At 60.4% G+C, this 57,671-nt stretch carries 48 protein-coding genes (2 of these 48 cut by a window edge); 31 read left to right on the top strand and 17 right to left on the bottom strand.

Annotation, left to right across the window (positions count from 1 at the left end; translation table 11 throughout):
- The 12 genes from ACUN0G_RS31540 to ACUN0G_RS31485 all read left to right on the top strand — a co-directional run.
- Positions 1–1,341 carry the 3' portion of a CoA-acylating methylmalonate-semialdehyde dehydrogenase gene (locus ACUN0G_RS31540; protein ID WP_201140311.1) on the top strand. 162 nt of this gene lie to the left of the window's left edge, so only the last 1,341 of its 1,503 coding nucleotides appear in the window; its start codon lies off the left edge, out of view; the stop codon is at positions 1,339–1,341.
- A gap of 28 nt (positions 1,342–1,369) precedes the next feature.
- Positions 1,370–2,185 carry a TIM barrel protein gene (locus tag ACUN0G_RS31535; protein ID WP_445575302.1) on the top strand — a complete coding sequence of 272 codons (816 nt, stop codon included), beginning with the start codon at positions 1,370–1,372 and terminating at the stop codon, positions 2,183–2,185.
- A gap of 10 nt (positions 2,186–2,195) precedes the next feature.
- On the top strand, positions 2,196–4,127 hold the full coding sequence (iolD, locus tag ACUN0G_RS31530) for a 3D-(3,5/4)-trihydroxycyclohexane-1,2-dione acylhydrolase (decyclizing) (RefSeq protein WP_445575301.1): 1,932 nt from the start codon (positions 2,196–2,198) through the stop codon (positions 4,125–4,127).
- Positions 4,128–4,146: 19 nt separating this feature from the next.
- Positions 4,147–5,157, top strand: coding sequence for a Gfo/Idh/MocA family protein (locus tag ACUN0G_RS31525; protein ID WP_258345176.1), 1,011 nt, complete (start codon positions 4,147–4,149; stop codon positions 5,155–5,157).
- 146 nt (positions 5,158–5,303) lie between these two features.
- Entirely contained in the window at positions 5,304–6,164 is an 861-nt protein-coding gene (locus ACUN0G_RS31520; protein ID WP_445575300.1) for a sugar phosphate isomerase/epimerase family protein, read from the top strand.
- Positions 6,165–6,290: 126 nt separating this feature from the next.
- Positions 6,291–7,331: a Gfo/Idh/MocA family protein gene (locus ACUN0G_RS31515; protein WP_421553795.1), complete on the top strand. Its 1,041-nt coding sequence runs from the start codon at positions 6,291–6,293 to the stop codon at positions 7,329–7,331.
- A gap of 366 nt (positions 7,332–7,697) precedes the next feature.
- Positions 7,698–8,633 (top strand): sugar ABC transporter substrate-binding protein, encoded by a 936-nt coding sequence (locus tag ACUN0G_RS31510; RefSeq protein WP_258345183.1) that lies wholly within the window; start codon positions 7,698–7,700, stop codon positions 8,631–8,633.
- Between the two features lie 63 nt (positions 8,634–8,696).
- Complete coding sequence (locus ACUN0G_RS31505; protein WP_445575299.1) at positions 8,697–10,256, top strand: sugar ABC transporter ATP-binding protein; 1,560 nt, start codon at positions 8,697–8,699, stop codon at positions 10,254–10,256.
- 59 nt (positions 10,257–10,315) lie between these two features.
- Entirely contained in the window at positions 10,316–11,353 is a 1,038-nt protein-coding gene (locus ACUN0G_RS31500; RefSeq protein ID WP_088425630.1) for an ABC transporter permease, read from the top strand.
- Between the two features lie 402 nt (positions 11,354–11,755).
- Positions 11,756–12,160 carry a TraR/DksA family transcriptional regulator gene (locus ACUN0G_RS31495; RefSeq protein WP_003214706.1) on the top strand — a complete coding sequence of 135 codons (405 nt, stop codon included), beginning with the start codon at positions 11,756–11,758 and terminating at the stop codon, positions 12,158–12,160.
- Positions 12,161–12,329: 169 nt separating this feature from the next.
- Positions 12,330–14,000: a methyl-accepting chemotaxis protein gene (locus ACUN0G_RS31490; RefSeq protein WP_445575298.1), complete on the top strand. Its 1,671-nt coding sequence runs from the start codon at positions 12,330–12,332 to the stop codon at positions 13,998–14,000.
- 125 nt (positions 14,001–14,125) lie between these two features.
- Positions 14,126–14,329, top strand: coding sequence for a hypothetical protein (locus tag ACUN0G_RS31485; protein ID WP_003214710.1), 204 nt, complete (start codon positions 14,126–14,128; stop codon positions 14,327–14,329).
- A 4-nt stretch (positions 14,330–14,333) separates the two neighbouring features.
- Here the strand turns inward: ACUN0G_RS31485 and ACUN0G_RS31480 are convergent, their stop codons facing one another.
- From ACUN0G_RS31480 to ACUN0G_RS31470, 3 genes are all read right to left on the bottom strand, one after another.
- Positions 14,334–14,570 carry a DUF2789 domain-containing protein gene (locus ACUN0G_RS31480; protein WP_421526096.1) on the bottom strand — a complete coding sequence of 79 codons (237 nt, stop codon included), beginning with the start codon at positions 14,568–14,570 and terminating at the stop codon, positions 14,334–14,336.
- A gap of 83 nt (positions 14,571–14,653) precedes the next feature.
- Positions 14,654–14,884 carry a hypothetical protein gene (locus ACUN0G_RS31475; RefSeq protein ID WP_421526097.1) on the bottom strand — a complete coding sequence of 77 codons (231 nt, stop codon included), beginning with the start codon at positions 14,882–14,884 and terminating at the stop codon, positions 14,654–14,656.
- A gap of 143 nt (positions 14,885–15,027) precedes the next feature.
- On the bottom strand, positions 15,028–15,282 hold the full coding sequence (locus ACUN0G_RS31470; RefSeq protein ID WP_258345190.1) for a hypothetical protein: 255 nt from the start codon (positions 15,280–15,282) through the stop codon (positions 15,028–15,030).
- A 414-nt stretch (positions 15,283–15,696) separates the two neighbouring features.
- On the opposite strand from ACUN0G_RS31470, the gene ACUN0G_RS31465 reads away from it, so the two are divergent.
- The 3 genes from ACUN0G_RS31465 (at position 15,697) to ACUN0G_RS31455 (ending at position 17,479) form a co-directional block, all read left to right on the top strand.
- Positions 15,697–16,146 (top strand): hypothetical protein, encoded by a 450-nt coding sequence (locus tag ACUN0G_RS31465; RefSeq protein ID WP_258345191.1) that lies wholly within the window; start codon positions 15,697–15,699, stop codon positions 16,144–16,146.
- Entirely contained in the window at positions 16,146–16,343 is a 198-nt protein-coding gene (locus ACUN0G_RS31460; protein WP_258345193.1) for a hypothetical protein, read from the top strand. The genes ACUN0G_RS31465 and ACUN0G_RS31460 overlap by 1 nt, the downstream gene beginning before the upstream one ends.
- Before the next feature lie 122 nt (positions 16,344–16,465).
- A complete protein-coding gene (locus tag ACUN0G_RS31455) occupies positions 16,466–17,479 on the top strand; it encodes an ABC transporter substrate-binding protein (protein WP_258345194.1) in 1,014 nt (337 codons plus the stop codon).
- A 129-nt stretch (positions 17,480–17,608) separates the two neighbouring features.
- Here ACUN0G_RS31455 and ACUN0G_RS31450 read toward each other — a convergent pair whose 3' ends face one another.
- Entirely contained in the window at positions 17,609–19,735 is a 2,127-nt protein-coding gene (locus tag ACUN0G_RS31450; RefSeq protein ID WP_445575297.1) for a TonB-dependent receptor, read from the bottom strand.
- Between the two features lie 95 nt (positions 19,736–19,830).
- On the bottom strand, positions 19,831–20,220 hold the full coding sequence (locus ACUN0G_RS31445; protein ID WP_003214719.1) for a DUF2946 domain-containing protein: 390 nt from the start codon (positions 20,218–20,220) through the stop codon (positions 19,831–19,833).
- 93 nt (positions 20,221–20,313) lie between these two features.
- On the opposite strand from ACUN0G_RS31445, the gene ACUN0G_RS31440 reads away from it, so the two are divergent.
- Entirely contained in the window at positions 20,314–20,751 is a 438-nt protein-coding gene (locus ACUN0G_RS31440; protein WP_076016215.1) for a DUF3995 domain-containing protein, read from the top strand.
- Positions 20,752–20,839: 88 nt separating this feature from the next.
- On the opposite strand, the gene ACUN0G_RS31435 is transcribed toward ACUN0G_RS31440, so the two are convergent.
- Together ACUN0G_RS31435 and ACUN0G_RS31430 are read right to left on the bottom strand one after the other, a co-directional pair.
- Positions 20,840–21,250, bottom strand: a complete 411-nt coding sequence (locus ACUN0G_RS31435) for a DUF6896 domain-containing protein (protein WP_445575296.1) — start codon at positions 21,248–21,250, stop codon at positions 20,840–20,842.
- A complete protein-coding gene (locus ACUN0G_RS31430; RefSeq protein ID WP_445575620.1) occupies positions 21,247–25,896 on the bottom strand; it encodes an RHS repeat-associated core domain-containing protein in 4,650 nt (1,549 codons plus the stop codon). Before ACUN0G_RS31430 ends, ACUN0G_RS31435 begins: the two co-directional genes overlap by 4 nt.
- Before the next feature lie 338 nt (positions 25,897–26,234).
- Here ACUN0G_RS31430 and ACUN0G_RS31425 point away from each other — a divergent pair, with 338 nt between their 5' ends.
- The 7 genes from ACUN0G_RS31425 to ACUN0G_RS31395 all read left to right on the top strand — a co-directional run bounded on the left by ACUN0G_RS31425 (position 26,235) and on the right by ACUN0G_RS31395 (position 33,705).
- The gene (locus tag ACUN0G_RS31425; RefSeq protein WP_445575295.1) at positions 26,235–27,665 is read left to right on the top strand and encodes an amidase; all 1,431 of its coding nucleotides are present in this window, start codon (positions 26,235–26,237) and stop codon (positions 27,663–27,665) included.
- A gap of 213 nt (positions 27,666–27,878) precedes the next feature.
- Positions 27,879–28,637 carry a DeoR/GlpR family DNA-binding transcription regulator gene (locus ACUN0G_RS31420; RefSeq protein ID WP_258345199.1) on the top strand — a complete coding sequence of 253 codons (759 nt, stop codon included), beginning with the start codon at positions 27,879–27,881 and terminating at the stop codon, positions 28,635–28,637.
- Positions 28,615–29,895: a M20 family metallo-hydrolase gene (locus tag ACUN0G_RS31415; RefSeq protein ID WP_445575294.1), complete on the top strand. Its 1,281-nt coding sequence runs from the start codon at positions 28,615–28,617 to the stop codon at positions 29,893–29,895. Before ACUN0G_RS31420 ends, ACUN0G_RS31415 begins: the two co-directional genes overlap by 23 nt.
- An 8-nt stretch (positions 29,896–29,903) precedes the next feature.
- Positions 29,904–30,860, top strand: a complete 957-nt coding sequence (locus ACUN0G_RS31410; RefSeq protein WP_421525164.1) for a phosphotransferase — start codon at positions 29,904–29,906, stop codon at positions 30,858–30,860.
- Positions 30,857–31,792 (top strand): choline kinase family protein, encoded by a 936-nt coding sequence (locus ACUN0G_RS31405; protein WP_063029397.1) that lies wholly within the window; start codon positions 30,857–30,859, stop codon positions 31,790–31,792. Before ACUN0G_RS31410 ends, ACUN0G_RS31405 begins: the two co-directional genes overlap by 4 nt.
- A 129-nt stretch (positions 31,793–31,921) precedes the next feature.
- The gene (locus ACUN0G_RS31400; RefSeq protein ID WP_330565541.1) at positions 31,922–32,176 is read left to right on the top strand and encodes a hypothetical protein; all 255 of its coding nucleotides are present in this window, start codon (positions 31,922–31,924) and stop codon (positions 32,174–32,176) included.
- On the top strand, positions 32,173–33,705 hold the full coding sequence (locus ACUN0G_RS31395; RefSeq protein ID WP_421553235.1) for a sodium:solute symporter family protein: 1,533 nt from the start codon (positions 32,173–32,175) through the stop codon (positions 33,703–33,705). Before ACUN0G_RS31400 ends, ACUN0G_RS31395 begins: the two co-directional genes overlap by 4 nt.
- 123 nt (positions 33,706–33,828) lie before the next feature.
- Here the strand turns inward: ACUN0G_RS31395 and ACUN0G_RS31390 are convergent, their stop codons facing one another.
- The gene (locus tag ACUN0G_RS31390; protein ID WP_445575293.1) at positions 33,829–35,673 is read right to left on the bottom strand and encodes a sigma-54-dependent Fis family transcriptional regulator; all 1,845 of its coding nucleotides are present in this window, start codon (positions 35,671–35,673) and stop codon (positions 33,829–33,831) included.
- On the opposite strand from ACUN0G_RS31390, the gene ACUN0G_RS31385 reads away from it, so the two are divergent.
- The 7 genes from ACUN0G_RS31385 (at position 35,672) to ACUN0G_RS31355 (ending at position 41,940) form a co-directional block, all read left to right on the top strand.
- On the top strand, positions 35,672–35,929 hold the full coding sequence (locus tag ACUN0G_RS31385; RefSeq protein WP_445575292.1) for a hypothetical protein: 258 nt from the start codon (positions 35,672–35,674) through the stop codon (positions 35,927–35,929). The two genes, ACUN0G_RS31390 and ACUN0G_RS31385, sit on opposite strands and share 2 nt — an antisense overlap.
- Positions 35,930–36,013: 84 nt before the next feature.
- Positions 36,014–37,108 carry an ABC transporter ATP-binding protein gene (locus ACUN0G_RS31380; RefSeq protein WP_003218524.1) on the top strand — a complete coding sequence of 365 codons (1,095 nt, stop codon included), beginning with the start codon at positions 36,014–36,016 and terminating at the stop codon, positions 37,106–37,108.
- Complete coding sequence (locus ACUN0G_RS31375) at positions 37,108–38,205, top strand: ABC transporter ATP-binding protein (RefSeq protein ID WP_421525160.1); 1,098 nt, start codon at positions 37,108–37,110, stop codon at positions 38,203–38,205. Before ACUN0G_RS31380 ends, ACUN0G_RS31375 begins: the two co-directional genes overlap by 1 nt.
- Positions 38,202–39,068, top strand: a complete 867-nt coding sequence (locus tag ACUN0G_RS31370) for a carbohydrate ABC transporter permease (RefSeq protein WP_010173085.1) — start codon at positions 38,202–38,204, stop codon at positions 39,066–39,068. The genes ACUN0G_RS31375 and ACUN0G_RS31370 overlap by 4 nt, the downstream gene beginning before the upstream one ends.
- Before the next feature lie 10 nt (positions 39,069–39,078).
- Entirely contained in the window at positions 39,079–39,879 is an 801-nt protein-coding gene (locus ACUN0G_RS31365; protein ID WP_003218530.1) for a carbohydrate ABC transporter permease, read from the top strand.
- Between the two features lie 10 nt (positions 39,880–39,889).
- Positions 39,890–40,162, top strand: coding sequence for a DUF2160 domain-containing protein (locus ACUN0G_RS31360; RefSeq protein ID WP_010173082.1), 273 nt, complete (start codon positions 39,890–39,892; stop codon positions 40,160–40,162).
- A gap of 35 nt (positions 40,163–40,197) precedes the next feature.
- Complete coding sequence (locus ACUN0G_RS31355; protein ID WP_076014890.1) at positions 40,198–41,940, top strand: ABC transporter substrate-binding protein; 1,743 nt, start codon at positions 40,198–40,200, stop codon at positions 41,938–41,940.
- Positions 41,941–42,115: 175 nt separating this feature from the next.
- On the opposite strand, the gene ACUN0G_RS31350 is transcribed toward ACUN0G_RS31355, so the two are convergent.
- From ACUN0G_RS31350 to ACUN0G_RS31315, 8 genes are all read right to left on the bottom strand, one after another.
- Entirely contained in the window at positions 42,116–43,756 is a 1,641-nt protein-coding gene (locus ACUN0G_RS31350) for a BatD family protein (RefSeq protein ID WP_258345214.1), read from the bottom strand.
- A complete protein-coding gene (locus ACUN0G_RS31345; RefSeq protein ID WP_445575291.1) occupies positions 43,753–45,495 on the bottom strand; it encodes a tetratricopeptide repeat protein in 1,743 nt (580 codons plus the stop codon). Before ACUN0G_RS31345 ends, ACUN0G_RS31350 begins: the two co-directional genes overlap by 4 nt.
- Positions 45,492–46,580 carry a vWA domain-containing protein gene (locus ACUN0G_RS31340; RefSeq protein WP_330208449.1) on the bottom strand — a complete coding sequence of 363 codons (1,089 nt, stop codon included), beginning with the start codon at positions 46,578–46,580 and terminating at the stop codon, positions 45,492–45,494. Before ACUN0G_RS31340 ends, ACUN0G_RS31345 begins: the two co-directional genes overlap by 4 nt.
- A complete protein-coding gene (locus tag ACUN0G_RS31335; RefSeq protein WP_445575290.1) occupies positions 46,573–47,067 on the bottom strand; it encodes a DUF4381 domain-containing protein in 495 nt (164 codons plus the stop codon). Before ACUN0G_RS31335 ends, ACUN0G_RS31340 begins: the two co-directional genes overlap by 8 nt.
- Positions 47,064–47,996 (bottom strand): DUF58 domain-containing protein, encoded by a 933-nt coding sequence (locus ACUN0G_RS31330; protein WP_003218540.1) that lies wholly within the window; start codon positions 47,994–47,996, stop codon positions 47,064–47,066. Before ACUN0G_RS31330 ends, ACUN0G_RS31335 begins: the two co-directional genes overlap by 4 nt.
- A 5-nt stretch (positions 47,997–48,001) precedes the next feature.
- A complete protein-coding gene (locus tag ACUN0G_RS31325) occupies positions 48,002–48,961 on the bottom strand; it encodes an AAA family ATPase (RefSeq protein WP_003218556.1) in 960 nt (319 codons plus the stop codon).
- A gap of 310 nt (positions 48,962–49,271) precedes the next feature.
- Complete coding sequence (locus ACUN0G_RS31320) at positions 49,272–49,628, bottom strand: hypothetical protein (RefSeq protein WP_421525157.1); 357 nt, start codon at positions 49,626–49,628, stop codon at positions 49,272–49,274.
- 83 nt (positions 49,629–49,711) lie between these two features.
- Positions 49,712–51,433, bottom strand: a complete 1,722-nt coding sequence (locus ACUN0G_RS31315) for an ATP-binding cassette domain-containing protein (RefSeq protein WP_445575289.1) — start codon at positions 51,431–51,433, stop codon at positions 49,712–49,714.
- A gap of 608 nt (positions 51,434–52,041) precedes the next feature.
- Between ACUN0G_RS31315 and ACUN0G_RS31310 the strand changes: the two genes are divergently transcribed.
- The gene (locus ACUN0G_RS31310; RefSeq protein WP_445575288.1) at positions 52,042–56,901 is read left to right on the top strand and encodes an NAD-glutamate dehydrogenase; all 4,860 of its coding nucleotides are present in this window, start codon (positions 52,042–52,044) and stop codon (positions 56,899–56,901) included.
- Positions 56,902–57,001: 100 nt separating this feature from the next.
- Here the strand turns inward: ACUN0G_RS31310 and ACUN0G_RS31305 are convergent, their stop codons facing one another.
- Positions 57,002–57,671, bottom strand: the end of a protein-coding gene (locus ACUN0G_RS31305; RefSeq protein ID WP_445575619.1) for an ATP-binding cassette domain-containing protein. Its footprint extends 974 nt past the window's final position; 670 of the gene's 1,644 nt are visible here — the last part of the coding sequence; the start codon falls outside the window, past its right edge; the stop codon is at positions 57,002–57,004.

The following is a 57,671-nucleotide window of genomic DNA, read 5'->3' as shown; positions in this document are numbered from 1 at the left end:
AAAGCCTTCCCGGCGTGGTCCGAGCAATCGTCCCTGCGCCGTTCGCGGGTGCTGTTCAAATTCAAGGAATTGCTCGACCAGCACCATGACGAGCTGGCCGAAATCATCAGTCGCGAACACGGCAAAGTGTTCTCCGACGCCAAGGGCGAAGTCACTCGCGGCATTGAGATCGTCGAGTACGCCTGTGGCGCGCCGAATCTGTTGAAAACCGATTTCAGCGACAACATCGGCGGCGGCATCGACAACTGGAACCTGCGCCAGCCACTGGGGGTGTGCGCCGGCATCACCCCGTTCAACTTCCCGGTGATGGTGCCGCTGTGGATGATCCCGCTGGCGTTGGCCACCGGTAACTGCTTCATCCTCAAGCCGTCCGAGCGCGACCCATCCGCCAGTTTGCTGATGGCCCGCCTGCTGACCGAAGCCGGGCTGCCCGACGGCGTGTTCAACGTGGTGCAGGGCGACAAGAGCGCGGTTGACGGGCTGTTGCAGCACCCGGATATCGAGGCGATTTCGTTTGTTGGCTCCACGCCGATTGCCGAGTACATCCACCAGCAGGCCACTCAGCGCGGCAAGCGTGTGCAGGCATTGGGCGGGGCGAAGAACCATATGATCGTGATGCCGGACGCCGACCTGGATCAAGCAGCTGATGCCTTGATCGGCGCGGCTTACGGCTCGGCCGGCGAGCGCTGCATGGCGATCTCGATTGCCGTGGTGGTGGGCGATGTCGGCGACAAGCTGATCGAAAAACTGCTGCCGCGTATCGATCAGCTGAAGGTCGGCAACGGTATGCAAAAAGACAGTGAGATGGGCCCGCTGGTCACCGCCGAACACAAGGCCAAGGTCGAAGGTTTTATCGACCAGGGCGTGGCCCAGGGCGCGAAGCTGATCGTCGACGGTCGGGGCTTCAAGGTGCCGGGCGCGGAGGGTGGTTTCTTCGTCGGCGCGACCTTGTTCGATAACGTCACCACCGAGATGAGCATCTACCAGCAAGAGATCTTCGGGCCGGTGCTGGGCATCGTGCGGGTGGCGGATTTTGCCAGCGCCGTGGCCTTGATCAACGCCCATGAGTTCGGCAACGGCGTGTCGTGTTTCACCAGCGACGGCGGCATCGCCCGTGCCTTTGCCCGCACCATCAAGGTCGGCATGGTCGGCATCAACGTGCCGATTCCGGTGCCGATGGCCTGGCATTCGTTTGGTGGCTGGAAGCGCTCGCTGTTCGGCGACCACCACGCCTACGGTGAAGAAGGCATTCGTTTCTACAGCCGCTACAAAAGCGTGATGCAACGCTGGCCCGACAGCATCGCCAAGGGCCCTGAATTCAGCATGCCAACCGCCAAGTAAATGTTTTCGAGTGTGGAGCACAACAATAATGAAGTCGCCTCTACGTTTTGCCCTGAACCGCATGGTCGCCCCCAGCCTTTCCCTGCCGGACTTTATCCAGCTGGCGGTGACCCTGAAATGCGACGCCATCGAGATCCGTAACGACCTCAAGGGCATCGAGATTGAAGACGGCACTCCCGCCAGCCGCGTGCGCGAACTGTGCGCGGTGCACGGCATCACCGTGCTGTCGATCAACGCGTTGTACCCGTTTGATGTATGGAATGACGAGCGCCGCGCCCAGGCCATCAAGTTGGCCGCCTATGCCCGCGAGAGCGGTGCGCAGGCGTTGGTGATGTGCCCGTTGAACGACCGCGCCGACCCGCGCAACGAAGCCCAGCGCGCAGCCGGTTTGCGTACGGCCTTGAGTGAACTGGCGCCGATCCTGCGTGAATACGGGATTCTCGGTTTTGTCGAACCCCTGGGGTTTGAAGAATGCTCCCTGCGCCGCAAGCGCGTGGCAGTGGATGCGATCAAGGCCATCGGCGGGCTGGATGTGTTCCGCGTGGTGCACGACACCTTCCACCACCACCTGGCCAGCGAACATGAGTTCTTTCCCGAGCTGACCGGGCTGGTGCACATCTCCGGTGTGGAAGATGCCGACGCACCGCTGAATTCGATTCGCGACGGTCACCGTGTGCTGGTAGGCGAGGGCGATATCCTGGGCAATGCCGCGCAGATCGACACCTTGCTCAGCACCGGCTACAGCGGTTACCTGTCGTTCGAACCGTTCGCCGAAAGCGGGCACGGCCTGGCAGATATCAAGCAGGCGTTGGGGGCGAGTATCGCCCACCTGCAGAAACGATAAGGGGCACTCCATGACCACAACCCGATTGACCATGGCCCAGGCCCTGGTGAAGTTTCTGGATAACCAGTACATCGAAGTTGACGGTGTTCAAAGCAAGTTTGTCGCCGGCATCTTCACGATTTTCGGCCACGGCAATGTGCTGGGCCTGGGCCAGGCCCTGGAACAGGACAGCGGCGACCTGGTGGTGCATCAGGGCCGCAACGAGCAAGGCATGGCCCACGCCGCGATTGGTTTTGCCAAGCAGCATTTGCGCCGCAAGATCTACGCGTGCTCCTCTTCGGTAGGGCCGGGCGCGGCGAATATGTTGACCGCTGCGGCGACCGCGACCGCCAACCGGATTCCGCTGCTGCTGTTGCCCGGTGATGTCTACGCCAGTCGCCAACCCGATCCGGTACTGCAACAGATCGAGCAGTTCCACGACTTGAGCATCAGCACCAACGACGCGTTTCGTGCCGTCAGCAAATACTGGGACCGCATCAACCGCCCGGAACAGCTGATGACGGCGGCGATTCACGCCATGCGCGTGCTCACCGACCCGGCGGAAACCGGCGCCGTGACCCTGGCCCTGCCGCAGGATGTACAGGGTGAAGCCTGGGATTACCCGGACTACTTCCTGCAAAAGCGCGTGCACCGGATCGACCGGCGCCCGGCGACCGAAGCGATGCTGGGGGATGCCGTGGCGGCATTCAAGGGCAAGCGTAAACCGCTGATCGTGTGTGGCGGCGGGGTCAAGTACTCCGGCGCGAATGCCGCGCTGCAAGCCTTTGCCGAGCGCTTCGACATTCCTTTCGCGGAAACCCAGGCGGGCAAGAGCGCAGTGGTGTCCAGCCATCCGCTGAACCTCGGCGGCCTCGGTGAAACCGGCTGCCTGGCGGCGAACCTGCTGGCACCGGAAGCCGACCTGATCATTGGTATCGGCACGCGCTATACCGATTTCACCACCTCGTCGAAGTCACTGTTCAAGCATCCCGAGGTGCAGTTTCTCAACCTCAATATCAGCCCTTGCGATGCACTGAAACTCGATGGCGTGCAGCTGCTGGCGGATGCCAAGGTCGGCCTGGAAGCTCTGGCTGAAGCCCTGGGCGACTATCGTTCCAGCTGGGGCGATCAACCACGGGATGCCAAGGCGCAGCTGGACGTCGAGGTCGACCGGATCTACCAGGCGGAATACCAGACTGAAAACTTCGTCCCGGAAATCAACGACCACATGGACCCGGCGGTGCTGCGCGAATTCATCGAACTGACCGGTTCCTGCCTGACCCAAAGCCGCGTACTCGGTGTGCTCAACGAAGCCCTGGCCGACGACGCAATCATCGTCGCCGCCGCCGGCAGCCTGCCGGGTGACTTGCAGCGCAGCTGGCGCAGCAAGGGCGTGAACACCTACCACGTCGAATACGGTTATTCGTGCATGGGCTACGAGGTCAACGCCGCATTGGGCGTGAAGCTGGCAGAGCCCGAGCGCGAGGTGTACGCACTGGTGGGCGACGGCTCCTACATGATGCTGCACTCGGAGCTGGCCACCTCGATCCAGGAGCGGCGCAAGATCAACGTGGTGCTGCTGGACAACATGACCTTTGGCTGCATCAACAATTTGCAGATGGAACACGGCATGGACAGCTTCGGCACCGAGTTCCGCTTCCGCAATCCCGAGACCGGTAAGCTCGACGGCGGTTTCGTCCCGGTGGATTTCGCCATGAGCGCGGCGGCCTATGGCTGCAAGACCTACAAGGTCAACACCGTGGAGCAGCTGCAGGCGGCGCTGGCCGATGCGCGCACGCAAACGGTGTCGACGCTGATTGATATCAAGGTGCTGCCGAAAACCATGATCCACAAATACATGTCGTGGTGGCGCGTCGGTGTGGCGCAGGTGTCCACCAGCGAACGCACCGACGCGGTGGCCAAACAACTCAATGAACGCCTGGCCAAGGCTCGGCAGTACTAATAACAAGAGGAGTGTTTTCATGTCGTTGAAGCTTGGAGTTATCGGTACTGGCGCCATTGGCCAGGATCATATTCGTCGTTGCAGCCAGACCCTGCTCAACAGCCAGGTGGTGGCCGTGACCGACATCAACCTCGAGCAGGCTGCTAAGGTTGTCTCGGACCTGAAACTCACCGCCGAGGTCTACCCGGACGGCCACGCGCTGATCAACTCGCCGCAAGTCGAGGCGATCCTCGTCACCTCCTGGGGCCCGAGCCACGAAGAGTTCGTCCTGGCGGCGATTGCCGCCGGCAAACCGGTGTTCTGCGAGAAGCCGCTGGCGGTGACTGCCGAAGGCTGCCGCAAGATCGTCGAGGCCGAAGTGGCCCACGGCAAACGCCTGGTGCAGGTGGGCTTCATGCGTCCATATGACCAGGGTTATCGCGCCTTGAAAGCGGTGATCGACAGCGGCCAGATCGGCGAGCCGTTGATGCTGCACTGCGCGCACCGTAACCCGAGGGTGGGTGAAAACTACAAGACCGACATGGCGATCACCGACACGCTGATCCACGAGCTGGATGTGTTGCGCTGGTTGCTGGCCGATGACTATGTGTCGGTGCAAGTGGTGTTCCCGCGTAAATCGAGCAAGGCGCTGGCGCACTTGCGTGACCCACAGATCGTGCTGCTGGAAACCGCCAAGGGCACGCGCATCGATGTGGAAGTGTTTGTGAACTGCCAGTACGGCTACGACATTCAGTGCGAAGTGGTGGGGGAGACCGGTATTGCGAAATTGCCGGAGCCGTCCCAGGTGCAGATGCGCAGCGAGGCCAAGCTGTCGAATGCAATTCTGATGGATTGGAAAGACCGGTTTATCGCGGCGTATGACGTCGAATTGCAGGCGTTTATCGACGGTGTGAGGGCAGGGCAAGTGGGTGGGCCGTCGGCGTGGGATGGTTTTGCGGCGGCGGTGGCGGCGGATGCGTGCATTGAGGCGCAGAACAGTGGGCAGATTGTGAAGGTGGGCCTGCCAGAACGTCCGCATTTCTACGGCTAACCACAACCCTCACTGATGTAACGCAGTCAGTGTGGGAGCGGGCTTGCTCGCGAATGCGGTGGATCAGTATCCAAATTCATTAACTGACACACCGCATTCGCGAGCAAGCCCGCTCCCACATAAGGCGATCCGGGAGACTTCATATTATGCGCATCGCATTAGACCCCTACATGTACCGCCACCTGCCTCTCGGCCAGATGGTCGACAAGGCCGCCGAGCTCGGCTACCAGCACATCGAACTCTCACCCCGTGAAGACTTCCTGCCGTTCTACAAGGCGGCCCGGGTCGACCGGGCGCGCATCAAGGAGTTTCGCAAGGCCTTGAGCGATGCCGGCGTGCAACTCTCATCGCTGCTGCCCATGTACCACTGGGCCGCCGCCGACGAAGGCCTGCGGGTTGCCGCCGTACGCAACTGGAAACGCGCGATCCAGATCGCCGTGGAAATGGACTGCGAGCTGGTCAATACCGAATTCACCGGCCAGTCCGACAACCCGCTGGTGTGCGAGAACCAGTTCATGCGCTCCATGGACGAGCTGATGCCGGAGTTCGAACGCGAAAGCGTCAAGCTGGATATCCAGGCGCACCCGTACGACTTCTGCGAGCGCAACAACGAGTCGGTGGACATCATTCGCGGCCTCGACCGCGACTGGATCAACTACCTCTACGCCGCGCCGCACACGTTCTTCTATGACGACGGCAAGGGCGATATCGCCTCGATGCTCAAGTACGCAGGCTCCAAACTCAGTCACTTGATCATCGCCGACACCTACAACCACCGCGCTTCGTCCAACCTGCGCTACATCGTCAACCCGCCAGGCGTGACTGCCACCGTGCACCAACACCTGGACATCGGCCAGGGCGAGGTGAACTGGGAAGCGTTTTTCGGCACCCTGCGGGAAATCAAGTTCGACGGCATCGCCACGGTGTCGGTGTTTGCCTGGGAAGACCGGCCGGATGAGTCCAACCGGATGATGCTGGAGCGGGTGACCCGCGAACTCTGCTGTTAGATAGATCGTTCCCACGCTCTGCGTGGGAACGCCTCGCTGGACGCTCCGCGTCCGCTCTTAATGTGACGCAGAGCGTCACGGGCTACATTCCCACGCAGAGCGTGGGAACGATCAAGGAATCGACCCATGCGAATCGGACTGGTTGGATACGGCAAAGGTGGCCGTGTATTTCATGCACCCCTGATAGCCAGCCTGCCGGGGGCGACCTTTGTCGGCGTGGTGACACGGTCACCCGAACGTCGCCAGCAACTGGCGACGGATCACCCCGGAGTGAAGGCCTTCGACAGTATCGGGCAGATCACCGAAGCCGGTGTCGACGTGCTGGTAATCTCCACCACCCTCAAGGGCCGTCCGGCCCTGGTGCTGGAGGCCATTGAGCACGGTGTGGCGGTGGTCAGCGACAAACCCTTCGCCAGCAACGCCGAACAGGCCCAGGCCTTGATTACCGCCGCCGAGCGCCAGGGCGTGCTGCTCAGCGTCTACCAGAACCGGCGCTGGGATTCGGATTTCCTGACCCTGCGCAAACTGATCGATGCCGGTGCCCTCGGCACCGTCACTCGCTTTGAATCCCGGGTGGAGCGCTACAACCCAGACTCCGTGGGCAACGCCAGCGGCGGCGGATTCCTGCGGGACCTGGGCAGCCATCTGGTGGACCAGGCCATGCAGCTGTTCGGCCCGGTGGACCGGGTGTTCGCCCAGTTGTACTACACCGCCGATGAGCCCAACGTGGATCACGGTTTCTTTGTATCGCTGACCCACGCCAACGGGGTGATTTCGCACCTGTGGGGCAATGCCCTGCAAAACAGCCAGGCCCCGCGTTTTCGGGTGAACGGCACGGCCGGTTGTTACACCGTCGAAGGGCTGGACGGCCAGGAAGACGCGCTGCTGGCCGGCAAGACCCCGAAAACCGAAGGCGAGCACTGGGGCGCCGAAGAGCACCGACGCTGGGGCTGGTTTGAACAAGGTCCGGACCGTGAGCGGGTGCCGTCGGAAAAGGGCCGCTGGAATCAGTTCTACAGTCAGCTGCAAAACGCCGTGGAAGGCCATGGCGAGTTGCCGGTGAATGCCCTCGATGCCTTGGCAACCACCCGTGTACTGGACGCGGCGCGCCTGAGCGCCGAGCGTCAGCAGGTGGTGGAAATGGCGGCTGTGGAGCCGCACAGGTGAAAAATAGAATAAAATTCTAAAACAGGTTGATATGGAAATTATTTTCCAATAAAGTCTTTTCCAGGTTGCATAAAGTACGTTCGGACTCGATTCGGGCGACTCGACAAAAACAAGATCAAAACAACCAGGTACCGTCAGATGAAAATCTTCAACGCTGTACTGCGAGTTTTACGTCCTGCCCTCAAGCCTCGCGGTCTGCCCCGCGCCCGGCCGTTTTATTTCTCCCTCCTGAATGTCCTGTGCGTCGAAAGCAAGGGCTCCCTGGTGTGCTGCATTCCGGGGGCGCCGATCGTTCGACTGCCGACCGCTTCGCTCTGAAAAACGCAACGTCCACAAAACCAACAAGAAATTGGAGACAGACCGTTCATGAAGACCCCGATCCGTTTTACCGCGCTGGCCCTGTCCATGATGCTCGCCAGTGGTTTCGCTACGGCTGCCGATATCAAGGTGGGCGTGAGCATGTCGGCGTTCGATGACACCTTCCTGACTTATCTGCGTGAGGACATGGACAAGCAAGCCAAGTCCTACCCCAAGGGTGACGGCGTGCAGCTGCAGTTCGAAGACGCCCGCGCCGATGTGGTCAAGCAACTGAGCCAGGTCGAGAGCTTCATCAGTCAGAAAGTCGATGCCATCATCGTCAATCCGGTCGATACCGCATCGACCAAGAACATTATCACCGAAGCTACCAAGGCGGGGATTCCGCTGGTGTTCGTCAACCGGCGTCCCGACCAGAAAGAATTACCCAAGGGCGTGGTGGCGGTGACCTCCGATGACGTCGAGGCGGGTCGCCTGCAAATGCAGTACATCGCCGAAAAGCTCGGCGGCAAGGGCAAGATCGTGATCCTGCTGGGTGACCTGGCGAACAACTCCACCACCAACCGCACCAAGGGTGTCAAGGAAGTCCTGGCCAAATACCCGGACATCAAGATCGAGCAGGAACAGACCGGGATCTGGCTGCGTGACAAGGGCATGACCCTGGTCAACGACTGGCTGACCCAAGGCCGTGAATTCAACGCGGTGCTGGCCAACAACGACGAGATGGCCATCGGTGCGTCCATGGCGTTGAAGTCGGCGGGCACCAAGCCGGGCACCGTGTTGATCGCCGGGGTGGATGGCACACCGGACGGTTTGAACGCGATTACCAAGGGCGACATGGCCGCTTCGGCGTTCCAGGACGCCAATGGCCAGGCCGTAGGTTCGGTGGAAGCGGCGCGCAAGATGGCCAGGCACGAGCCGGTCGAGCAGAACGTGGTGATCCCGTTCAAGCTGATCACCCCGGACAACGTCAAAGACTTCAAGTAGCCCTTAATAACAACAATAAACCGGCAGGGCAGCCACGGCGGCCCTGCTGACGGAGTACCCGATATGTTTGCTCAAGCGACTGCTTCGCAAGCCCCGCTGCCGGGCCCTCAACCCGACGGGCTGATCGAGCCCTACCTGCTGGAAATCTCCAACATCAGCAAAGGCTTTCCCGGCGTCGTGGCCCTGGCCGATGTGCAGCTGCGGGTGCGCCCCGGCTCGGTGCTGGCGCTGATGGGCGAGAACGGTGCGGGCAAGTCGACGCTGATGAAGATCATCGCCGGCATCTATCAGCCCGACGCCGGTGAAATCCGCTTGCGTGGCAAGCCGATCAAATTCGAAACGCCGTTGGCGGCGCAGAAGGCCGGGATCGCGATGATCCACCAGGAACTCAACCTGATGCCGCACATGAGCATCGCCGAGAACATCTGGATCGGCCGCGAACAGCTCAACGGCCTGCACATGGTCAACCACCGGGAAATGCACCGCTGCACCGCCGAACTGCTGGCGCGGCTGCGGATCAACCTCGACCCGGAAGAGCACGTCGGCAACCTGAGCATCGCCGAGCGGCAGATGGTCGAGATTGCCAAGGCAGTGTCCTACGACTCCGACATCCTGATCATGGATGAACCGACCTCGGCCATTACCGACAAGGAAGTGGCCCACCTGTTTTCGATCATTGCCGACCTGAAGTCCCAGGGCAAAGGCATCATCTACATCACCCATAAAATGAACGAAGTGTTCGCCATTGCCGATGAAGTGGCGGTGTTCCGCGATGGCGCCTATATCGGCTTGCAACGGGCCGACAGCATGGACAGCGACAGCCTGATCTCGATGATGGTGGGGCGTGAGCTGAGCCAGCTGTTCCCGGTGCGCGACAAGCCTATCGGCAACCTGCTGCTGTCGGTGCGCGACCTGCGCCTGGACGGGGTATTCCAGGGCGTGTCGTTTGACCTGCACGCCGGGGAGATTCTCGGCATCGCCGGGTTGATGGGCTCCGGTCGTACCAATGTGGCCGAAACCATTTTTGGCATCACCCCAAGCTCCGGCGGCGAGATCCAGCTGGACGGCAAGACTGTGCGCATCACCGACCCGCACATGGCCATCGAGAAGGGCTTCGCGCTGTTGACCGAAGACCGCAAGCTCAGCGGCCTGTTCCCCTGCCTGTCGGTGCTGGAAAACATGGAAATGGCCGTGCTGCCGCATTACTCCGGCAATGGCTTCATCCAGCAAAAAGCCCTGCGCGCCCTGTGCGAAGACATGTGCACCAAGCTGCGGGTGAAAACGCCGTCCCTGGAACAGTGCATCGACACCTTGTCCGGTGGCAACCAGCAAAAAGCCCTGTTGGCCCGCTGGCTGATGACCAACCCGCGGCTGCTGATCCTCGACGAACCCACCCGCGGTATCGACGTGGGGGCCAAGGCCGAGATCTACCGGCTGATTTCCTACCTGGCCAGCGAAGGCATGGCCGTGATCATGATTTCCTCGGAGCTGCCGGAGGTGCTGGGCATGAGCGACCGGGTGATGGTGATGCATGAAGGCGAACTGATGGGCACCCTGGACCGCGCCGACGCGACCCAGGAAAAAGTCATGCAACTGGCTTCCGGTATGACGGCGGTCCACTAACGAACAGACGGCGCCGGCCCGTTGTGGCCGGCGCAACGCGATAAAAAAGGTGAGTGGTTATGAACGCGATACTGGAAAGCAAACCCGAGGAAAAGAAGCCCGCCACGGCGCCGGTCAAGCACCGTCGACGCATGCCCACCGAGCTGAGCATCCTGCTGGTGCTGATTGGCATCGGCCTGGTGTTTGAGTTGTTCGGCTGGATCGTGCGCGACCAGAGCTTCCTGATGAACTCCCAGCGCCTGGTGTTGATGATCCTGCAAGTGTCGATCATCGGCCTGCTGGCAATTGGCGTGACTCAGGTGATCATCACCACCGGGATTGATTTGTCCTCGGGCTCGGTGCTGGCCTTGTCGGCGATGATCGCCGCCAGTCTGGCGCAGACTTCCGACTTTTCCCGTGCGGTGTTTCCGTCCCTGACTGACCTGCCGGTGTGGATACCCGTGGCGATGGGGCTGGGTGTGGGGCTGCTGGCGGGGGCCATCAACGGCAGCATTATTGCGGTCACCGGGATTCCACCGTTTATTGCGACCCTCGGCATGATGGTCTCGGCCCGTGGCCTGGCGCGTTACTACACCGAAGGCCAGCCGGTGAGCATGCTCTCGGACTCCTACACGGCCATCGGCCACGGCGCGATGCCGGTGGTGATCTTCCTGGTGGTGGCGGTGATCTTCCATATCGCCCTGCGCTACACCAAGTACGGCAAATACACCTACGCCATCGGCGGCAACATGCAGGCGGCGCGCACCTCGGGGATCAACGTCAAGCGCCACCTGATCATCGTCTACAGCATCGCCGGCTTGCTGGCGGGCCTGGCCGGTGTAGTGGCCTCGGCGCGGGCCGCCACCGGGCAGGCGGGCATGGGCATGTCCTATGAGCTGGACGCGATTGCCGCCGCAGTGATCGGCGGTACCAGCCTGGCGGGCGGGGTAGGGCGCATCACCGGCACCGTGATCGGCGCGCTGATCCTCGGGGTGATGGCCAGCGGGTTTACCTTCGTCGGCGTGGATGCGTACATCCAGGACATCATCAAGGGCCTGATCATCGTGGTGGCGGTGGTGATCGACCAGTATCGCAACAAGCGCAAACTCAAGCGCTAACACGGTCCTCACGGCCGCATCGGTCGAAATGTGGGAGCGGGCTTGCTCGCGAAGACGGTGTATCAGTTAAACATTCAGTGACTGACACACTACTTTCGCGAGCAAGCCCGCTCCCACATTTAACCGTTTGTCTTCTATATAGCTCCACAACACTGAATTTCTTGCTATAAACGCACTCCGATGACCGTTCGCCGAGCCCGTCCTGGTGCCTTTGCGGGTTATCTTGGAAAAAATGCCTGTCATTTCAGTTGCTGAGCCCTCAAGTCGGCCTTAGACTGCCGCCCCTCGTAAATTGAGTGCCGGGTGGCGCTTGAAATGGACGGCGCCTTTCCGAGACCTGCAGAGGTCGGCCGGAACGCTCCCTTATTCGCCTTAATGCACGTATTTTTTATAGAGAAATCAATGACAAAGGAAAAGTTGCTGGCCATGCCGGCGGATGACTACATGAATGCCGAGCAGCACGCTTTTTTCGAGAAGTTGTTGCAAGACATGAAAGTGGAACACCACGAGCGCATCGAGCAGAACCGCATCGCCATTGAAAGCCTGGACACCCCGGCTGACCCGGCTGATGCCGCGTCTGTCGAAGAAGAGCGCACCTGGCTGGTGAATGCCATCGACCGCGACCAGCGCATGCTGCCGCAACTTGAGCAGGCCCTGGGCCGTATCAAGGAAGACTCCTTCGGCTGGTGCGATGACAGCGGCGAGCCTATTGGCCTCAAGCGCCTGCTGATCAGCCCGACCACCAAGTACTGCATCGAAGCGCAAGAGCGCCACGAGCAAATCGACAAGCATCAGCGCCAAGCCTGATGCCCCCCGTGTAGGAGCAAGCTCGCTCGCGAAGGTCGTTCACGATAACGCGGGAAACCTGATACCCAACGGTGCTCTCAGGTTCTTCGCGAGCAAGCTCGCTCCTACATAGATTTCGCCCGTATTACCGCTGTCTATTGATCTGCTGCAAGCCCCCCACTAAAGGCCCATGGATAATGGCTACGTAGTGGCGTCTAATGCAGTCACAATAACGACAAGTAGCGGGGTAACGAACATGGCTGGAGACGGATCTCTCATGGGCGCAGCAGTGTCACCCCCTCCGGTGACGCGACAGTTGCCCGGCTGGTTGACGCCGCTCCTGCAAAGTACCGCCCTGGTGCTGTTGCTGCTGGGCCTGGCGTTCGCCCAACTCTCGATTTACCTGTGCCTGCCGGTCGCCCTGCTGCTGATCTGGCTGCCCCGACTGAAACATCGCACCCCCAGTGTTGCAGCCTCCGAAGCCACCGATGCCATCGGCGAGCTGACCCGCGACCTTTCCTACACCACCAGTCATAACGCATTGTCTGCTGCCGGCGTGGCCTATTCGGTCAAGCAACTGGCGGCCAGGCTGCAATCACAGTTAAGCGCGGCGCAGCAGATCGTCAGCAGTGCCGAAGTGATGATCGACACCGAGAAAGTCACCTCCGAACTGAGTCGCCAGGCCCTCGGCGCTGCCAGCCAGGCCCATCAACGCAGTACCGAAGGGCGTGAGGTGCTGGCGCAATCCATCACCCGCATGCACCAGCTCAGCCAGCGTGCCAACGACAGTCGCCAATTGATTGAAGCTTTAAGCCAGCGCAGCGAAGAAATCCAGCGTGTCACCCTGGTGATTCAGTCGATCGCCAGCCAGACCAACCTGCTGGCCTTGAACGCGGCGATTGAAGCCGCGCGGGCGGGTGAGCATGGTCGCGGGTTTGCGGTCGTCGCCGACGAGGTGCGTGGCCTGGCCGGGCGAACCGCCACGGCGACCGATGAAGTCGGGTTGATGGTGGCGGATATCCAGCAGCGCACCGCCCAGGTGGTGGAGCAGATCCGGCAGTTGTCGGCGGATTTGCAATCCGGGGTAGAGCAGGTAGAGCACGCCGGGGACCAACTGGACAGCATCGCTACCCTGGCGGCGAACGTGGAGGGCCAGGTCAACGAGATCGCCCAGGGCACCGATACCAACCGCGACCAACTCGACAGCCTTTTCCATGCGGTGGAGCAGATGCGCAGCGATTTGACCGTCAGCGACCAACAGACCCAACAGCTGGCCGCTGCTGCCGTACAAATGGAAGGGCAGGCTGAAACCATCAGCGAGCGCCTCGCCGAGGTTGGCCTGGACGACTATCACCAGCGTATCTATGACCTGGCCCGCGAAGGGGCCAGCCGGATTGCCGCGCAGTTTGAAGCTGACGTGCTGCAAAATCGCATCAGCCTCGATGACCTGTTCGACCGCAACTACACCCCCATTCCCAATACTCAGCCCAGCAAGTACCACACGCGTTTTGATGGCTATACCGACCAGGTACTGCCGGCGATCCAGGAAGCCTTGTTGCCTCGGCATGAAGGACTGGTGTTCGCGATTGCCTGCACGCCACAGGGTTATGTGCCGACCCACAACAAGGTGTTTTCCCAAACGCTGACCGGCGATGCCCAGGTGGACGCGGTGCAAAACCGCACCAAGCGCAAGTTTGAAGACCGCACCGGGATCCGCTGCGGCAGCCACCAGCAGGCGGTGTTGTTGCAGACCTACACTCGCGATACCGGTGAGTTGATGCACGACCTGTCGGTGCCGATCACGGTCAATGGCCGGCATTGGGGCGGCTTGCGCCTGGGCTACAAACCCGAGGGGCGCTGATCAGCGAGGGGATTGTTGCAGGTTATGCAAGGGAGCTATTCCGGGGATAGCTTTTTCCAACTGGAGGAAAACCGTAGCATGGCGAACATTGTTAGCCAGCTAACTAATTCTCTGGAGGCGTTCCAATGCAAACCAAAGTCGATGTGGCTGTGATGATTGGCAGTGGCGTACCGCCCACCCTGCGCGCATTGGGGCAGAAGGCCTGTTGGGTGGTGTTGCTTAACGGTGAGCAGCGCGGCACGGCGTTCGCCAGCCGCGATGAAGCCGAAGAATGCAGGGCTGCCTGGGAGGCGCTGTTGCACCTGGAGCAGTCAGACAGCCTGCATTGAAAGGTCAGGGTTGCTGGTGCAGGCGCTGGTTCAGCTCATCGACCGCAATTGCCCAAACAGCGTCTTCACGCAGTTCATCTTTAAGAAATTGGGCTTGTTGCGGTGACCAGAAATCCGCGTCAATCAGCTTTACGTCATTGGGCAGGGTGTGTTTGCCGATAAAGGCGTCAATCGCCTCGGGGGACGATTCCAGTCCAAGTTGTTCAAACAGGTCTTCGAGGGTGTAAGTCGGCGCTTCCATATCGTTCTCCATGCGGGCTGATCATCGTATGCATGGGAGGGTTGTGGCACGGCAGAGTTCGATCGGATTTTCGCGCCGGGAAATCAGGAGGTCAGTGCGCCTGAATCGACCGCGGCCTTAAGGGCTTTGGCGGCATCCTTGGCAGCCGTGTTGGCGGCCTCTACGGTTTTGAACCAGCGGTCCTTTTCTACCTGATGGGTCGTCACGGTGGTCAGGGGAGCCTTGGCCCGCATCACAATCACGGCCTGGAACTCACCGTCTACTTCTCTGGCTTCGCCATGGATGAAAAACTCGCCAATATCAAATTCCGTCACGTATAGCCTTCCCTTGGAGGTAATTGCGCTGATGAAACCTGAACCGCAAGGGGACAAATCTCAATGGACGGACCAGTATGGCAGTTGTTACGCACCGGCGGCGCAGTAAAGTCAACCAGATGACGAAACGACAACCCAGGCGTTCAACCTTGGGTTGCGCAGAGGATGGCTTCCAATTGCCTGGCCAGTTCGCAAGCCTCGCTATGGCCACTGCGAAAGCCTTTGACGCGCCCACTGGGCACTTCAAGAATATGGAAGAAGTTCCTGCCGGCGGGCAACACCCGATAGAGCGCCGAATGCAGGCCACCGTCGTGGGCGCATAGGGAGTAGAATTGGCCGTCATCCAGAAAAGATGAACCCGTGTTCGAGGGGGTGGCAATCGCTTGATGTCGTTGCATAATCAGCTCCTGTCGATTGAACTTGCGGACCCGTTTGCAGTATTTCGGGTGGTTTTAACCCGTGGTGCTGTTTTAGTATTGTTGTCAGCAACCGGCGTCCGGTTCCATCCAAGGCATTAGTTTCTGTGTTGGATGTCGGAAAACTGCATTTTTAAAAGGTTATTGTCTGAAGTAGGTCGGCCAGTGTTCTCTGGTCGTTAAACCTGTGATTTCCTGCAACGCCTGGCGACCTGCGTAAGGTACGTCGGGCACGCCTGTACTAGTCTTATGGCTTGGCAGCGTGGTCTTCTTCAGTTTTTTTCAGTGGATGTGTTGTGTGATCGTGCCGTTTCGGCCGTTTTTTTGTGCTGCCCGCTTGGGTGGGCAGCACCTTTTTGATGTGGGGGCGTTTCCTTGGCAGTCAGTAATCTGGATATGCACGCGTTATTCGTGCTGGGTGATTTGCGCGCAAAGTTGGTCAAGCAGTTTCAATCCCGTTTCGTCTACATCACTGAGCAGACGCCTGAAGGCATCTACATCGCCGAGATCGATACCGAAGCGGCGCTGGTGGTGGACGACAAGCCACGCCTGGAACTCAAGGTCGGCGATCATTTCCGGGCCGCCGTATTGCCCAGTCGCGAAGGCGGCAAGTTCGAGTTGAAGTTTCGCGATATCAAGTTGACGGTGTATGGCCTGGGCGATTACGCCTTTGTCTCTTCGGCCGAAGGCCAGGGCATCGTGTTCAAGGAAGGCCACAGTGTGATGTTGGTGTTCGCCGCCAATGAGCAACTGGTAGAAGGCTTGACCAAAACCCTGAAGGCCGTCACCGGCAAGGCTGCCAAATGGCGCAAGGGTGAACTCGTGACCTTCAAGGCCAGCGAGTAATGAGCCAGGGTAGGGCGCAGTTCCACGAGCAGCACCTGCTCGATGCGCAAGCCAGGGCGGCTCAATTGTTTGCCCGCAAGTCCGAGTTGCAGGGCGCCTGGTTGAACTGGGTCGCCGGCCAGTTGTATGAACTCAAGCCCGCCGAATTCGCCAGCATGGTGCGCCGCGAGTTGCAGCGGCTGACCAATCCGCCGTAAAAGCATGCGACATGCCATGTTCGCCGGAACCTCTACTACAGTTGAGTTGACTTAAGTATTCAGAGGCTTCGCGGTGTAACAGCAAAGCCATTCGCTATGGCTGTAGGCATGAGGTGCAAAGCATGAAAGGAATTCGAGCGCTGTTGGCGGCCTCGCTGACGACCCTGAGTCTGTCGGCGTCGCTGCCGGTGTCGGCCGCCCAGGCGCCGATTCATTTTGCAGACCTTAACTGGGAAAGCGGCAGCCTGATCACCGAGGTGCTGCGGGTGATTGTCGAAAAGGGTTATGACCTGCCCACCGACACCTTGCCCGGCACCACCATCACCCTGGAAACCGCCCTGGCGAAAAACGACATCCAGGTGATCGGCGAAGAATGGGCCGGCCGAAGCCCGGTGTGGGTCAAGGCCGAGGCTGAAGGCAAAGTGGTGGGCCTCGGGGATATCGTCAAGGGCGCCACCGAAGGCTGGTGGGTGCCGGAGTACGTGGTCAAGGGCGACCCGGCCAAAGGCATCAAGCCCCTGGCGCCGGACCTGCGCAGCGTGAAGGACCTGGCGCGTTACAAGGACGTGTTCAAGGACCCTGAAGCGCCGAGCAAAGGGCGTTTCCTCAACAGCCCGATTGGCTGGACCTCGGAAGTGGTCAACAAACAGAAACTCAAGGCCTATGGGCTTGATGACAGCTACGTGAATTTCCGCAGTGGCTCGGGTGCTGCGCTGGACGCCGAGATTGCCTCGTCGATCCGTCGGGGCAAACCGGTGCTGTTCTATTACTGGTCACCTACGCCGCTGATGGGGCGCTACAAACTGATCCAGCTGGAAGAGCCGCCATTTGATGCCGAGGCGTGGAAGACACTGACGGACGCGGACAATCCCGATCCGAAACCCACCCGGTCACTGGCTTCCAAGCTGAGCATTGGTGTGTCTACACCGTTTCAGAAAGAACATCCGCAGATCGCCGAGTTCTTTGCCAAGGTCGACTTTCCGATCGAACCCTTGAACAAGGCGCTGGCCGAGATGAGCGAGAAGCACAGCCAGCCACGCGAAGTTGCCCAGGCGTTTCTCAAGGATCATCCGGAAGTCTGGAAGGCGTGGCTGACTGAGGATGTGGCCCAGAAGGTCGAAGCCAGCCTGAAATAACACCGATACAGATCGTTCCCACGCTCCGCGTGGGAATGCCGCCCGGGACGCTCTGCGTCCCTTTAAGGTCGTGACGCAGAGCGTCACTGGATGCATTCCCACGCAGAGCGTGGGAATGATCTTGTGGGGTTAGAACTTCGTCTGCACCGCCAGCTCAAACGTCCTCGGCGACCCCAGGTAATACGCCGGCGACACATGGGCAAATTCGGCATACACCTCATTGGTCAGGTTACGCACCCGGCCCGTCACGGAGGTGTGTTGATCCACCTTGTAAGTCAAAAACGTCCCAAACAAGGTATACGCCGGCACCGTCAGGGTGTTGGCATTGTCGGCATACACCGACGCCACATACCGCGCATCCACACCCCCTTGCCAATCCTCCGCAAAGTCATAAGTCAGCCACACATTGCCCACCTGCCTGGGCACATTGGTCGGCGTATTGCCCTTGCGCGACACCACGGCGCCGCTGGCAGTTTTCTCGTTGAAGTCCTCGTACTCGGCATCGACCCAGGCGTAGTTGCCCTCCACCAATAGCTTGGGCGTGACCCGCAACGAACTGGCCAGCTCGATACCCTTGGACGACTGCGCACCCACCGGAATGCTGCTGGTCGGGTCCTGCGGGTCGGTCACGGCGAAGTCTTTGCGCTCGATCCTGTAGGCAGCGACGGTGGCCGAACCGCGACCGTCCAGGTAGTCGAACTTGCTGCCCACTTCCCACTGTTTGCCGGTGGACACGTCGAACACCTGGGTGGTGCTGCTCGGCTGTTCGGCGGCGGTGCTGTATTGCACGTAGACATTGGCTTGTGGAATGAACTGATACGTCAGGCCGATGCGCCCGGTGACCGGTTCCCAACTGCGTCTGACGTGCCGGGGATTGCTGGCGGTGATGTCCCGGTGGTTGGTGACCTCAAGGTCAATCGCGTCGTAGCGCAGCCCAGTGAGCAGCGACAGTTTGTCGGTCAGACCCAGGCGGTTTTCGACAAACAACGCCTTGGTGGTGACGGCGTTGGTCTTGTCCGGGTCGAAGCCGGGCTTGGTGCCGGGAAGATCATAGAAATGCCCCGGATCGTAGTTGTTCGGGTCCACCGTGTTTTTGGCGGACACGTTCAACGGGTTGTTGGTGGTGCTGTTGACCTTGTACTCAAAGCCGCCCGACCAGGTCGTGCTCAAGCCGAAGAACGTGTCGTTATGGCGCAGCTCGAACTGGTTGCCGTTCTGCTCACCCTGATGTCGCACCTGATAGGCCGTCGAGCGATTCACCGCGCTGTTATCGGCGTTGTACTGGTAGGTTTCCAGGTTGCGATAGTCGCGCTGGCTGTCGAGGTGATAGAGGGTATTTTTCAGGGTGGTGCTGTCGTTGATCCGGTAGTCGATGATCGAGCGCACCCAGATTGTGCGTTGCTCATAGCGACCGTCGGCCACGTTGTAGTTGTTGAAGCGGTTGTGCTTGTCGATCTTCAACTCGCCGGACTTCGGGTTGAGCACCGGCGTGCCCCAGTAGGGACTGTCTTCGTGTTCGTCCTGGTATTCCAGGGCCAGCGTGTGGGACAGGTTCGGGGTGAAGTCACTCAGCAGGGAAAACGCCACGCTCCAGGCATTGCGCTGTTGGCGATCGATATAGGTGTGGTTGGTGTTGCGGCTCACGTCCAGGCGCGCGTAATGCTGAACCTCGGCGCCCGGCTCGGTCAGGGCGTGGTTCAGGCCGAAGGCCATCCCGGCGGTGTCGTAGCTGCCATACGTCAGTTGCCCTTCGGCGGCTTGTTCCTCACGGGTGGCCAGCTTGGTCACGTAGTTCAGCGAGCCACCGACGGAACCGGCGCCGTTGATCAGCGAGGAGGGGCCACCGACCAATTCGACCCGATCATAAATCCACGCATCCACCGGGCGAGCCAGGCCGCCGGACACCGCGACGCCATTGAACATCTGGGTGATCTGGCTGCTGGTAAAACCCCGATAAGAGATAAAACCGCCAAACCCCGGCGGCGCGCTGGCATTGACCCCGGGCAGGGTATTGGCCGCGTCCTGAAACGTCTTGGCGCCTCGGCGCTCGATGTCGTTGCGATTGGCAATGCTGATGGACGACGGGGTTTCCCGCACGCTCAGCCCCAGGCGCGAGGCCATGCCACTGGATTGATCCAGGGCCAGGCCGGCCTCGCCGGTTTGCTCGCCATCAATGGTGGTCGGTGCCAGCTCAATCGCCCAGGTGCTGACAGGCAGGCAGCCGAACAGGCCCGCCAAAAGGGGTAAATGTTTCATGGTTGAATCCTGAAAAACATGGCTTGAAAACAACCCACAGCCGTCCGCACTCCCGAGGGAGGCAGCCGCATGGGCCAATCAGAAAAGCGCAGGTATCAGGCGAAGGCGGGCGGGGCGCGCGGATTAGCCGCAGGCCAGGTGAAGCGGGCAGGGATGTCAGCGCTGGCGACGATGGCCGGCGGCGGCGCGTGGGGTTGTGGCAGCACCGCCACATTGAGGCTGGAGTTGAGCGCCGGGCCCATGCCGCCAGTGGAGCACAGCGGGCAACCGAAGGCCTTCGAGAGCGTGGGCAGGGATTCATCGGTGGACTTGTAAGGCGCCGGCGCCTGGGTGCGCGGGTCCACCGTACAGAACTGGCCGCCGATGCCGTTGAGCTGCATCCCGACCATTTGCCCATGACCAATGCTGCAGGCGAACACATTGAACAGGACGCAGCAGTAGAGCATCCAGGCAATGAGCGAGCGGTCGGTACGGGCGAGTTTCATGGGGCGGCACTTTATCATCAGCCGCCGACGAATTGCCTGCAAAAAATCTCAAGAGGTCTATCCTCTTCCGGACTTTTCCAAGGATATCCAGCCATGAGCTTTTTAGTCGCGCGATGGATTGTCGGGGTTTTTGGTTGTATCAGCCTGGTGCATTTGTACTGGGCGGCCGGAGGCAAATTGGGTGTGACGGCGGCTATTCCGCAGCTGCCGGGTGAATTCGCCAGCGGCCCACGGCCAGCGTTCAAGCCGTCGGCGTTGGGCACGTTGCTGGTGGGCGTGGGATTGGTGGCGATTGCGGTCTTGGTATGTTTGCGGGCCGGGCTGTATTTCGAACCGGTGTCCAATCATGCGTTGCAGTGGGGGATCAGTGCAGTGGCACTGGTGATGTTTGCCCGGGCGATTGGGGATTCGGAGCTGGTGGGTTTTTTCAAGAAGGTCGGCGGGTCGCGGTTTGCGCGGCTGGATACGTTTTTCTACTCGCCGCTGTGTTTGGTGTTGGGGGCGGGGTTGCTGGTGGTGGCGTGGAGTTGAGGGGGAGTTTGCCGTACCGAATGGAGGCTTGAGCTGTACTAACTGATATGCCCACCTGACATCAGAAGGTCAGGGGGCACCTAGAAAGTCAAGGTTTCAGGAAGTATAAGTTGGATGTGGAGTCGATCAGCCTTTTGGCTTTTCCTTGGGCTATATATTTACTGAAGTCTTGTTCAAGCGCGGTTTTGTCTGTGTATTTTTTATACTTGCGAGGCATTTCACATGCATACATGTAAAGCCTCCACGGGTCGAAGCCATCAACTCTCTCGTTTGGGCCGTAGTCGAAATCGACACATATTTCAGAAAGATAAACCCTGCAGCCAACCCCGTGTAGCTCGTAGGAAACATCGTCTGTGACCCTCCCACGTTGCAAAATTTCCTTGCTATGCCAAAGCCGGAGAATATTTTTTGTTCCGAATATGCGCTCAAGTAAGTCGGTGGCCTTCTTTACTTGATCTAAATATTCGTTGATTAAATTTTCCAGGGTTTGATTTTTCATCGTCTTGGCCTTTCCAATCTATCAAGTCCAACAGTTTTTGAAGCATTTACCACATCATCTGTACTGCCGAATGAACTGTGATGGTTATTTAGGTTTTCAATTAGTCTTATGGTAACAGGCGTATTTGTCTTTCTTGCCGCCGAAGCTCGGTGGTGTCCATCGATAATATAGCGCTGCCCGTTCAGCTCAGCCACGTCGATAGGCTCATTTTCGTTGTATCCCGTACTCCGCATGCTGCGGGAAATTTCCTCAACCCGTTTGGTCGATCGTTGTCCCTCGATACTGTGCGTCCGATTCAAGCTTTTCGCATCAACACCGGTAATAACTGGAGCCGAAGGTGCACCTTCATCGGTCCTCGTCCTGCTAGCTGGGTCGGTATCGAAGACTTCCGGCTTACATCCATCGCCGCCGGGGCAGGTACTCAACCCTAACGGATCCACCCACCCCGTAGGGTTGGGCACGTACTGGTATCCGTTCAGCCCACCCGCTAGCTTCACGGGATCGGGCGTCAGATAGCGGCCAATGTCCGGATTGTAGTAGCGATGACGGTTGTAGTGCAGCCCGCTTTCCGGGTCGAAGTATTGGCCCTGGAAGCGCAGCGGGTTGGTAACGGCGTTGACGTCCAGCTTCGCGATTTGGCCGTAGGCGCGGTAATGGGCGGACCAGACGATTTCGCCGTCGGATGCGGTGAGTTCTTGCGGGGTACCGAGGTGGTCGAGTTGGTAGTGGAAGGGGTTTACGTCTTCCGGGCCGTAGCCTTTGAGCAGCGCTAACGGGCGAAAACTGTTGGGTTCGTAGAGGTAGCTCTGGTGGTGATCGGCGCTGTGCTCGGCGATCAGCTTATCGCCTTGCCAGAAAAATTCGGTGGTCTGGCCGTTGAGGATTTTGGCGATCCGCCGTCCAAACGGATCGTAGCGATATGCGGCCTCGGTACCGTCCGGCTGGGTGACGCTGATCAGTCGGTGCTGGCAGTCGTAGCGGTATTCGGTAACCAACTGCTGAGCCCGACCCCGGCGTTCGCGCAGGAGATTGCCGAAGGCGTCGTAGTCGTAATGCCGGTCGCCTTGCATCAACAGGCGGTTGCCTTTGACGACGCAGGGCCCGACGCGGTCTTGCATCAGCAGGTTGCCCGCCGGATCGTGGACGAAGCGTTCCTGCAGATCGTGCGAATGGTTGGCACGGGTCAGGCGATCTAGCGGGTCGTAGTGGTAGTCGTACTGGCCTTTGCGGGTGTCGAGGATGCGGGTGAGGTTGCCGCGTTTGTCGTAGTCGTATTGGCGGCGCTGGTGGCGTTGTTCCTGTTGGGTGATGGCGTGGGCGTGCAGGCGGCCTTGGTCGTCGTAGTGGTAGTGGCTGAGAAGTTGGCCTTGCTGGCGCTGATGTTCACGGCCGGATTTGAACAAGTGCGAGGTCAGCGTTTTGCCATTCAGCTCGACGGTGGCGAGGTCGCCACCTTTGTCGTGGTGGAAGGCGAGGCGGTTGTTATCGGGCAGGCGCAGGTAGTTGAGTTGCCCGCATTCGTCGTAGCCATAGCGCAAGGTGCCCCAGCCCTGGTGCTCCGCGGTGAGGCGGTTTTGCAGGTCGTATTCGTAGTGCAGCGGCCAGTGGCCGTCGTCGACGCTGAGGAGATTGCCGAGGCGGTCGTAGGTGTAATTGACGCTGTTACCGTCAGGCAGGGTTTTTCTTACGAGGCGACCGGCCGCATCGCGCGCATAACCGGTAACCAGCTGACTGCCGTCATCGCCGTATTCGGTCCTTTCCAGTAGGTGCCCGGCGAGGTCGTAGGCATAGGCGGTGCGGCGGCCATCAAACCCGGTTTCCTGCTGGATCAGGCCGTTGGCGTGATACTCAAGCCGATAGGTTTCCCCAACCTCATTTTCGATCTCGGTGAGTAACAACCGAACATTGTCGTAGCGGTATTTGAGCTGCGTGCCGTCCGGATTAATCCTACGGCTGATCAGATGCAGGCCGTCGGCATATTCGTAGCGCGTAACCCGACCCAGCTCGTCGCGCTCTGCAGTGATTTTTCCGTACGGGTTGTAGCTGAATTCGCGAGTGGCGCCGCCCGGCTGAATCACTTTCAGCAAACGACCTACGGCGTCCCACTGGTAGTGGGTCAGCGCGCCATGCTCATCCTCGCAAGCCACCTGTCGCCCCAGGTCGTCGTAGCGATAGTGCCTTACGCCACCATTCGCCAGCTTCTCCTCAATGAGCTGACCACGTTCGTCCCAGATCAGCCGCTGGCTGCTGTTATCCGGATACCAGACGCCGCTGAGCTTTCCCTGTTGGGTGTAGGTGTATTCGGTGTAATTACCGTCCGGATCAGTCTTGCGGGTGATATCGCCTTGATCGTTACGCTGGTATTTCCACACCGCGTCACCACGGCGTACAACCCGCACGAACCCGTTGTCATGCTCGTAGGACGTGGAAGCATCGTCACCGGGAAACAGCGCAATCAACCGACCGGCGTCGTCGTACTGATAGGCCGTCACCGCCCCCAGCGGGTCCTGCTCGACCGTCAACCGGCCTTTTTCATCGTAGGATTTGAAGTACTGCGCGCCGTCCGGATCGATCCGCTGCACCAGCCGTGCGCGCTGGTCGTGGACGTAGACTTCCTGGCTGCCATCGGCGTTGTGCACGGTGACGGTGCCGTTGTCATCCCACACATACCGTGTGTCCATCTGCGAAAAACTGGCCCAGTGCCGGACGCATCGCGCCGCCTTGCCAGACCGTTCCCACTCCCAAAAGAAACTCGCCCCACCGGCCAGTTCCCGCTCCAGGATCACCTGTTGATCGTCGTAGCGATAACGTTCGCTTTCGCCTACCGCGTTGGTCGCTTCGATCAACCGCCAGGCATCGTCGTACGTGTAGGCAACAACGTTCTGCTCGGTAACCCAGCCGAGTTCCCGCTGCACCTGATAGTCGACCGCAACGATATGCCCGCGGTCATACCGCAGCAGCAATCCTTGGCCGGCGCCGTTATCGATACGCTGAATCCGCCCGGAATAGTCGCGGGCAATGCGCAGTCGGTTGTCGTACGCGTCGCTGATCGACGTCAGCACACCGTCACGGAAGTGGTAGAAAAGGGAGGCTTGAGCCAGCACCAACTCATCGGGCAAAGCACCCAGATAAATCGCCGCTTCCGCCAGGCTATTGGTGATGGCCGGCCGTGCAGCAGAGGGCAGGGGAAAGGTAGTGCTGCGATTCTCGTGATCGGTCCACACCACCGATTCACCGCTCACCACCAACCGCTGCGCCAGCGCATGACTCCAGCCAAACCCCAACCCGCAATCCAACTCCACGGCACTGCTGCGATACAACCGCGTCCAGGCAAACGGCAGCACACCCTCCAACGAGCCGTCAGTGAGGGTCAGCAGCTCCTCACCGGTAACCATCGAAACCGGACAGCCATTGGTACAGGTGCTAGCAGAACAGGCCGAAGCATCCCCATTGGGGTTTTTCGCCGAAGCAGGCACATCATCCACGAGCTCCTGCTTCACCAACGTCGTGCGCGCCGCTTTAGGCTTTCGGACCAGCGCTGCCGGATTCGAAACCTCATTTGCACCGGCCGTCAAAGGCACGGCCGCTGCTTTGATCGACACTGGATCATTTCTAAGCGACACCGGCTTAAGCACACTGGGGTGCCACTCCAGCCGTGGCGCATCGCTCAGCTTGGCCATCTGTTCGAGCAACACCCGTGCCCGGCCTGATCTGACCTTGCCCAGTACCTGCGGGCCCAAACGCACCGCCACACCCATGCCGCCGGTGACCAACAGCAACAGCAGGTTGAGCAGCACCTCGGGAGTCATTTCCCCCAGCAGCTCGTTCATATCTGGCGGCGGAAGCAATTGCGCCCAACTGAACATCGCGGCCAAATAGATGAACAGCAGGGGTTCATCGCTCAGCACCAGAAGGCCGTTGGCAATTGCCTCTTTGCTGAGCTTCAACAGTTCGTCAAGCTCGCCCTGGGAGATGTAGTGCAGCAATTTTTCGCTGTTGGGTTTGATGTCTGCCAGCCAGTCGTACAGGTTTGGAATTCCGTCCCAAAGGCTGTACAGCGTGTTCGTAATCCCCCGCACGAACGCTTCATCCATCAACTTTCGACGGTCGAGGGCGCTGGCATTTGAATAGTGTTTCCATTGCGCTTCGAAGCTGTTCGTCCATTCGCTGCGCAAGCTGCTTTCCAGCGAGCTGATCACCGATTGATAGGAGGCGTAGAGCGCCTTGACGTGATCCCTGGAAACATTGGGATAAAAGCTGACCTGATACTGCTGGTCGCGGGTGCAGTCGGTGACTTCGAGAATGCCGCTGGGGCCGATGGTTTTATGGATGGGAGCACCGATCGGACTGCCGTCCTCGGCGATGGCCTGGAGCATGACCGGCGTGTTGCCGATTGGCACAAACCGCGTGCTCTCAAACATATGCACCAAGGTCAGCGCACCATCGGGTTTGCATACCGCAACGGTGCTGCTTGGGGCTGTAGAGGAAACCGGAGCGACCAAGGCAACCTCATCCCCGACCTTGAACACTTGCTCGACTTCCAGCGCCGAAAAGCTCCAGAAACTCTCAGCCCATTCGTCAATGGTGTTAAGGCACTGCCTGAAGTCGCTAAGGACTGCCTCGACATCCCTCGTCTCCGCATCCATGGGGGCCAGGGCCAGCCTGCCAATGGCGGGATTCAAGAAGCGGCCCCATCGGGCAGGGCGTTAATCGGAAAAAGCATCGGCGTTCCCTCGCGCTGTGTGATCAGGCGAGGGACTTTGCAGAGGTTCGTAAGAGAAAGAAGTCGGAGCTATCCACTACTGCTAATAGGACGTTTCGCCAAACCTGCGACCAACCTGGCGAGCTTCCGTAAGCCAAATCCACTGAAAAAATTAATCCCACAAAAGCCACATACACAACAAATCCAACTTGACAGCTTCCATTCCCTTGGCGTCTATTGACGTACCCGCTGGATCATTTCGCAGATGTCCCAGGATGCTCAATGAAGACTGATACCTCACTGACTCAAATGCCCAGCGTTCTCCAAGCGGCTGAAAGCATCCGCCAAGGCACACTCACCCCCGTGCAATTGGTCGAGCAAAGCCTCGAAGCCATCAAAACCCACAATTCCACACTGAACGCCTTTGGCGATGTCTACACCGAGTCTGCGCTGGAACAAGCTGAAATCCTGACCGCAGAAGCACTGGCCAACCAGTTTCGCGGCCCGCTCCACGGCATTCCCTTCGGCATCAAAGACTTGTTCTCCACCGCCAACCTGCGCACCACTCGCGGTTCGCTCACGGGCCTGGACAACGTTCCCACCCAGGACGCTCCGATCATCCGCCGCCTCAAAGAGGCCGGCGCGATCATTCTTGGCAAGACCGCTACCACCGAATTCGGCTGGACCGGCGCCAGCACCTCCCGGGTCTTCGGCAATGGTCGCAACCCGTGGAATCCCCAACTCACCAGCGGCGGCTCCAGCTCCGGCTCGGCCATCGCCGTGGCGGCACGCATGGTCCCGGCCACGCTGGGCTCCGATGGCGGCGGTTCGGTGCGGATTCCCGGTGCCTTCTGCGGTGCATTCGCCCTTAAAGGCTCCCTCGGGCGCATCCCCACCTGGCCCTGGTCGGCTACTGAAATGCTCAGCCACGCCGGCCCGATCACCCGCACCGTGCGCGACAGCGCGTTGCTCTTCGATATTCTTTCCGGCCCCGACCCATTGGATCACCAGGCTTTGCCCGCGCCCACCGAGTCCTACCTGGCGCGCTGCGACCAGCCGCTGGGGCCCTTGCGCGTGGCGTACTGCCCGACCCTGTTCGATACGCCCGTGGACCCGGTCATCGCCGCCACCGTGGAAGCGGCGGTGCATTACCTCGCAGATGAGCTGCCGGTCACCGTCACCACCCTGACCCTGGACTGGCAAGATCCGCTGGCCACCTTCGAAACCCTGTGGGTTGGCGGGCGCGGGATCGCCTACGGCAAATCCCTGGCCGATCGCCTCGACCAACTGGACCCAGGCTTCGCCGCACTGATCAAACGTTCCGCCGATTACGACTTGGCGGCCTATCTAAAAGCCGTGCAGCAACGTGCACTGTTCGCCAATCAGGTACACGCGCTGTTTAACGACTACGACGTGTTGTTGATGCCGACGATGCCGATCCTGCCGTTCGCCGCCGACCGGGTTGCGCCAGAAGGCTGGCCAGGCGAGGAGGGCGCTGTGCCCTGGGCCCGGTGGACGCCGTTTACCTATCCGTTCAATATCACCGGCAACCCCGCCGCCAGCCTGCCCTGTGGCTTTAGCCCGAGCGGTTTGCCGATTGGCTTGCAGGTGATCGGCCGGCGCTTTGCCGATGCCCAGGTGCTGCAATTCTGCGCAGCCGTGGAAGCCATCGCCCCTTGGGATCAGCACCTTCCCCCGATGCTGAGTCCCTGATTGATTGCACCCGGAGTGGGCTCAACAGAAGCCCGCCCGTGATAAACGCTTTGTGTTGTCCTGCCCTTTCACACCCTGACGAGTGAGAGGTACCCCGTGACCCTGTCCATGGCCGTATTACGCTCTATGCTCCCTGCTGGACCGGCTTGCGCCGCGTCTCGCTGTGGGTCGCGCAATACCGCCCGCCTGAACCTGCCCTGGAATACCTCTTTTATGCTCAACCAGCCACGTCTCGACGAAATCATGCTCCTGCTCACCCAACACCAGCGCGTCAAGGCGTCGGACCTGGCGCAGGCGCTGTTTGTCTCCGAAGAAACCATCCGCCGCGACTTCAAGTACCTGGAAGAAGCCGGCAAGCTGCGGCGCATCCACGGTGGCGCGATCCTGCCGCGGCTCAACGAAGAACAACCGCTGCAAGTGCGTAGCCGCATCAAGCCCCAGGCCAAGACGCGCATCGCAGTGTGTGCGGCGAAGCTGGTGAGCGAAGGTATGGTGCTGTTTCTCGACACCGGCACCTCGACCCTGGCCCTGGCCCAGCAGCTGACCGCTTTCAGCCAGTTGCGCATCATCACCAACTCCCTGGACATCGCCCGACTGATCACCGAACAAAGCGCCAACCAGGTGCTGGTGGTGCCTGGCGATGTGCGCCGCAACGACAACGCGCTGATTGGCGCCCACACCCTGGAATTCGTCCGACAGTTTCACTACGACATTGCCTTCATGGGCATCGGCGCTGTCGACCTGGAGCTGGGGTTCATGGACTACCAGGAACCCGAGGCGCTACTGCGCCGGGAGTTGACCAAACACAGCCTGCGCAGCGTGATCCTGGCCGACGACGCCAAGTTCGGCCACCGCACCTTTATCAATACGCTGCCGTTCAGCGCCGTCACGACCCTGGTCACCAATCGTGCGCCGTCAGACGATTTTGCGAGCCGCCTGGAGCAAGCCCATGTCGACATCCTTTACCCCTGATTTGCTGTCGCCCACTGAACAGGACCTTGCAACCTTCGAGGCGCTGTTCCACGACACGTCAGCCATTGGCGCGACCGAGGCCGGTGGCCTGCATCGCCTGGCCGCCTCGGCCGAAGACGGCGCCGTGCGCGACGTGTTCGCGGGCTGGCTGACTGAACGCGGCTTTGAAGTGCGCGTGGATGCAGTGGGTAATATGTTCGGGTTGATCACCTTTAATCCAGACGCGCCCTATGTGCTGTGTGGCTCACATCTTGACAGCCAGCCGAGTGCCGGGCGCTTTGATGGCGTCTACGGCGTGCTGGCCGGCGCGGTCGCGGTGGCCAGCGTGGCCCGGCAGTTGCGCGAGCGCGGCGAAGTGCCGGCGTGCAACCTGGCGGTGGTGAACTGGACCAACGAGGAGGGCGCACGCTTCCAGCCCAGCCTGATCGGCAGCAGCGTGTTCACTGGTGACCTGGCCCTGCAAGACGCCTGGGCCTGCCGCGATGGCAATGGCATCAGCCTCAAGCATGCGCTGCAACAGATTGGGTATCTGGGGGAAGGCAAGGTCGCGCTGGACGTTGCCGGGTATGTGGAAATCCACGTCGAGCAAGGTAGTGGCCTTGAGCGCGACGGCCTGGCCATCGGTGTGGTCCGCGACACCTGGGCTGCCCTCAAGCAACGGATTCGTTTTATCGGCGAACAGAACCACACCGGTCCTACACCCATGGCTGCACGCAAGGATGCCTTGCTGGCCGCCGCCCACGCGATCACCGCTGTGCGGGCCGAGGCCGACCTGCATGGCGCGCAACTGCACAGCTCGGTGGGGCGCCTGGAGATCTATCCCAACTCGCCCAACGTGGTGCCGTCCAGCGTGACGTTGCATGTGGAATACCGTTCGCCAGACACCGAGTTGCTGGCCGCCGCGGGTGAACGCCTGGACGCGAGCCTCAAGGCCACCGCCAGCGCCACGTCGACGGACTACAGCATCGAAAGCCGCGCCCTGCGTGAGCCAACGCACCTGCACCACGGTTTTTCCGAACTGGCCTATAGCGTTGGCCAGCAACTGGGCTTGCCCATCGGCAACAGCGTCACCGTCTCAGGCCACGACGCCATCAGCCTGAGCCGGCACTACCCGGTCTGCCTGCTGTTTATCCCGAGCAGCAATGGCGTGTCCCATAACGAAGCGGAGTTCACCAACGAGCAGGACATGCGCAACGGTTTGCACATGCTGACCGCGTTGTTGCACCGCGCCTGTTCCACCCCCAACGCCTATCGCTGAGGTCTGCCATGTCGAGTCGTTTGCACGCAAAGTCACGGCTGTTGGGCGCCCTGGAGGCGGCCGGCTTGTCTGCCCACGTGGTGGTCGAAGAGGGCACCGCCGGGATTGCCTCACCGGTGCGCCTGGCCACCGAGTGGACCGGCTATACCGTCACCGCGCCATGGGGCCAGTGTTACGCCAAAGTCTTGCATGACGACATGCGCGCGCTGATCGACATCGAACGCACCGCCCGCGCCACCCAACTGGCGGCGGATTGCGACGTGACGCCCGGTGTGCGCCTGGTGGATGCGGCGGCCGGTGTGTTGCTGCTGGATGCCTTGCCTGCCAACGAATGGCGCTGGGCCCGCCTCGACGAATTGATGCCACCCCAGCGCCTGCAGGCGCTCTGGGCCCTGAAGAAACAACTGCACGCTGGCACCTCGCCGGGCTTCACCCGCTCGCCGCTGCAAGACATCCAGCACCTGCGCGAGCTGTGCGTGCGCTACAGCGTGGCCTTGCCCATCGACCACGCCTGGATCAGCACCTGCATTGACCTGGCCTGGACCTCCCTGCAACTGAGTGCCAGCGACTCGGTGCCGCTGCACGGCGACGGTGTGGCGAGCAATGTGATGATCGGCCCGGACGGCGCCTTGCAACTGATCGACTTCGACTACGCTGGCTGCGGCGATCCCTGGTACGACGTGGCCATCAGCCTCAACGAGCTGTATGTCTTTGAAAGTGATTGGCGCGAAGGCATTGTCGCTTGGGCCGGCGAATGCCGCGAAAGCGACTACGCCCGCTGCCGCTTGTACGCCTTGATCAACGATTGGTACTGGACCCTGTGGGGGCTGTGGGTGGGCGCTACTTCGGCGCGGCCGCTGGAGTTCTCCAAGGTCGGGCAGTGGACGCTGTTGCGCTGCCGCCAGGGTCTGCAAGACCCACGGTTTGAAGGTTGGCTACGTCAGGTACAGGAGGGGCAGGCATGAAAGCGTTAGGTGAGGCGTGTACGCCACAAGAGTGTCAGCTGGAAGCGGCGGTGCGCGGGGTCGCCAGTTGGGGCGGCAGCGGCATTCGTTATGAACCGGTCAGCGGCGGGATTTCCAACACCAACTGGCGGGTGGAAGTGGCCGGGGTCGACACCGCGTATTTCTTCAAGGTGCCGGGGGTGGGTACCGAGATGTTTATCGACCGCCGCACGGCCCACGACGCCAGCCTCAAGGCCGCGCAAACCGGTTATGGCGCGCCGGTATTCGCCTTCCTTGAAGAGTTCGGCGTGGAAGTCTTCGAGTTCATGGAAGGCTGGCGCGCCTCGTCCAACCACGACTTTCTCGACCGCGACGTGCGCCATAACGCGCTGCATGCCCTCAAGGCCTTCAACGACCAGCCGCCGTTGGTGCAGACCAAAACCGTGTTCGACATGATCGCCGAGCACCAGCGCCAGGTGGAGCAACTCAACGGCTGCAAACCCGCCGACGATGCCTGGCTGCGCCGCCAATGCGACCGCGCCCGGGGTGTGCTGCAAGCCTCCGGCATGGATCTGGCACCCTGCATGAACGACACCCTGGCGGGTAATTTCATGCTCAATGACCGTCGGCAAATTCGGCTGGTGGACTTCGAATACGCCTCCAACAACGACCGGCATTACGAACTGGCGCTGTGGTTCGGCGAAATGTTTTTCACCGATGAAATGGAGCTGGCCCTGATCGAAGACTACTTCGGCCAGGTCACCCCGCAGAACCTGGCGCGCATCAAGTTGCACAAGGCCCTGGCGGACATCAAATGGTCGACCTGGGCGATGGTGCAGCACGCGGTGTCGCAGCTGGATTTCGACTTCTACAAATACGGCACCTGGAAGCACATGCGGGCCCGCAGCATCATCAACGATTCGCAATGGGAAACCTGGCTAAGACAGGCTTGAGCCTGCGCCGTACAACAATAATGCATTGAATGAAGTCACTTGGGCGCTGATTGGTGCCTGCGTTTTCACTGCTTGATTTTTGTTTGATCACACAAAAAACGATCCACAAATTCAAGGAGCACCCGACTCATGAAATCCGATAGCGCGCCACCCGGACGCCTGAAAAGCCAAATTTTCGGTGTGTACTTTTTCCTGTTGCTGATGCTCGCCTTATTCCCGCCGTTCTATTTGAGCGTGAGCGGCAGTACCGCGTTGGTACTGGGCATTCCGTTGCCGATCTTCTACTGGGTCGCCATTGCAGTCCTCGCCGGCCTGGGCCTGTGGGCGTTGTACGTTGCAGAACTGAAGGCCGGCGAAATACCCGAAGAGGGGGATGCGCAATGATCAGCACCACCAGCGATGCCAACCTCTTTATCACCTTCGGCGTCATCGGCCTGTTCCTGGCCGGGATGATCGCCGTGCTGTACGCCACCAACCGCGAGAGCACGAGCTTTTCCGATTACGCCGTCGGCGGGCGCTCCTATGGGCCGTGGTACATCGCCATGTGTTACACCAACTCCTGGTGGCCGGGCTCGACCTTTACCGCGTTTTTCGCCCTGACCATCGGCGGCGCGCTGGGTTTCTACGGCATGGTCTACGCCACCCTTGGCGTGACGGCGATGTACCTGATGGCCCGCCGCGCCTGGACCTGGGGCCAGCGTTTCAACCTGCGCACCCAGCCGGACTTGCTCGGCATGCGTTTCAACAGTCCGGTGGTCAAGCGCGTCGCCTCGATCATCGGCATCATCTCGGTGTTCCCGTGGGTGGTGATGGGCATCCAGGCCTTGGCGATGCTGTTCCAGTTCGCCAGCTTCGGCCGCTGGGGCGTCACCACCTGCCTGATCGCCGGCGTGGTGGTGGTACTGGTGCGTCAGTACTGGACCGTGAGCATGGGCATGCGCGGGCTGATCATGACCGACATGTTCCAGGGCCTGATCGCCTATGTCGTGTGTGCGGCGCTGTGTGTGTTCCTGCTGTTCGGCGATCAGGCGTCGTTCTCCAACCTGGCGCACCTGCCGGCGAAGATGCTGCTGATTCCCGGCGCCAGCGGCACCGGCTATGGCCCGCTGTATATGTTCAGCCTGATTTTCACCGGGGTGATTGGCTCGATGTGCTGGCCCATGAGCTTCCAGCGCATCTACACCGCCAGCGGCGTCAAGGCGGTGAAGAAAGGCACGCTGTATACGATCCTGCTGGTGGGTGGTTTCTACGGGATTCTGATGCTGTTTGCCGCGGCCATCAGCCAGGACCCGAACGTCATCGCGCACCCGCAACAAGGTTGGTTCCTGTCACTGTTCGATATCGGCGGGCCGTGGCTGTTGGCGCTGGCGATTGTCATCGTGCTGGCGGCGAGCATCGGCCACGTCGACGGTTGCGTGCAGGTATGCGGCACCCAGTTCGCCAACGACCTGGCCACCTGGAACACCCCGCGTACCGACCGGCAACTGACGCTGCTGGCCAAGTCCGGGATGGTGGTGTTTATCGTCGCCGCCTCGGTGCTGGCGTACCTGACCTTTGATTACGCGCGGTTGCAGTTGCTGGCGCAGATTTCCTACCAGGGGATTATCCAGTTGGCGGTGCCGCTGTTCTTCGGGATCTTCAGCCGCCGCGGCAACAAGGAAGGCGCGATTGCCGGGATGCTGGCGGGGATTGTGGTGGCGATTGTACTGACGACGCTGTACCCGGACGACATTCCCGGGCTGGGCTCGTTGACCAGCGGGATCGTCGGATTGGTGGTCAATGCCGGGATTTTTGTGGTGTGTGCGTTGGCGATCAAGCCGAGTGCGCAGGAGAGTGCGCGGGTTGAGCAGTTGTTTGAGATGGCGGCGCCGGGTCGCAAAGTGCCGATGGGGGCGACGCCAGTCCTGAACTGAACCCACCTCTCAAAAACCAATGAAGATCAACTGTGGGAGCTGGCTTGCCTGCGATAGCGATGTATCAGTGGCAGAGATGTTGACTGACACTGCGCTATCGCAGGCAAGCCAGCTCCCACAGTTTTAACCGTGTTCCTGATCAGAGTCCTGGTTTTGCCGCAGTCGCTTGTACAGGGTATTGCGGCTGACGCCGAGCTCCCTGGCCAAGTGAGAAATATTACCGCCCGCCGCCTTCAACCGCTGGGCAAGGTCCATGTTGTCATCCAACCTCTCACCGGCTGGCTCTGGCACCACCCCATTCAAATCCACAAAAAAATCATCCGGCAAATGTTCCACCCGAATCGGCTGCTCTTCCGCCATGGCCAGCGCCACCTGCAACACGCTACTCACTTGGCGCAGGTTCCCCGGCCACGGATGCTGTTCAAACAAGGCCAGCACCTCATGACTCAAGCCCGCCCACTGGGTCGGTTCGCGATGCTGTTGCCACAGTTGCTTGAACAGCGCCTGTTTATCTGTGCGCTCCCGTAGCGGCGGCAGTTCCAGGGTCAGGCCGCCGATGCGGTAATACAGGTCTTCGCGAAAACGCCCGAGCTGTACCTGCTCCCGCAGCGAGCGGTTGGTGGCGGAGATGATCCGCAAATCCACCGGGTACAACTCGCTGCTACCCACCGGTTGCACACACCGTTCCTGCAACACCCGCAACAGACGGGCCTGGGTCGGCAGCGGCATGTCGCCGATCTCGTCGAGGAACAGCGTGCCTTTGTCTGCCTTACGGATCAGCCCGATGCTGCCTTTCTGGTTGGCGCCGGTGAACGCGCCTTTTTCGTAGCCGAACAGTTCCGACTCCACCAGTTCGGCGGGGATTGCTGCGCAGTTGACGGCGATAAACGCTTGTTGGCTGCGGGAACTGGCCTGGTGCAGGGCTTTGACGAACACTTCCTTGCCGACGCCGGTTTCACCGTGGATCAGCAACGGGATGTCTTTTTCCAGCAGGCGCTCGGCCTGGCGCACCGCCTTTTCCACCCGGGCGTCGCCGAAGTGCAGGGTCTTGAGGCTGATGGCGGTGGTGGCGGGTTCGCTGGTTTTTTTGGGTTCCACAAACACACGGGCCTGGACCGGCGCCTGCCTGGGCCGTTTCAACAGGCATTGGAAACGGTTGCGCCCGGCGGCTTGCAACGAGAAGGGCAGGCCTTCCGGCTGGTTGAGCAGTTCCAGCAGCGAGACCTTGAACAGGCTGTCGATCAGCACCCGCGACAGGCTGATGCCCAGCAGGTTGTCCGCCCGGCGGTTGGCTGACAGTACCTGACCGCTTTCATCAAAAATCAGCAGCCCGGCCCACTGGCTATCGAGGTTGTTCAGCCCGGTGTTGAACGTCAGCTGGAAATGCTCACCGCGAAACAGGTTGAGGATCAGCCGGTTCTCCACGGTCTGGCTCATCATCTTGACCATGCCGAGGGTGTGGGAAGGCGGCAGGTAGCTGTCGCTGGACACATCCAGCACCGCGATGATTTCCCGCTGCGCATCGAAGATCGGCGCTGCCGAGCCGGTCATGAAACGGTTGGCCTTGAGGAAGTGTTCTTCGTGTTCGATATGCACCGCCTGGGCGCAGGCCAGGGCGGTGCCGATGGCGTTGGTGCCGCTGGAACGCTCCATCCAGCTGGCGCCGGCGCTGAAGCCACGGGCCAGCTTGGGTTCGATGAAGCGTTGGGTGCCCCAGGAGGTGAGCACCTGGCCCTGGTTGTCGGCGAGCATGATCAGGCAGTTGGAATTGCTGAGGATGTTCTCGTAGTAGGGCAGCACTTCCTGATGGGTGGTCTGCACGAGGGAATGCTGGCTTTCCAGCAACTGGCTGACACCATCTGCGGGCAGTTGATCGAAGCTTGGCGTGCTCTGATGATCCAGGCCATAAGCCCGGCAGCGGCGCCAGGAGTCCTGGATGATGGCATCGTGCGCCAGCGGTGTGCTCATGGCGGTGACCCTGTCTTATTGTTGTTCTGGGCTCTATCTCTATCTATGTAGGAGCGAGCTTGCTCGCGAAAAACTTCAGGGCGCCGCGTTCATGCTGGATGAGCGCGTTATCGTTGACGTTCTTCGCGAGCAAGCTCGCTCCTACACAAAGTGTTGTTCAGAACTGTTCATTGTCAACCCGCCGATTGTTCAGTTGTTCAGCCTGACCTGTTCATTTCTGTTCAAAGACGAATCGGCTTTTTACCTAACCCGTTGACCGGCCTGGGTTTTGGATTTTTGGCACGGAACTCGCTCTGTGTTGTTCCTGCCAGAACCATTCCAATAATAAAAAGGTCGTGTCATGTCATTGACCCTGGAGCACGTCACTCGCGTTGTCGAAGGCCAGACCTGGATCGACGACGCCAACCTGCGTTTCGAAGCCGGTTCCTTCAATGTATTGCTGGGCCGCACGCTCTCCGGCAAGACCAGCCTGATGCGCCTGATGGCCGGCCTGGACAAGCCCGACAGCGGGCGCATCCTGATGAACGGCGTCGATGTCACCCAGAAACCGGTGCGTTTGCGCAACGTGTCGATGGTCTATCAGCAGTTCATCAACTACCCGACCATGACCGTGTTCGAGAACATCGCCTCGCCGCTGCGCCAGGCCGGTGTGTCGGCCGAGCAGATTCAGAGCAAGGTTCTCGAAACCGCGAAAATGCTGCGCATCGAGAAATTTCTCCAGCGTCATCCCCTGGAACTCTCCGGCGGCCAGCAGCAACGCACCGCCATGGCCCGGGCGCTGGTCAAGGATGCCGAGCTGATTCTGTTCGATGAACCCCTGGTGAACCTGGACTACAAGCTGCGGGAAGAACTGCGCCAGGAAATGCGCGAGCTGTTCAAGGCACGCCATACCATCGCGATCTACGCCACCACCGAACCCAACGAAGCCCTGGCCCTGGGCGGCACCACCACGATTCTGCATGAGGGCCGGGTGATCCAGAGCGGCAAGGCGGCCGAGGTCTATCACCAGCCGCAAACTGTGCTGGCGGCCGAGCTGTTTTCCGAGCCGCCGATCAACCTGATGCCCGGGCGTATCAGCGGCAACGAAGTGAGCTTCGCCAACTTCGTGCACTTCCCGCTGAACGTTGACCTGCGGCCCATCGGCGAAGGCGAGTTTCGCTTTGGCGTGCGCCCCAGCCATATCAGCCTGGTGCCGAGCAACGACGATGACCTGGAGCTGGCAGTGACCGTGGAAGTCGCCGAGATCAGCGGCTCGGAAACCTTCTTGCACGTGCGCAGCGAACACTTCCTGCTGGTGCTGCACTTGCCCGGGGTGCACGAGTACGACGTCGACGCGCCGATCCGCATCTATATCCCTACCCACAAATTGTTTGTGTTCGATGGCCAGGGACGTCTGGTCCAGGCTCCGGGCCGCCGTGTCGCGAGGGTTGCCTGATGGCCGAGATCCATTTGCAGAACCTGGCCCACAGCTACAGCTCCAAGCCAAACGGCCCCGAGGACTACGCGATTCGCGAGATGAACCACGTCTGGGAGCAGGGCGGCGCCTACGCCTTGCTCGGGCCGTCGGGCTGCGGCAAGTCGACCTTGCTCAACATCATCTCCGGCCTGCTCAGCCCGTCCGAAGGCCAGGTGCTGTTCGACACCAAGGTGGTCAACGAGCTGACCCCGGAAAAACGCAACATCGCCCAGGTGTTTCAGTTCCCGGTGGTGTACGACACCATGACCGTGTTCGACAACCTGGCCTTTCCCCTGCGAAACCAGGGCATGGCCGAGGCGAAGATTCACAGCAAGGTGCAGGAAATTGCCGAGGTACTTGACCTGCAAAACCTGCTGGGCAAAAAGGCCCGCAACCTCACCGCCGATGAAAAGCAGAAAGTCTCCATGGGCCGCGGGCTGGTGCGGGATGACGTGTCGGCGATCCTGTTCGACGAACCGCTGACGGTGATCGACCCGCACCTGAAGTGGAAGCTGCGGCGCAAGCTCAAGCAGATCCATGAGCAGTTCAACATCACCATGGTCTACGTGACCCACGACCAACTGGAAGCCTCAACCTTCGCCGACAAGATCGCGGTGATGTACGGCGGCCAGATCGTGCAGTTCGGTACGCCCCGGGAGTTGTTCGAGCGGCCGAGCCACACCTTTGTCGGCTATTTCATCGGCAGCCCGGGGATGAATCTGATTGAAGTGCAGGCAGAGGCGGGTGGCGTGCGCTTTGCCGGGACACACCTGGCGTTGCCCGAGGCGTTGCAGCAGCGTATTGGCGAAACGCCCTACAAGAAGCTGCAGGTCGGCATCCGCCCGGAATTTATCCATGTGTGGGATGAGCACAATCCCGACGCGCTACAGGCGCACGTCACCCATGTCGAAGACCTCGGCACCTACAAGATCATGACCCTCAACCTCGACGGCGCCCCGTTGAAAGTGCGCCTGGCCGAAGACAAACCAGTGCCCGAAGGCCAGGCGTCCATCAGCTTTCCGGGGCAGTGGCTGATGGTGTATGCCGACGACTACTTGCTGGAGGTGCAGCCATGAACAAGGTGCAGAACAACAAGGCCTGGTGGCTGGTATTGCCGGTGTTCCTGCTGGTGGCCTTCAGCGCGGTGATCCCGATGATGACTGTGGTCAACTATTCGGTGCAGGACATCTTCGACCAGTCCAGCCGCTACTTCGTCGGCGCCGACTGGTACAAACAGGTACTGCTGGACCCGCGCCTGCATGACTCGCTGCTGCGCCAATTCATCTATTCCGCGTGTGTGCTGTTGATCGAGATTCCGCTGGGCATCGCCATTGCACTGACCATGCCCACCAAGGGACGCTGGTCGTCGCTGGTGTTGATCGTGATGGCGATCCCGCTGCTGATCCCATGGAACGTGGTCGGCACCATTTGGCAGATTTTCGGCCGCGCCGATATCGGCCTGCTGGGTTCAACGCTCAACGCCATGGGCATCAGCTACAACTACGCGGCCAACACCATGGACGCCTGGGTCACGGTGCTGGTGATGGACGTGTGGCACTGGACGTCCCTGGTGGCGTTGCTGTGTTTCTCGGGGCTGCGGGCGATCCCCGATGTGTACTACCAGGCGGCGCGGATTGATCGGGCGTCGAGCTGGGCGGTATTCCGACATATCCAGCTGCCCAAGCTGAAAAGCGTGCTGCTGATCGCGGTGATGCTGCGCTTCATGGACAGTTTCATGATCTACACCGAGCCGTTTGTGCTGACGGGCGGCGGGCCGGGGAATGCCACTACCTTCCTCAGCCAGACGCTTACCCAGATGGCTGTCGGCCAATTCGACCTGGGCCCGGCGGCGGCGTTTTCGCTGGTGTACTTCCTGATCATCCTGTTGGTGTCCTGGCTGTTCTACACCGCCATGACCCACTCCGACGCCAACCGCTGAGGCCGCCAACATGAGCAAGCGCAAGCTGATCCCGCTGCTGGTCTACATCCTGTTCCTGCTGGTGCCGATCTACTGGCTGCTGAACATGTCCTTCAAGAGCAACACCGAAATCCTCGGCGGCCTGACCCTGTTTCCCCAGGACTTTACCTTTGCCAACTACAAGGTGATTTTCACTGACCCGAGCTGGTACACCGGCTACCTCAACTCGCTGTACTACGTCAGCCTCAACACGGTGATTTCCCTGAGTGTGGCGCTGCCGGCGGCCTACGCGTTCTCGCGTTACCGCTTCCTGGGCGACAAGCACCTGTTCTTCTGGCTGCTGACCAACCGTATGGCGCCGCCGGCGGTGTTTCTGCTGCCGTTCTTCCAGCTGTATTCCTCCATTGGCTTGTTCGATACGCATATCGCGGTGGCCCTGGCTCATTGCCTGTTCAACGTGCCGCTGGCGGTGTGGATTCTCGAAGGCTTCATGTCCGGCGTGCCCAAGGAAATCGACGAAACGGCCTACATCGATGGGTACAGCTTCCCCAAGTTTTTCGTGAAGATCTTCATCCCGCTGATTGGCTCGGGGATCGGCGTCACCGCGTTTTTCTGCTTCATGTTTTCCTGGGTCGAACTCCTGCTGGCGCGCACGCTGACATCGGTGAACGCCAAGCCGATCGCGGCGGTGATGACCCGCACAGTGTCGGCGTCCGGCATCGACTGGGGCGTGCTGGCGGCGGCGGGGGTGTTGACCATCCTGCCGGGCATGCTGGTGATCTGGTTTGTTCGCAACCACGTGGCCAAGGGCTTTGCCCTGGGCCGGGTCTGAGGAGTCGATGATGGAATGGATGGCCTGGACTACCCCGACTGCACTGTTCTTTGCCGCAATCGGCCTGCTGCTGGTGGGCATGACGACTTGGGAGTTGCGTTCGCCAAGTATCCCCCGGCGCGGTTTGTTACCGATCAGCACCACCCGTGGTGATCGCTTGTTTATCGGTCTTCTCGGCAGCGCCTACCTGCATTTGTTGGTGATCGGCGTAACCGGCTGGAGCATCTGGGTGGCGTCCGCGCTGTCTCTGGTGTGGCTGTTGTCTGTGATGCGTTGGGGCTAGCTGCCCCTTTTGAACCCCAAAACCAGGAGGTCTCTATGTTCGATAAAAACAATAAGCTGCGACATAGCATTTCATTGGCGGCCGTGCTGGCGCTCAGCGGGCTCAGTGCTGCGGCCTGGGCGGATGCTTATGAAGACGCTGCGAAAAAATGGATCGGCAGTGAGTTCAAACCGTCGACCCTCACCGAAGCCCAGCAACTCGAAGAGCTGAAGTGGTTTATCAAGGCTGCGGAGCCGTTTCGTGGGATGAAGATCAACGTGGTGTCGGAAACCCTCACCACCCACGAATACGAGTCCAAGGTGCTGGCCAAGGCATTCAGCGAAATCACCGGGATCAAGCTGACCCACGACCTGCTGCAGGAAGGCGACGTGGTGGAAAAGCTGCAAACCCAGATGCAGTCCGACAAGAATATCTATGACGGCTGGGTCAACGATTCCGACTTGATCGGTACGCACTTTCGCTATGGCAAGACAGAATCCATCACCGACCTGATGGCCAACGAAGGCAAGAACTTCACTTCGCCGACCCTGGACATCAAGGACTTCATCGGTATCTCATTCACCACCGCGCCGGACGGCAAGATCTACCAATTGCCCGATCAGCAGTTCGCCAACCTGTACTGGTTCCGCGCCGACTGGTTTGAGCGGGCGGACCTGAAAGCCAAGTTCAAGGAAAAGTACGGCTATGAACTCGGCGTACCGGTGAACTGGTCGGCCTACGAAGACATCGCCAAATTCTTCAGCGAAGACGTCAAGGAAATCGACGGCAAGCGCGTCTACGGGCACATGGACTACGGCAAAAAAGACCCGTCCCTCGGCTGGCGTTTCACCGATGCCTGGTTCTCCATGGCCGGTGGCGGCGACAAAGGCCTGCCCAACGGTTTGCCCGTGGACGAATGGGGCATTCGCGTGGAGGACTGCCACCCGGTGGGCTCCAGTGTGACCCGTGGCGGCGACACCAACGGCCCGGCGGCGGTCTTTGCCACGCAGAAATACGTGGACTGGATGAAGGCCTACGCGCCACCGGAAGCGGCAGGCATGACCTTCTCCGAATCCGGCCCGGTGCCATCCCAGGGCAACATCGCCCAGCAGATTTTCTGGTACACCGCGTTTACCGCCGACATGACCAAGCCGGGCCTGCCAGTGGTGAACGCCGACGGCACGCCGAAGTGGCGCATGGCGCCATCACCCGTCGGGCCTTATTGGGAAAAGGGCATGAAGAAGGGGTATCAGGACGTGGGTTCCTGGACCTTCCTCAAGTCGACGCCCGAGAAGCAAAAACTGGCGGCCTGGCTGTACGCGCAGTTCGTGACCTCGAAAACCGTTTCACTGAAGAAAACTATCGTGGGCCTGACGCCGATTCGTGAGTCCGACATCAACTCCCAGGCCATGACCGACCTGGCGCCGAAACTCGGCGGGTTGGTGGAGTTCTACCGCAGCCCGGCCCGCGTGGAGTGGACCCCGACCGGCACCAACGTGCCGGACTATCCACGGTTGGCGCAATTGTGGTGGAGCCATATTTCGGAAGCGGCCAGCGGAGAGAAGACGCCGCAGCAGGCGCTGGACGGGTTGGCCAAGGATCAGGACGCGATCATGACGCGCCTGGAACGCTCCAAGGTGCAGCCGATTTGCGGGCCGAAAATGAACGAAGAACGGGACGCGCAGTACTGGTTCGACCAGCCGGGTGCGCCGAAACCTAAGTTGGCGAATGAGAAGCCACAGGGCGAAACCGTCAGCTATAACGAGTTGCTGAAGTCGTGGGAGGCGGCGCGCAAGTAACCCAGACGCAGCAGATCAAAAAATGTGGGAGCCGGGCTTTTGTGGTAGCCGGGCTTGCCCGCGATCCAGGCACCTCGGTCTGTCAGCCAGACCGCGGTGATGCCATCGCAGGCAAGCCAGCTCCCACATAAGCCCGGTTCCCACATTTGCTTCGTGGTGTTTCTGCAAAGGGGGGCTACTTGGGATACAGCGGCGGCAAGCTGGTGCTGTCCCCCGCAGGATCCTGCTCGCGCTCCGCCATCGGAATGGCCTTCACCGCCCGCCACAATTCCTCACCCTGCCAATACTGCCCACTCTCGCTGTACAGCGCGCCGTTCAACCCATCCAGCGCATCCGACAGCGGCACAAACCGCGCGGCCATGTCCGCCAGGGTTTCCGGCTGCTGCCGCGCCCAGGCATCCAGTGCCTGGCGCGTGGCCTGCGGGTCATTGGCCTGGCTCGCCCGCTTGAGGTCGTCCAGCAAGGTGCGCGGGCTCGGGCCGGTTTGCGCGGCGCGCAGGATTGCCGGCTGCCAGCGCGCACGCCACCACAAGCCGAAGCCCAGCAGGGTGGTGCAGGCCAGGATCAGGCTGGTCAGTTGCCAGATCCACAGGCTGTCATTGTCCGGCGCGGTGATCACCGTTGGACTGGCCGGCGTGTCGACGATCAGGCTCGGGTTGGTAGCCACTTGCAGGGTGCGCGCCGGCAGGCTGGTGCGTTCCAGGTGGTCTTCATGGGTGTTCCACCACACCACTTCCACCGCCGGCAGTTCGAGTGCGCCGACACGGTTGGGCACCAGGGCTTCGCGGTCTTCACGGCTGCCGATCAGGCCACGGTCGTTGTTCTGGTTGCTCAGCACCGGCTGGTCCGGGTAGCGGCGCAGGCCGGGGATGTCGCTCAGCGCCAGCGGCGGCAGTTGCGCGCCGGCCAGGCCTTCGGCTTTCAAGGTGAGGCTGCGGGTCAGGGAGTCGCCGACCTGTACGTGATCGGGCTCGGGGTTCCAGCTTTCCGTCAGCGTCAGGCTGCGTGCCGGCAGCCAGGGAGCGTCGGCCGGGTACATTGCCGGCTTGGCCTTGACGGTCAGCGACAACTCCGGCGAGCTGACGTGGATCAGTTTGCCGGGCTTGGAGCCTTGGGGGTTGTTGTCCTGGGCGGGCCGTGGCTCCACCAGGGTGGCGCTGAATGTCTGCGCCGGAATGGTCAACGTGCCGCTGTGCTGCGGGTAGATCGCATAGCGGGTTTCGATCACGCCATGGCGTATGCCATTGATGACTTTTTCGTAGGTGCGCGACTCGCCCAATTGTTCGATGCGCGTATCGGCAACCTGCAACGGCGTGAGGCTGCTGTCGTCGTACAGCGACACCGAGTGGTAGACGCGCACGGTGAGCAACGCCTGGGCCTGGACGTAGACACTGTCCTGGTCGAGGTTGGTTTCGATGAATACGGGGGCCAGTTGGGCCTCGGTGTTCTGGCTGACGGTCTCCACCACTTGCAGGGTGATCGGCTGGGTCTTGAGTTCGCCGATCTGCAACGGCGGAATCACCACGGTGCCGTTCTGCCTGGGCAGCAGGGTGATGATCCAGCGGGTGGTGGCGTGGTTATCGCCACCCAATGTAGTGAGCTGGTTGATCTGGCGGGTGCCGCTGACTTCAAACAGCGGGTCCAGGGGCGCCAGGTCCGGTTTGCCGAACAGCGTGACATCGTTGGACTCCACCGTCAGTTCCACCGTCTCCCCGGAATTGATGCGGCTGCGGTCGACACTGGCCACCAGGCCGGCTGCCTGGGCCTGGCTGGCCCACAACGCGAGGGTGAGAAGAAGGGCGGTGCAGCGGTTCATCGAGTCTTGTCCTGATGTTGTTGCTGTTCGTACCAGAATTTGCGTCGCAGCAGCTCGCCGGGGTTGTCCGGGATCTGCCGCAGCCATTGTTCCAGGGCCTGGCGCTGTTCGCCTTCAATGTTGCCGTTTGCGGGGCGCAGGGGCGGGGTGGTGGTTTGCTCATCACCCAACTCGCTGCCGGGGACCTCGTTGCTGCCGGCGTGGGGCGTGGCCCCGGTTTGCGTGTCGGTCGCGCCGGGCTGGCCCTGGCCTTGGGACGTCTGCTCGCCACCGGTGGCGGTCTGGCTGCTGGCGCCTGGTTGCGCAGTCTGGCCGGGTTGCGTGGTTTCGTCATCCTCGTTTTTTGCCGGTTTGGTCGGCTCGGTTTTTTCCGGTTCCTGCTGCATCAGGCTTTCCACCAGCGCTTTGTTCTTCAGCGCCGGCTGCAAGTCGGGCTGGGCTTCGAGGGCTTGTTCGTAGGCGTCGATCGCCGCTTCCAGCTCGCCGCTTTTGGCCAGGGCATTGCCCCGATTGTAGTGGGAATAGGCGTCGTTGCCCTCGGCAAACCGTTTGGCGGCTTCGGCATAGTTGCCCGCTTCATACAGCGCGACGCCTTGCCATTGCGGGTCTTCGAAGTGTTCGGCCGCTTCGGCCGGGCGTTTTTTCTTCAGCAGCAGTTGGCCCTGTTGGTCGGGGCGCAACCACAGGTCCTGGAAGTCGAAGGCATAGCTGGGCTGCGGCGTGCCCAACAGCAGCAACGGCAGGAAGAACAGCCAGCCGCGGCGCCCGGCGCAGGCGGCGAGCAGCAACAGCGGCAAGAGCAGCCAGTAACCCTGGTCGGCCCAGGTGTCGAGGTGCAGCAGTTGGCCGTCATTGCGCAGGCTTTGCGGGCCGTCCAGCATCCCGAGGTGGCGCAGGTCCTTGTCGTCCAGGCGTGCCTGGCGGTAGAGGCCGCCCATTTCGCTGGCGAAGGCTTTGAGGGTCGGGCTGTCGAGACGCGGTACGAGGATTGCGCCTTGGGCGTCCTTGAGGAATTCGCCGCTTTCCTGGGTCACCGGGGTGCCTTCACGGCTGCCGATGCCGAGGATCGACAAGCTCGGCGCCTGGTTGCTTTGCAATTGCAGGCGAATGCCCTGGCGCTCCTGCTTGGACAGGGAAGAGCCGATCAGCAGCAGTCGGCCCTGGCCGAGGCCGCCATGCTTGAGCAGGCTCAGGGCTTTTTCCACCGCCAGGTCTGCGCGGTGGCCGGGCTCGGGCATGATCGAGGGGCGCAGGGCTTCCAGCAGGTTATGGCTGGTGGCCAGGTCGTCGGACAGCGGCACCAGCGTGTGCGCGCTGCCGGCGTAGACCACGATGGCGGTCTGCGCATCGCTGCGGGCCTGGAGCAAGTCGAACAGCTTGCGCCGCGCCTGTTCGAGGCGGCTGGGCGGGCTGTCGGTGGCGAGCATTTCCGGGGTCAGTTCCAGCAACACCACCAACGGGTCGGCAGGTTTCTGGCTGGGCTGCTCGACGCGCTGCCAACTCGGGCCAAGCAACGCCAGCACGGCCAGCAGCCAGGCGATGCCGAGCACCACCCATGGCGACTTGCTTTCGCGGCCACTGCCGCCGCTGAGCAACGCGGCATGGAACGCCGGCGGCAGAATCATCTGCCAGCGCCCGGCGCGTTTCTGGCGGTGCCACAACTGCCACAGCAACCAGCCGAGCAGCGGCAACAGCAACAGCCACCAGGGGCGGAACCAGTGCGGCCACAGGGCGATCATCGACGCCTCCGCAAACGCAGGCGTTTGAGGCGCTCGCGCCATTCAGGATTGGGTTGCAGGAAACGGCCCTTGCTCGAGAGTTTGTTGAGCAGCCGTTGCAGGGCGTTATCCGGCCAGCGCTCCTGGATCACCAGCAGCATGCTGAGGACCAGCGCCAACGCCAGCGGCGCGCTGTACAGCGCTTGCGCAGGGCGCGCCTGAGTCGGTTGCTGGGCCACGGGTTCAAGCTGGTCGAGGGTTTCCTTGACCTTCAACAGTTCATTGCCGTCCCGGGCGCGGAAGTAGCGGCCGCCAGTGGCCTCGGCGATGGCCTTGAGGGCCGGTTCGTCAAGATCCAGGCTCGGGTTGACGCCGAGGACGCCCAGGGAGCCGGTTTCCTCGGGATCAGCGCCGATGCCGATCGGGTAGATTTTCACGCCTTCTTCGGCGGCCAGGCGGGCGGCGGTCAGCGGGTCGATTTCGCCGGCATTGTTGGCGCCGTCGGTAACCAGGATCAGCACCCGGCTTTGGGCCGGACGCTGGCGCAGGCGCTTGAGGGCCAGGCCGATGGCGTCGCCTATTGCGGTGTTTTTACCGGCGATGCCGATTCGTGCTTCGTCGAGCCAGGTGCGCACGGTGCGTCGGTCAAAGGTCAGCGGCGCTTGCAGATAGGCCTGGCTGCCGAACAGGATAAGTCCCACGCGGTCACCTTCGCGGCCTTCCAGGAAATCCCCCAGCAGGTGCTTGACCAGGCTCAGGCGGCTGACGTCCTCGTCCTGCCATTGCATATCGGGGAAGTCCATCGAACCGGAAACGTCCACAGCCACCAGCAAGTCGCGGCCGCTGGCTGCAATCGGCAAGGGCTCGCCGAGCCATTCCGGGCGCGCGGCTGCGGTTAACAGCAGCAGCCACAGGAACACGAACGGCGCTTGCTGGCGCCATCCCGGCAGGTTGACCCGCGCACGGCGACGGGCCAAGCCTTCGAGGTCGCTGAGGAAGCTGACTTTCAGCGCCGGTTCGCCACTGTCGGCCGCCGGCAGGATGAGGCGCAGCAACCAGGGCAATGGCAACAGGGCAAAGATCCACGGCCAGGCGAACTCAAACATGTTTGCGAATCCAGGTGTCGACGGCTTGGGTCAGCCCGGCGATGGCCTTGTCGTCGAGTTTGCATTCGGGCTTGTAGGCACCTTCCACCAGCACCATCCAACGGGTCAGGCCAGCGGCGGGGCAACGGTTGTCGAGGAACGCCAGCCACTTGCGGCCGTTGAGGGTGTGGCTCTGGCTGTAGGGGTAGTCATTGCGGGACAGGCGTTTGAGCAGGCCGTTGAGTTGTTGCAGCCAGGCACCGGCCGGCGCGCCGTCGTAGGGTTTGGGCATCAGGGCCAGTTCGGCGAGGGCGGCGATGCGCAGCGGGTCCAGGGGTTGCTCGGCACGGGCCAGCGGGCGCTTGGCCGGCAGGAAGCGGCGCAGCCACCACAGGCCCCAACCCGCCAGCGGGATGATCAGCAGCAACAGCCACCAGCCCGGCGCCGGCGGCCAGAAGCCGATCACCGGCGGGGCGATCAGGGGTTGCAGTTGGTCGAGGCTGCTCATTGCTTTTTAACCGGGCGTTGCGGGTTCAGGTATTCGCGCAGTTGCTCGACCATTTCACCCTGGGTACTCAAGGGCATCAACAGCACCCGCAGCTTTTGCGCGAGCAATTCCCAGCGTGCGCTGCGGGCTTCGGCCTGGGCTTTGTAGGCCTGGCGCAGATCAAAATTCAGGGTGTCCAGCTCCAGCTGGGCGCCACGTTCCGCGAAGCGAAGCAGGCCGGCGGCGGGCAGGGCGTGGTCCAGCGGGTCGGAGACCGGCAACAGCAGCAGGTCGCAATGCCGCGACAACAGGCTCAGCTGTTGCTCGGCGCCTTCGGTCAGGGCGCGTTCGTCGCAGATCACAATCACCAGGCTGCCTGGGCGCAATACTTCCCGGGCACGGCGCAAGGCCATGCCGAGGGCGTCGGCTTCGGGGCGGCGTTCGGTGTTGAGGCTCTGGTTGACCCGCACCAGACGGTTCAGCAGTTGCAGCAGGCTTTGCTTGCTGCGCCGGGGTTTGATTTCGTAGTGCTCGCTGTCGCCGAACACCAGCCCGCCGACCCGGTCATTGTGGCCCAGTGCCGCCCAGCCAATCAGGCTCGCCGCCTGGGCCGCCAGCACCGACTTGAACATCTGCCCCGAGCCGAAGAACAAGCGGCAGCTTTGCTCCACCATGATGAAGATCGGCCGTTCGCGTTCTTCATGGAACAGCTTGGTGTGGGGCTCTTGGGTGCGTGCGGTAACACGCCAGTCGATGGTGCGCACGTCGTCGCCGGCCTGGTAGACCCGCACCTGATCGAAGTCGACTCCGCGCCCGCGCAGTTTCGAGTGGTGCAGGCCGATCAGCGGGCTACGCTGGCTTGGCGTGGAAAACAGCTGCACTTCTCGGACGCGATGGCGCATCTCGATCAATTCGCTCAAGGTGACACGGGTTCCATCGCCAGCGTTCATGGGCGTCAAGCGACGGCAACGACGTCGAGAATGCGTTGCACCACACGGTCCTGGTCGATACCGGCCGCTTCAGCTTCGAACGACAGAATGATCCGGTGACGCAGCACGTCGAACAGCACCGCCTGGATGTCTTCCGGGCTGACGAAATCGCGACCGGCCAGCCAGGCGTGGGCCCGGGCGCAACGGTCCAGGGCAATCGAGCCGCGCGGGCTGGCGCCATAGGCAATCCACTCGGCCATTTCCGGGTCAAACTTGGCCGGGGTACGGGTGGCCATGACCAGTTGCACCAGGTATTCCTCCACCGCGTCGGCCATGTACAGGCCGAGGATTTCCTTGCGGGCGGCGAAAATCGCCTGCTGGCTGACCCGGCGCTCGGGCTTGGTCTCGCCGTTTAGCGCTTCGCCACGGGCTTGCTGCAGGATGCGGCGCTCGACAGCGGCGTCCGGGAAGCCGATTTTCACGTGCATCAGGAACCGGTCGAGTTGGGCTTCAGGCAGCGGGTAGGTGCCTTCCTGCTCGATGGGGTTTTGCGTGGCCATCACCAGGAACAATGGCGACAACTCGTAAGTGCTGCGCCCCACGCTGACCTGGCGCTCGGCCATGGCTTCGAGCAATGCCGACTGCACCTTGGCCGGGGCCCGGTTGATTTCGTCCGCCAGCACCAGGTTGTGGAAGATCGGACCTTGCTGGAACACGAAACTGCCGGTTTCCGGGCGATAGATCTCGGTGCCGGTGATGTCGGCGGGCAGCAGGTCGGGGGTGAACTGGATGCGATGGAACTGTGCCTCGATCCCTTCGGCAAGCTCCTTGATAGCCTTGGTCTTGGCCAGGCCGGGAGCGCCTTCAACCAGCATATGGCCATCGGCGAGCAGGGCAATGAGCAAGCGCTCGATGAGTTTTTCCTGGCCGAGAATCTGCGTTGAAAGAAAGGTTCGCAGCGCAAGCAGCGCTTCACGATGTTCCATCGATGACGGTTCCTGGAGGGGTGAGACTGGGCATTGCGAAAAATGCCAGGCCTGGGGGCGTTACTTTAATGCATCGGAGGGGGTGGAGACTAACGGCGCGGGGGGTATTTTTTGGCAAATGTGGGAAATTTCTGAGGTTTTTGCCGACGGGTACCTTCCTTTGTGGCGAGGGAGCTTGCTCCCGCTGGGCTGCGCAGCAGCCCCAATAAGGCTGTCGAGTTTTTCCAGGCAGAACGCAGCAGGCTGGTTAGGGGCCGCTTCGCAGCCCAGCGGGAGCAAGCTCCCTCGCCACATTGTGCGGGTTTGGCAGCTAGGCCCGGATATAGGTCCCGGTGCCCTTGAGAATGTTCTGCAAGGTTTCCTCCACTTCGGCCAGGTCCGACTCGGCGGTGCCGTGGCTGATTTCCAGATGATCGCTGCCGCCCAACGCATCCGCATCCGCTGCGCCAATCTCCACCACCAGCGTCGTAGCACTCAGGGTGATCTTCAGCCCGTCCAGGGTCGACGGCTCGTAATCCCAGGTGATCTCCACCTCGTCCTCATCCGGATAACGGGTCACCATGAACATCTCGCCTTTGTCGCCGTGGCAGCAGAGCATGGCCATGTTGTCTTCTTCGTCATCGCACGGGTTGACGATCAGGTGGGCGGTGGTGAGTTGCAATGGCATGGTTAATCCTGTGTGGGGGAGGGCGAAGCAGGGCAATTGTGCCATTGCGGCGAATTTTGTGCTGCATCGTGTATGAGGGGTTCCTAGCTGTTGCCGGTTTGGTTTTCCAGATCAAAGTCACTTAACAGCGTCAAGATCGACGTTTTGTTAGCCAACTCGCTCCAAGGGCCTTGATCAATGATTGCTCCGTTTGACATGACAATAACCTGATCAAAACGGTGCAGGTGGCGGACATCATGTGTGACGCATATCAATCCGCGTTTGCCGAAGGTATCGAACAGCAGATCCCACACAGGCGTGGCCAGTTTTTGTTCGATGGACGCGCTGGGTTCATCGAATAAATTGAATTCCCCGGGCCTGTTGACCAGGCGCAGCAGGGACAGACGCTTTGCTTCGCCTCCTGAAATATTGGACGCGTTTTCGCTGAGGCTGCGGTTTAAAACGATTTCTTCCAGGTTCAGTTGCTCAATTGCGTGGTTCAAGTGTGGCGAGGGGGGGATTCCAAACAGTACGGAGTGATCAAAGTAGCCTTCCAGGAACTGGGGCGACTGGGGGCAATACCTCAGGTACTTCAAATGCGTTTGGGCACTCAGTTCGCAAATGGGCTTGTCGTCGATAAGCAAGCTGCTTGTCAGTGAGGGGTTCAAGCCTGCCAGCACTTCCAGCAAGGTAGATTTCCCCGCTCCACTTGGCCCAGTGATGGCAACTGACTGACTTTGGGTAAATTCGATGGCTGTCTTGATGGTTAAGCGGATGGAATTGTCATCAGTCACGGTGCAGGGTTTGAGCTTCAACGTTGCTTCGAGCCGTAAGGGAATTTCGCTCTTGCCGTTGTCGTCGCCAAAGTTCGGTAAAGACAGTAGCTGTAGGAAGCGGCGCTGGTCTGCGAGGAACTGATCCAGTACTCGGTAGCCTTCGCTCAGTGCAGTGATGTTGAGCAAAAAGCTTCCGGCAATTGCGACGATGGCAACCAATTGGCCGACGCTAATGCTGGGCTGCCCTGAACGTTGATCCAGGACCCCCCAGCCAAGCAAAGCTCCTGTGGCGAGGCTGACGAACAGAATTTTTGCCGCGCTTAAGAAGCCGCCTGAACGGGTGACTGCGATAGCAGCATGAGCATATTGGATGAAGGCTTTATTCAAGGGCTGTGTAGCAGTGCCTTCAGCGCTTTCCAACTTAATCGATTTACCCGCATTCAGGGTGTTGAGCAAGACAGCGCCTAGTTCATCCTCACGTTCGTTGACAGTTTCAATGTGCTTTCTACGCCACTTTATAATTTTGTGGGTAACGAACAGATAGACAATGCCAATGCAGGTGACCGCCAGGAAAATATCGGTGCCCCCCATATAAAAAAATGCGCCGCCGACGATCAAAAACTCCAGGCAGGCAGGGAGTCCGACAGTCACAAAAAACGTAAGTAGTTTTTCATGCGCTGTGACTCCTCGCTCCACAGATTTTATAAAGTGGCCCAGGCGCCACGAGCAAAAATGATAAAACTCCTTGCGTATTAATTGTTCTATCCAGTCAATAGATGCGTCCATAACAATATGTTGTACGAGGCGGGACAGGAGGAATATTTGTACGGGGTTTATGAAGGCCTGGAAGCATCCGGCCAAAATGAAACCGCCGATAAGTATCAGCAATATATTTATCGTTGGTGGGCTGGTGCCGTTAAGTGAGTCAACGACTTTTCCCAGCAACAGTGGCGGTGCCAACGCTATCAGCTTCAATCCGATAGTCGTGGCAATGGTTGAGATGAGCAGGGCTCTATGCTGCTTGCAGGCAATTTTAATGAGCGTTTGCATTGGGGATCTATCGACTGTAGGCGAATGTTCCACCTGTGTTGAAGTCGATAATTAGTAGCAGCGGTTCTGCTCTGATTCAATTGATGGGAGGGGATGGGCTTCCTTTATTTTTGTAGGGCGTTTCCTTCAAATCGTAGCGTCACTTCTGGCTCAAATCGAACCATCGGCGTGTCGCGGCGAATTTTGTGCTGCATCGTATGTCAGACCTTGTGATATGACCTGACGGGCTATATCAGTCATTTCCGGTACTCGGCGCCTCGGGATTTCTCCGAAAACACTCGGTTGCCCAAGTCGCAACCCGTCAGCAGCGTGCCGATGACCGAATATGTCGCAGCGTCGCAAGCAGCCTGCTTCCTACACTCGTTAAGCTGCGCAACGGATGCGGCTCTCGTTCCAAGCCTGCCAGGAGTCTGACCTGCCCGTCGTACCGTCACCTGGCAAGGTACGCATCCTATGGAAGTTGAATGTGACCTCATTGTCTTGTCCAGCTTCACCCACCTGTCACTCTGAATTCGTTACTGTAGACCGCGAACAGAGCTGACGGTCTCCCCGCAAGGGGATAACACGCGACGCTTCCATCAATAACAAGCCCAAGCGGAGTACCACAGATGGCGTTCTTCACCGCAGCCAGCAAAGCCGACTTCCAGCACCAACTGCAAGCGGCACTGGCGCAGCACATCAGTGAACAGGCACTGCCACAAGTGGCGCTGTTCGCTGAACAATTTTTCGGCATTATTTCCCTGGATGAACTGACCCAGCGTCGCTTGTCCGACCTGGCCGGTTGCACCCTGTCTGCCTGGCGCCTGCTTGAGCGCTTTGATCACAACCAACCGCAAGTGCGGGTCTACAACCCCGATTACGAACGTCATGGCTGGCAATCGACCCACACCGCGGTCGAAGTGTTGCACCACGACCTGCCATTCCTGGTGGACTCGGTACGCACCGAGCTGAACCGCCGTGGCTACAGCATCCATACCCTGCAAACCACCGTGCTCAGCGTGCGTCGTGGCAAGAAGGGCGAGTTGCTGGAAATCCTGCCGAAAGGCACCCAGGGCGAAGACGTTCAGCAAGAATCGCTGATGTACCTGGAAATCGACCGCTGCGCCAACGCCGCCGAGCTGAGTGTCCTGAGCAAGGAACTTGAGCAGGTACTGGGTGAAGTGCGCGTTGCAGTCGCCGATTTCGAACCGATGAAAGCCAAGGTCCAGGAGCTGCTGGCCGGTATCGACTCCAGCTCGTACGTGATCGACGGCGAAGAAAAAGCCGAGATCAAGAGCTTCCTGGAATGGCTGGTGGGCAACCACTTCACCTTCCTCGGCTATGAAGAGTTTGTGGTACGTGACGAGGCGGATGGCGGTCATATCGAATATGACACCCACTCGTTCCTCGGTCTGACCAAGCTGCTGCGCCCAGGCCTGACGGCCGATGACCTGCGCATCGAAGACTACGCAGTGAACTACCTGCGCGAGCCGGCTGTGCTGTCGTTCGCCAAGGCTGCTCACCCAAGCCGCGTACACCGTCCGGCCTACCCGGACTACGTGTCGATCCGCCAGATCGATGCTGACGGCAAGGTCGTCAAGGAATGCCGCTTCATGGGCCTCTACACTTCCTCGGTGTACGGCGAAAGCGTGCGAGTGATTCCTTACATCCGTCGCAAGGTTGCGGAAATCGAACGTCGTTCGGGCTTCCAGGCCAAGGCGCACTTGGGCAAGGAACTGGCCCAGGTGGTCGAGGTGCTGCCCCGTGATGATCTGTTCCAGACCCCGGTGGACGAGCTGTTCAGCACCGTGATGTCGATCGTGCAGATACAGGAACGCAACAAGATCCGCGTGTTCCTGCGCAAAGACCCGTACGGTCGCTTCTGCTACTGCCTGGCCTATGTGCCGCGGGACATCTATTCCACCGAAGTGCGCCAGAAGATCCAGCAAGTCCTGATGGACCGCCTGAAAGCCTCGGACTGCGAGTTCTGGACCTTCTTCTCCGAGTCCGTACTGGCTCGCGTCCAGCTGATCCTGCGGGTAGACCCGAAGAACCGCCTGGACATCGACCCGCTGCAACTGGAAAAAGAAGTGGTGCAGGCCTGCCGCAGCTGGCAGGACGACTATTCCAGCCTGGTGGTGGAAAGCTTCGGCGAAGCCCACGGCACCAACGTGCTGGCGGATTTCCCGAAAGGCTTCCCGGCCGGCTACCGCGAGCGTTTCGCGGCGCATTCGGCCGTGGTCGACATGCAGCACTTGCTCAGCCTCACCGAAGCCAACCCGCTGGTGATGAGCTTCTACCAGCCATTGGGCCAGGTTTCCGGTCAGCGCGAGTTGCACTGCAAGCTGTATCACGCCGACACCCCACTGGCACTGTCCGACGTACTGCCGATCCTGGAAAACCTCGGCCTGCGTGTACTGGGTGAGTTCCCGTACCGCCTGCGTCATGCCAATGGCCGCGAGTTCTGGATTCACGATTTCGCGTTCACCGCCGCTGAAGGCCTGAACCTCGACATCCAGCAGCTCAACGACACCCTGCAGGACGCGTTCGTGCACATCGTCAATGGCGATGCCGAGAACGATGCGTTCAACCGCCTGGTACTGACCGCCGGCCTGCCATGGCGCGATGTTGCGCTGCTGCGTGCCTACGCCCGTTACCTGAAGCAGATTCGCCTGGGCTTCGACCTGGGTTACATCGCCAGCACCCTGAACAACCACACCGACATCGCCCGCGAGTTGACCCGGTTGTTCAAGACTCGCTTCTACCTGGCGCGCAAGCTCACCGCCGAGGACCTGGAAGACAAGCAGCAACGCTTGGAACAAGCGATCCTCACGGCCCTGGACGACGTTCAGGTGCTCAACGAAGACCGCATCCTGCGTCGCTACCTGGACCTGATCAAGGCTACCTTGCGGACCAACTTCTACCAGGCGGATGCCAACGGTCAGAACAAGTCGTACTTCAGCTTCAAGTTCAACCCGCACGCCATTCCAGAATTGCCGAAGCCGGTGCCGAAGTTTGAAATCTTCGTCTACTCGCCACGGGTTGAAGGCGTGCACCTGCGCTTTGGTAACGTCGCTCGCGGCGGCCTGCGCTGGTCTGACCGTGAAGAAGACTTCCGCACTGAAGTATTGGGCCTGGTAAAAGCCCAGCAAGTGAAGAACTCGGTGATCGTGCCGGTGGGCGCCAAGGGCGGTTTCCTGCCGCGTCGCCTGCCATTGGGCGGCAGCCGGGACGAGATCGCGGCCGAGGGCATCGCCTGCTACCGCATCTTCATTTCCGGCCTGTTGGACATTACCGACAACCTGAAAGACGGCGCCCTGGTGCCACCGTTGAACGTGGTGCGCCACGACAACGATGACCCGTACCTGGTAGTAGCAGCGGACAAGGGCACTGCGACCTTCTCCGACATCGCCAACGGCATCGCCATCGATTACGGCTTCTGGCTGGGTGACGCGTTCGCTTCCGGCGGTTCTGCCGGTTACGACCACAAGAAAATGGGCATCACCGCCAAGGGTGCCTGGGTGGGTGTGCAGCGTCACTTCCGTGAGCGCGGCATCAACGTCCAGCAAGACAGCATCACTGTGGTGGGCGTGGGCGATATGGCCGGCGACGTGTTCGGCAACGGCCTGTTGATGTCCGACAAGCTGCAACTGGTCGCGGCCTTCAACCACCTGCACATCTTCATCGATCCAAACCCGAACCCGGCCAACAGTTTCGCTGAACGTCAGCGCCTGTTCGACCTGCCGCGCTCGGCCTGGACCGACTACGACACCAGCATCATGTCGGAAGGTGGCGGTATCTTCTCGCGCAGCGCGAAGAGCATTGCCATCTCGCCGCAGATGAAAGAACGCTTCGACATCCAGGCCGACAAGCTGACCCCGACCGAACTGCTGAACGCCTTGCTCAAGGCGCCGGTGGACCTGTTGTGGAATGGCGGTATCGGTACTTACGTCAAGGCCAGCACCGAAAGCCACGCCGATGTGGGCGACAAGGCCAACGACGCCCTGCGCGTCAACGGCAACGAGTTGCGCTGCAAGGTAGTGGGCGAGGGCGGTAACCTCGGCATGACCCAATTGGGTCGTGTGGAATTCGGCCTCAATGGCGGCGGTTCCAACACCGACTTCATCGACAACGCCGGTGGTGTGGATTGCTCCGACCACGAAGTGAACATCAAGATCCTGCTCAACGAAGTGGTGCAGGCCGGCGACATGACCGACAAGCAGCGCAACCAGTTGCTGGCGAGCATGACCGACGAAGTCGGCAGCCTGGTGTTGGGCAACAACTACAAGCAAACCCAGGCCCTGTCCCTGGCTGCCCGCAAAGCCTTCGAGCGAGCGGCCGAGTACAAGCGCCTGATGAGCGACCTGGAAAGCCGTGGCAAGCTGGACCGCGCCATCGAGTACCTGCCTTCGGAAGATCAACTGACCGAGCGTGCCGCCACCGGCAAGGGCCTGACCCGTCCGGAGCTGTCGGTACTGATCTCCTACAGCAAGATCGACCTCAAGGAAGCGTTGCTCAAGTCTCTGGTACCGGATGACGACTACCTGACCCGCGACATGGAGACCGCGTTCCCGCCGAGCCTGGTGGCGAAGTTCTCCGAAGCCATGCGTCGCCATCGTCTGAAGCGCGAGATCGTCAGCACCCAGATCGCCAACGACCTGGTCAACCACATGGGCATCACCTTTGTTCAGCGGTTGAAAGAGTCCACCGGCATGAGCCCGGCGAACGTGGCCGGTGCTTACGTGATCGTGCGTGACATCTTCCACCTCCCGCACTGGTTCCGTCAGATCGAAGCCCTGGACCACCAGGTTTCGGCTGAAGTGCAACTGGCGTTGATGGACGAACTGATGCGCCTGGGCCGCCGTGCCACACGCTGGTTCCTGCGCAGCCGGCGCAACGAGCAGGATGCTGCCCGTGACGTCGCGCACTTCGGTCCGCACCTGGCGGCGTTGGGCCTCAAGCTCGACGAACTGCTGGAAGGTCCGACCCGCGAAGGCTGGCAGAACCGTTACCAAGCCTATGTCGAAGCCGGTGTGCCAGAGTTGTTGGCGCGCATGGTGGCAGGCACTACCCACCTGTACACCTTGCTGCCGATCATCGAAGCCGCTGACGTGACCGGTCAGAGCGCTGCCGACGTGGCCAAGGCGTACTTTGCCGTGGGCAGCGCCCTGGACTTGCCGTGGTACCTGCAGCAGATCAGCGATCTACCGGTGGGCAACAACTGGCAGGCCCAGGCCCGCGAAGCCTTCCGCGACGACGTGGACTGGCAGCAACGGGCGATCACCATCAAGGTTCTGCAAATGGCCGATGCGCCAGAAGACATGGAAGCCCGCGTGGCGCTATGGCTTGAGCAGAACGCGAGCATGGTGGAGCGCTGGCGCGCGATGATGGTGGAGATTCGTGCTGCGGTCGGTACGGACTACGCCATGTACGCGGTGGCCAACCGTGAGTTGCTGGACCTGGCGATGAGCGGCCAGTCGGTGCTGTAATGGGTCTGACTGAGCGTTAAAACAAAAAGCCCGGTATCGAAAGATGCCGGGCTTTTTGTATTCAGGATGCCTAATTCAAACTTCTTAAAATTAGAGTGGTTTATATTGTTGCTGGTTTGAATAGGTTTTCATAATACCAACCTCTTGAAGATATAAGCTGCGCAGGTGAACCTGTCTCCACTATTGAGCCATTTAATAAGACGATAATGTGGTCAGCTAACCTGGCTTCCTCAAGGTCGTGAGTGATAATTATCCTTGTTGTATGATGCTTGAGGGTTTGGAATATGTAGTTATTTATTATTTGTTTTGAGTTGACGTCCAAAGAGTTTGTTGGCTCGTCTAGAAGTAGCAGTTTGGAATTTCTTGCAACTGCTCTTGCAAGAGAAATTCTTTGTTTTTCTCCACCGGACAAACCTTCAAGTGTTCGTTCATTTCCATCCTCTTTCATCATGGGAGGCATGTTTGAGCTGTAATAAAAGCTGATTGTCTTGTCGTAGTGCTTGTTGGAGGTGGAAAATATATTACTTTTTATTGTTCGGTTAAACAGGTAATGTTCTTGAGGTACATATCCCAGGCGGCAACGCAATTTTTTCACGTTGGTATTGGATAAGCGTTCCGAGTCTACATATATGTCGCCTGAGTGGAGCTTGTAGAGTCCGGCAAGTGATTTGAGCAATGTGCTCTTTCCAGAGCCAGAACTGCCCACTATGGCAATAGATTCGCCTGGAGGAACTTTAAAAGATACATTTTTTAGGATGAATGAGTCATCA

Source organism: Pseudomonas sp. 32A (assembly GCF_052682255.1).
This window is presented reverse-complemented; position numbering and strand designations above follow the sequence as displayed.

Bases quoted from the DNA above. Each gene is read 5' to 3' on its own strand.
- ACUN0G_RS31535 (WP_445575302.1), top strand. From the start codon at position 1,370: ATGAAGTCGCCTCTACGTTTTGCCCTGAACCGCATGGTCGCCCCCAGC.
- iolD (WP_445575301.1), top strand. From the start codon at position 2,196: ATGACCACAACCCGATTGACCATGGCCCAGGCCCTGGTGAAGTTTCTG.
- ACUN0G_RS31525 (WP_258345176.1), top strand. From the start codon at position 4,147: ATGTCGTTGAAGCTTGGAGTTATCGGTACTGGCGCCATTGGCCAGGAT.
- ACUN0G_RS31520 (WP_445575300.1), top strand. From the start codon at position 5,304: ATGCGCATCGCATTAGACCCCTACATGTACCGCCACCTGCCTCTCGGC.
- ACUN0G_RS31515 (WP_421553795.1), top strand. From the start codon at position 6,291: ATGCGAATCGGACTGGTTGGATACGGCAAAGGTGGCCGTGTATTTCAT.
- ACUN0G_RS31510 (WP_258345183.1), top strand. From the start codon at position 7,698: ATGAAGACCCCGATCCGTTTTACCGCGCTGGCCCTGTCCATGATGCTC.
- ACUN0G_RS31505 (WP_445575299.1), top strand. From the start codon at position 8,697: ATGTTTGCTCAAGCGACTGCTTCGCAAGCCCCGCTGCCGGGCCCTCAA.
- ACUN0G_RS31500 (WP_088425630.1), top strand. From the start codon at position 10,316: ATGAACGCGATACTGGAAAGCAAACCCGAGGAAAAGAAGCCCGCCACG.
- ACUN0G_RS31495 (WP_003214706.1), top strand. From the start codon at position 11,756: ATGACAAAGGAAAAGTTGCTGGCCATGCCGGCGGATGACTACATGAAT.
- ACUN0G_RS31490 (WP_445575298.1), top strand. From the start codon at position 12,330: ATGGATAATGGCTACGTAGTGGCGTCTAATGCAGTCACAATAACGACA.
- ACUN0G_RS31485 (WP_003214710.1), top strand. From the start codon at position 14,126: ATGCAAACCAAAGTCGATGTGGCTGTGATGATTGGCAGTGGCGTACCG.
- ACUN0G_RS31480 (WP_421526096.1), bottom strand. From the start codon at position 14,570: ATGGAAGCGCCGACTTACACCCTCGAAGACCTGTTTGAACAACTTGGA.
- ACUN0G_RS31470 (WP_258345190.1), bottom strand. From the start codon at position 15,282: ATGCAACGACATCAAGCGATTGCCACCCCCTCGAACACGGGTTCATCT.
- ACUN0G_RS31465 (WP_258345191.1), top strand. From the start codon at position 15,697: ATGCACGCGTTATTCGTGCTGGGTGATTTGCGCGCAAAGTTGGTCAAG.
- ACUN0G_RS31460 (WP_258345193.1), top strand. From the start codon at position 16,146: ATGAGCCAGGGTAGGGCGCAGTTCCACGAGCAGCACCTGCTCGATGCG.
- ACUN0G_RS31455 (WP_258345194.1), top strand. From the start codon at position 16,466: ATGAAAGGAATTCGAGCGCTGTTGGCGGCCTCGCTGACGACCCTGAGT.
- ACUN0G_RS31450 (WP_445575297.1), bottom strand. From the start codon at position 19,735: ATGAAACATTTACCCCTTTTGGCGGGCCTGTTCGGCTGCCTGCCTGTC.
- ACUN0G_RS31445 (WP_003214719.1), bottom strand. From the start codon at position 20,220: ATGAAACTCGCCCGTACCGACCGCTCGCTCATTGCCTGGATGCTCTAC.
- ACUN0G_RS31440 (WP_076016215.1), top strand. From the start codon at position 20,314: ATGAGCTTTTTAGTCGCGCGATGGATTGTCGGGGTTTTTGGTTGTATC.
- ACUN0G_RS31435 (WP_445575296.1), bottom strand. From the start codon at position 21,250: ATGAAAAATCAAACCCTGGAAAATTTAATCAACGAATATTTAGATCAA.
- ACUN0G_RS31430 (WP_445575620.1), bottom strand. From the start codon at position 25,896: ATGGATGCGGAGACGAGGGATGTCGAGGCAGTCCTTAGCGACTTCAGG.
- ACUN0G_RS31425 (WP_445575295.1), top strand. From the start codon at position 26,235: ATGAAGACTGATACCTCACTGACTCAAATGCCCAGCGTTCTCCAAGCG.
- ACUN0G_RS31420 (WP_258345199.1), top strand. From the start codon at position 27,879: ATGCTCAACCAGCCACGTCTCGACGAAATCATGCTCCTGCTCACCCAA.
- ACUN0G_RS31415 (WP_445575294.1), top strand. From the start codon at position 28,615: ATGTCGACATCCTTTACCCCTGATTTGCTGTCGCCCACTGAACAGGAC.
- ACUN0G_RS31410 (WP_421525164.1), top strand. From the start codon at position 29,904: ATGTCGAGTCGTTTGCACGCAAAGTCACGGCTGTTGGGCGCCCTGGAG.
- ACUN0G_RS31405 (WP_063029397.1), top strand. From the start codon at position 30,857: ATGAAAGCGTTAGGTGAGGCGTGTACGCCACAAGAGTGTCAGCTGGAA.
- ACUN0G_RS31400 (WP_330565541.1), top strand. From the start codon at position 31,922: ATGAAATCCGATAGCGCGCCACCCGGACGCCTGAAAAGCCAAATTTTC.
- ACUN0G_RS31395 (WP_421553235.1), top strand. From the start codon at position 32,173: ATGATCAGCACCACCAGCGATGCCAACCTCTTTATCACCTTCGGCGTC.
- ACUN0G_RS31385 (WP_445575292.1), top strand. From the start codon at position 35,672: ATGGCGGTGACCCTGTCTTATTGTTGTTCTGGGCTCTATCTCTATCTA.
- ACUN0G_RS31390 (WP_445575293.1), bottom strand. From the start codon at position 35,673: ATGAGCACACCGCTGGCGCACGATGCCATCATCCAGGACTCCTGGCGC.
- ACUN0G_RS31380 (WP_003218524.1), top strand. From the start codon at position 36,014: ATGTCATTGACCCTGGAGCACGTCACTCGCGTTGTCGAAGGCCAGACC.
- ACUN0G_RS31375 (WP_421525160.1), top strand. From the start codon at position 37,108: ATGGCCGAGATCCATTTGCAGAACCTGGCCCACAGCTACAGCTCCAAG.
- ACUN0G_RS31370 (WP_010173085.1), top strand. From the start codon at position 38,202: ATGAACAAGGTGCAGAACAACAAGGCCTGGTGGCTGGTATTGCCGGTG.
- ACUN0G_RS31365 (WP_003218530.1), top strand. From the start codon at position 39,079: ATGAGCAAGCGCAAGCTGATCCCGCTGCTGGTCTACATCCTGTTCCTG.
- ACUN0G_RS31360 (WP_010173082.1), top strand. From the start codon at position 39,890: ATGGAATGGATGGCCTGGACTACCCCGACTGCACTGTTCTTTGCCGCA.
- ACUN0G_RS31355 (WP_076014890.1), top strand. From the start codon at position 40,198: ATGTTCGATAAAAACAATAAGCTGCGACATAGCATTTCATTGGCGGCC.
- ACUN0G_RS31350 (WP_258345214.1), bottom strand. From the start codon at position 43,756: ATGAACCGCTGCACCGCCCTTCTTCTCACCCTCGCGTTGTGGGCCAGC.
- ACUN0G_RS31345 (WP_445575291.1), bottom strand. From the start codon at position 45,495: ATGATCGCCCTGTGGCCGCACTGGTTCCGCCCCTGGTGGCTGTTGCTG.
- ACUN0G_RS31340 (WP_330208449.1), bottom strand. From the start codon at position 46,580: ATGTTTGAGTTCGCCTGGCCGTGGATCTTTGCCCTGTTGCCATTGCCC.
- ACUN0G_RS31335 (WP_445575290.1), bottom strand. From the start codon at position 47,067: ATGAGCAGCCTCGACCAACTGCAACCCCTGATCGCCCCGCCGGTGATC.
- ACUN0G_RS31330 (WP_003218540.1), bottom strand. From the start codon at position 47,996: ATGAACGCTGGCGATGGAACCCGTGTCACCTTGAGCGAATTGATCGAG.
- ACUN0G_RS31325 (WP_003218556.1), bottom strand. From the start codon at position 48,961: ATGGAACATCGTGAAGCGCTGCTTGCGCTGCGAACCTTTCTTTCAACG.
- ACUN0G_RS31320 (WP_421525157.1), bottom strand. From the start codon at position 49,628: ATGCCATTGCAACTCACCACCGCCCACCTGATCGTCAACCCGTGCGAT.
- ACUN0G_RS31315 (WP_445575289.1), bottom strand. From the start codon at position 51,433: ATGCAAACGCTCATTAAAATTGCCTGCAAGCAGCATAGAGCCCTGCTC.
- ACUN0G_RS31310 (WP_445575288.1), top strand. From the start codon at position 52,042: ATGGCGTTCTTCACCGCAGCCAGCAAAGCCGACTTCCAGCACCAACTG.